This window comes from Haloarcula pellucida (assembly GCF_014647235.1).
Lineage (GTDB): Archaea > Halobacteriota > Halobacteria > Halobacteriales > Haloarculaceae > Haloarcula > Haloarcula pellucida.
In genome coordinates this window covers 1-52,519 of record NZ_BMOU01000001.1, presented here as the reverse complement: position 1 = coordinate 52,519, position 52,519 = coordinate 1, and the positions used below count along the sequence as shown (strand labels likewise).

The following is a 52,519-nucleotide window of genomic DNA, read 5'->3' as shown; positions in this document are numbered from 1 at the left end:
TGCGTCGCCGACGCCTCGTCGACCGCCGGACCGGGTCACGTCGATACTGGGACGAGCGGGTCAAGGCACCCCACATTGTTAAAAGTTAACTAATAACACACTAGTATCGTCAATACACCAATATATTATTTAATGCCGGTGTCGTATCCGAGCGACCGTTTGGATGGTGGTACCCGGCGCGTGCCGACCTATCAGCCCCCACCGCGCGTGCGTGTAGGTGCGCCCGCAAGCGCCCGCACACCCGCGCTGTCGGCCGATTTTCGCCGAAAGTCTTTAGAACGTCTCCGGGCGTAGCGACCGCTAATGACTACCGCAGGTGGTGTCCGATGGAACTGATCATCACGGAGAAGGACAACGCCGCCCGCCGCATCGCCGAAATCCTCTCGGAGGGGAGCGCGACGGCCGAGCGACGGAACGGCGTCAACGTCTATCGGTGGGGCGACACCCGCGTCGTCGGCCTCTCGGGGCACGTCGTCGGCGTCGACTTCCCGCCCGAGTACAACGACTGGCGCGACGTCGAACCCGCCGAACTCATCGACGCCGAGGTGACCAAGGAACCGACCCAAGAGAACATCGTCACGACGCTGAAGACGCTCTCTCGCCGGGCCGACGAGGCCGTGGTCGCGACAGACTACGACCGCGAGGGCGAACTCATCGGGAAGGAAGCGTACGAACTCATCCGCGAGGAGACGGACATCCCCGTCTCGCGCGTGCGCTTCTCCTCGATTACCGAGCGCGAGGTCCGCAACGCCTTCGCCGACGCCGAGGAGATAGACTTCGACCTCGCGGCCGCCGGCGAGGCCCGCCAGATCATCGACCTCGTGTGGGGCGCGGCGCTGACCCGCTTCCTCTCGCTGTCGGCCCGGCAGTTGGGCGACGACTTCATCTCTGTGGGCCGAGTCCAGTCCCCGACGCTGAAACTCATCGTCGACCGCGAACGCGAAATCGAGGCGTTCGACCCCGAGGACTACTGGGAGATATTCGCCGACCTCCAGAAGAACGGGTCGGGCTTCGAGGCCCAGTACTTCTACGACGACGACGGCAGCGAGGCCGAACGCGTCTGGAACGAGGCCGACGCCGACGCCGCCTACGCCGACCTGACGAGCGTCGACGCGGCCACCGTGACGAGCGTCCGCCGGCGTACCCGGACCGACAGTCCGCCGACGCCGTTCAACACCACCGCCTTCATCTCTGCGGCCAGTTCGCTCGGTTACTCCGCCCAGCGCGCGATGTCCATCGCCGAGGAACTGTACACCGCCGGCTACATGACCTATCCCCGGACGGATAACACCGTCTACCCCGACGATCTGGAGGAGGACGTCCTGCTGGACGAGTTCGTCGGCTCGCCGACCTTCGGCGAGGACGCAGAGTCCCTGCTCGAACAGGACGACATCGTCGCCACCGAGGGCGACGAGGAGACGACCGACCACCCGCCGATTCACCCGACCGGAGAGATACCCTCGAAGGCAGACATATCCGAGGACGAGTGGGAGATATACGAGCTCGTCGTCCGGCGCTTCTTCGCGACGGTGGCCGAAGCCGCGACGTGGGAGCGCCTACGCGTCGTCAGCGAGGCCGGCGGCCGCTCGCTGAAGGCCAACGGCAAACGGCTGGTCGAACCGGGCTACCACGCCGTCTACCCCTACTCCAGCGCCAGCGAGAACCACGTCCCCGACGTCGAAGAGGGCGAGGAACTCTCCATCTCGGAGGTCCGACTGGACGCCAAACAGACCCAGCCGCCGCGGCGCTACGGCCAGTCTCGCCTCATCGAGACGATGGAGGACCTCGGACTGGGGACGAAGGCGACCCGGCACAACACCTTAGAGAAACTGTACGACCGCGGCTACATCGAGGGCGACCCGCCGCGGCCGACGGCGCTCGCCAACGCCGTCGTAGAGGCCGCCGAGGAGTTCGCCGACCGCGTCGTCAGCGACGACATGACCGCCCAGTTAGAGCGGGACATGACCCGCATCGCCAACGGCGAGGCGACCCTCGAAGAGGTGGCCGACGAGTCCCGCGAGATGCTCCAGGAAGTGTTCGACGAACTGGCGGCCTCTCGTGAGGAAATCGGCGAGCACTTACAGGAGTCACTGAAAGCTGACAAGACGCTGGGCCCGTGTCCCGAGTGCGGCGAGAGCATGCTCGTCCGGCGCTCCAGACAGGGGTCGTACTTCGTCGGCTGTGACGGCTTCCCGGAGTGTCGGAACACGCTACCGCTCCCGTCGACGGGCGAGCCGCTCGTGCTGGACGAGACGTGTGAAGAACACGACATGCACCACGTGAAGATGCTCGCCGGCCGCGACACCTTCGTCCACGGCTGTCCCCGCTGTGAGGCCGAGAAGGCCGACGAGAGCGACGACGAAGTCATCGGTCCCTGTCCCGAGTGTGGCGTTGCTCCGGCGGAGCAACGAGACGAAGGCGGTGACGCCGCCGAAGGAGGCGACGCGGAGGAAGGCGGCGAACTCGCCATCAAACACCTCCGTTCGGGGTCCCGGCTGGTCGGGTGTACGCGCTACCCTGACTGCGACTACTCGTTGCCGCTCCCCCGCAACGGCGACATCGAGGTCACCGAGGAGTTCTGCGAGGAGCACGACCTCCCGGAACTCGTCGTCGACCCCGACAGCGACGACCCGTGGGAACTGGGCTGTCCCATCTGTAACTTCGAGGAGTATCAGGCCCGCAACGCCGTCGAGGACTTAGAAGACCTGAACGGTATCGGGGCCGCGACGGCGGATAAACTCGCCGCCGCTGGCATCGAATCGCTGGAGGACCTGCGGGCGGCCGACCCCGACGGCATCGCTGCCGAGGTGCAGGGCGTGAGCGCGGGGCAGGTACAAGACTGGCAGTCCGAACTCGAAGCCTGAACGCGTCCGCGTTTCCGACCGCCTGCTTCTCATACTGGTGGCTGTAAGTTCGTAACGATATTCGCCACCCCGGGGTGGCGAAGTACTTCAGTTTGTTACAGCCACCAGTATCAGTCGTCGACGACGAACGTCACGCCGTCACAGACCGGACACTCGACAGCGTCGGCGTTCTCGGCCGTCACGGCGTCGACGGCCCCGTAGACCACGGCGTGTGCCATCGGATCGACGAGTTGCCGGCCACAGAGCGGACACTCCACGCGGCCCGCACGGAGGGCATCGCGGTCGATGACGTTCGCGTCGCTGTCGTCGGTCATCCGCACTGGGTCACAGCTGTAGGTGCGAGGAGGAACTCGGTCCCTCGTCGTCGTCCGTGCCGCCCTCGTGATGGAACTCGTAGTCGTCGTCCACGAGGAAGACGGTGCCGTGACGCTCGGCGACGTCGACGCCCGGCAGGGTCGTCCCCGCGGCCTCGCCGTTGTCACAGTCGCCCTCGCAGGCGTCGAACAGCGACCCGTGACGCGGGCAGCGTAACTGTCCGTCGCGCATCGGGACCCCTCGGCCGGTGTCGAAGCGCTGGTTCTCGTGGGTACAGCGGTTGACCCACGCCTCGACGCCGTCCTCGCAGGGCACGACGACGACTTCCTCGCGGTCGCCGTAGGGCCCCGTCGCGGTGAACAGGTACGACCCGGTGTCGTGGACCGTTTCGACGGTCGTGAGTTGCTGCATAGGGCAGTGCTGGGCCGCGAGCGGCTAAGAACTGCTGGTACACTCACTCCACGAAGGTCGGGTGTCCGTGTGAACGTGTCTATAGGACGGTTCCGCCATCCGAAGCCGTTATGCCCACAGGCAAAAGTCAAAGCGGTATGAGCGACTGGGCGGATTGGGACCACATCGTCAAAATCGACCCGGACAAGACGCTGGTCGACGGCGAGACGTTCGAGGACGTGGCGGCGACCGGTACCGACGCCATCGAGGTCGGTGGCACCACCGGGATGACCGAGGAGAAGATGAAGCGGGTCGTCGACGCCTGTGGGAAGTACGACATCCCCGTCTACATCGAACCGTCGAACCCCGCCTCCGTCGTCCACAGCGACCGCCACGACGGCTACCTCATCCCCGTCGTGATGAACGCCGGCGACGTGACGTGGATCACCGGCGCCCACAAGGAGTGGATTCGCATCGACGACGAGATCGACTGGTCTCGGACCTTCACCGAGGCGTACATCGTGATGAACCCCGACGCCTCCGTCGCAGCCTACACGCAGGCCAACTGCGACCTAGACGCCGACGAGGTGGCCGCCTACGCCGAGGCCGCCGAACACCTGCTCGGGCAGGAAATCGTCTACGTCGAGTACTCCGGGATGCTCGGCGACACCGAGAAAGTCGCCGCCGCGGCCGACATCTTAGACGACGCCACCCTCTTTTATGGCGGCGGCATCCACGACTACGACTCCGCGCGGACGATGGCCCAGCACGCGGACACCATCGTCGTCGGCGACCTCGTCCACGACGAGGGCGTCGACGCCGTGCGAGAGACGGTAAAGGGCGCACAGGACGCGAAGGCCGCGACGGCCGACCGATAGCGGGTATCAGAACGCGAGTCGGTCCAGTACCCGGCGGAGCGGTCTGGCCGACTCCCCACCAGAGTGGACCGTGATAGTCGCGTGGTCGCTGTCGTCGATGACCGCCCGTGTCGCCCGTTCCTGTCGCGAGAGGCCGGCGGTGAGTCCCCCGTTACGGCCGTGTAACACGATGTTGGTCTCGGCGTCCGGCATCGATACCGCCGCCGAGAGCCCCGTGGGCGGTGTGAACGTTGCCTCGGTCGGCACGGAACAGGCCGCGACGAGATCGGCGTGGTACGCCTCGAGGACGTGTCGCTGTTCGGTCGAACTGCGCTCCGGGAGCGGGTAGACGAGTCGGAGAGAGGCACCCGTCGCGTCAGCGATGGCCGCACCTACGCGCACCCTCGTCGGGTCGTAGGGTCCCCGGGTGGCGACGAGCGTGACCGCCGCGACGTCGTCGAGGTCGTGGGTCTGGACCGCCAGCGTGTCACAGTCGGTCCGCTTCCGGATGCGGTCGACGTCGCGTCTCAGGCGGCCGTCGCCGAACGTCGCGTCGCGGTCGACCAGCAACAGGTCGGCGTCGACGTCGGCGGCGGCGTTGGCGACCGCCCGCGCCGGGTGGTGACTGACCAGTTCAGCGTACTCGACGCGGGCGTCGACTCCCGCGGACAGTTCGTCCGTGCGCCGCTCGAACGCGACGTCCGACCCGGTCTGGACACTGGAGGCGTATCGCAGCGGGGTCTGGTCCGGCACCTCGTCGAACTGAACGGCCGCGACCCGTCCGTCCTCGGAGCACAGCGTCGACGCCAGTTCGAGCAACGTCCGCTCGCTCTCCCGGTCGGCGTCCTCCGGGAGGGCGACCAGCACCGTCTCGTCGAGCGAATCGTCGAGCGCCGTCTCGGTTCGCTCGACGGCCTCCTGTCCGACGCTCTGTCGCATGGACTCGCGGATAGCGCCCTCGCGGGACACCCGTCGGCGGACGTACCACAGGTACCAGAGGGTACTCCCCGCGGTGATGACCGCGGCACCGACGATGGCGACGGCGCCCATCTGCGTGAGCAGGGCGAACCCGGTCAGCGCCCCGAACACCTGCGTCCACGGGTACAGCGGCGACTCGAACGACGGGTCGTAGACGGCCGTGTCGCTCTCCCGGAACCCGACGAGTGCGACGTTTATCAGCGCGAACACGAGTATCTTGAACGCGCTCGCGAGCTTCGCTATCTCGAGGATGGGGACGAAGGCGATGAGGATCAGCATCACGCCGCCGGTGAGCGTGATGGCGTTGACCGGCGTCGTGAACCGGTCGCTGACTTCACTGAGGCGGCTTGGCGCGAGTGCGTCGCGGGCCATCGCGAACGGGTATCGGGAGGCCGAAAGGATGCCGGCGTTGGCGGTGCTCACGAGCGCCAGCAGGGCGGCGAGCACGACGGCGCCCACGCCGGCGACTCCCAGCGTCGCGTCGGCTGCGTCGGCGACGGGCGTCGAACTCCCGGCGACGGTCTCCAGCGGGACGACGCCGACGATGACGGCCACGATGAGTACGTACAGGAGCGTCGTGAACGCGAGCGACCCCAGCATGGCCAGCGGGATGACGCGGTCGGGGTCTTCGATCTCCTCGGCGACGCTCGATATCTTCGTCACCCCCGCGTAGGAGACGAACACGAGCCCCGTAGCGGCGAAGATACCCTCGGCGCCGTAGCTCCAGAGGCCGTCGTAGGCGGCCGTCTCGACGGCCGGCCCGCCGCCGACGACGAACCACGCCATCGCCGCCAGCATCACGGCGACGATGCCGACCTGAAGACGGCCGGTCTGTTCGGCGCCGACGACGTTGATCACGACCAGCAGGGCCGCCAGCGCGATCGCCACCGGTCGCACGGGCAGGTCGAACAGCAACAGGAGGTACGGGACGCCGCCGACGAGCGCGAGCGCACCCTTAAACGACAGGGAGAACCACGTCCCGACACCGGCGATGGTTCCGAGCAACGGCCCCATCGACCGCTCGATGTAGACGTACGTCCCGCCGGCCTCGGGCATGGCCGTCGCCATCTCGGCCTTGCTGAGCGCGGCCGGCAGCACCAACACGCCCGCAAAGAGGTACGCGAGGACGACGCCTGCACCGGCCTCCTTGACCGCGAGTGCGGGCAAGATGAAGATGCCGCTGCCGACCATCGCGCCGATGGAGATGGCGACGACCGACGGGAGTCCGAGATCGCGTTCGAGGTCCTTCGGCATCGTCAGTCCCTGACTGTGAGATCGAGGGTCGGTTCGAACTGCCGACGGGTCTCCGCAGCGAGGACCGGTGCCTCGGAGACGGTGGCAGTTGCGATACCGTCGAAGGTAGCACACAAGTCGGGGTCGTCGACGAGGACCGTGACCTGACGCACGCCGAAGCGGGCCCGAAGCAACTGTGCGACCAACATCGTTCGACGGTCACACGTCAGGGCGACGACGGCGCCGTCAGCGTCGGTCGCATCGGCAGCGGCGAGTGTCTCGACCGCCGTCACGTCACCGATGGTCGGCGTCGCGCCATCCGCGCGGTTAGCGACGCTCTCGGCATCGGTGACGACGCCGACCGTCGCTATCGCGGTCAGTTCGCTGGCGATTTCCGCGCCGACGAATCGATCGGTGACGACCAGTACCGACGGCGGACCTCTCTCTCGTGCGAGCGTGTCTCGGAGCGTCTGTCGGGACATCATGGTGGTTCACGACCGGCGGCCCGGCCTATACCAACCCATGATTCCGAGAAGCGATAAATGTCTAGCTTTTATTTCCGGTTCGGAAATGGAGTGGTGGTTTGATCCCGTTACAGAATTATTCGTCGTCGAGTCCGCCGGAGCCGAAGCGGTGGAACGGGCGCGTGTACTCGTTGCGGATGATGTCCTCGTCGACGACTTCGAGTCCGACCTCGTTGAGGTCGCGTCCGATGCGGCTCAGGTCGTTCCCGTCGACGCCCACGACCTCGACGTGGACGTTGTCGGCACCGGTCATCACCTCACGGATGGCGACAACGCCCGGCACTTCGAGCGCGCGTCGCGCGATCTCCTCGCGCTCGTGTATCGGTGCGGTACAGATGATGAGCGTGTGTAGCTGGTACCCCGCCGCCTCGTAGTCGACGTCGACGTCGTAGCCGCGAATGACGCCCCGCTGCTCGAGTTTGTCGATTCGGTTTCGGACGGTCCGGGCCGAGACGTCACAGGACTCGGCTATCTCGCTCGCGGACGTGTGTCGGGCGTCGTTCTGCAGTTCGTGGATGATTCGCCGGTCGAGGTCGTCGATGGGGTACTCGCTGTCGGTCATGGCCACCGTTTGGACGGGTCGTGATACAAACGTTCATGTTCTCTCACGCCACCGTGTCCGGTCGACCGGATCCCTCGACGGTGGCGCGGTCGAATAAACGGAGTTTAAGTCCGTCCCGGCAAAGAGGGGAGATATGGACGACCGCACCTACACGGCGGACGCCGAGCCCGGTGACGAAGTCACCGTCGCTGGCTGGGTTCACGAGATTCGTGACCTCGGTGGCATCGCGTTCCTCATCCTGCGAGACACGACCGGGAAGATTCAGGTCAAGTTCGAGAAAGACGAGATGGACGAGGACCTCGTGGAGACGGGACTGAACGTCCACCGCGAGTCCGTCATCTCCGTGACCGGGGCGGTCGAGGAGGAGCCACGCGCGCCCACCGGCGTCGAGGTCACGCCCCAGAGCGTCGACGTCATCGCCGAGGCCGACCCGGAACTGCCGCTCGACCCCTCCGGCAAGGTCGACGCCGAACTCCCGACCCGACTGGACAACCGAACGCTGGACCTCCGAAAGGACGAAGTCAAGGCCATCTTCGAGATTCGCGCCGAAGTTCTGCGCTCGGTACGCGAGGCCTTCCGTTCACTGAACTGTACCGAGATCAACACGCCGAAGATCGTCGCCACGGGGACCGAAGGCGGCACCGAACTGTTCCCCATCACGTACTTCGGCCGCGAGGCGTTCATGAACCAGAGCCCGCAGCTGTTCAAACAGCTGATGGTCGGCTCCGGCCTCGAACGCGTCTTCGAGATCGGCCCGATCTTCCGCGCCGAGGAACACAACACGCCGCGACACCTCAACGAGGCGACCTCCATCGACTTCGAATCGGCCTTCTACGACCACACCGAGGCGATGGACGCCTGCGAACACGTCGTCAAGGCCGCCTACGAGGGCGTCGCCGAGAACTGCGCCGAGGAACTCGAAGCGCTCGGCCTCGAAGACGAGTTCGCGGCCCCCGAGGGCGACTTCCCGCGACTGACCTATCAGGACGCGCTGGACAAGATCAACGCCACCGGCGAACTCGACGAACCGCTGGTCTGGGGCGACGACCTCTCGACGGAGGCCGAACACGTTCTCGGACAGGAGGTCGGCGAACACTACTTCATCACCGACTGGCCAAGCGAGATCAAGCCGTTCTACATCAAGGACCACGACGACGACGAGGAGGTCTCGACCGGGTTCGACATGATGCACCCGTCGATGGAACTGGTCTCGGGCGGCCAGCGTGAACACCGCTACGAGCAGCTGGTCGCCGGGTTCGAACAGCAGGGGCTGGACCCCGAGGCGTTCGAGTACTACACCAAGATGTTCAAGTACGGCATGCCGCCCCACGCCGGGTGGGGTCTCGGTGGCGAGCGCCTCGTCATGACGATGCTCGGACTGGACAACATCCGCGAAGCCGTGCTCTTCCCGCGTGATCGGCAGCGTCTGAGCCCATAGCGAGCGCCCAGCGACACGCGGGCAGTGAATATCTGAGGGCCAGCGGGGAACAGGCGAGTCTCGGAACGGCAGTGAAAACCCGACGGCCCGTTCCCGGACGGTACTGGGTAGCGATCCGTTCCGGACGCCGTCGACCGTCGCGACCGGATCGTTGGACGTACGCGTCGGTGTTGTAACAGAGCGACGAAACGGTGGGGATTCGGGCGGCTACTCGGGAAACAGTTCCTCTCGCCGCTCGATCGCGTCGATGCGCTCGACGTCGTCGCTGTCGAGTTCGAGGTCCGCCGCCGTGAGATTCGCGGCGAGGTGGGCCCGCGAGGACGCCTTCGGGATGGCGACGACGTTGTCGTGGGACGTCACCCACGCGATGCTGACGGCGGCGGGCGACGTGTCGTGTTTCTCGGCGATAGCCCGTATCGTCGGATCGTCGAACACCCGCCCGCCCGCCAGCGGCGAGTACGCGACCAGCGGATAGTCGTGGCGCTGGGCGTCGGCAAGCAGTGTCTCCTGACGGAAATACGGGTGGAACTCGACCTGATGTGCGGCGATAGTGTCGAGGTGGTCGCGGGCGGTCGCCAGTTGCTCGGGGTCGAAGTTCGACAGACCGACGTGTGTGGTCAGGCCGGCCTCGCGAACGGCGTCGACGGCCGGCAGCGTCGTCTCGGGGTCGTAGTCGCCGCGCGGCCGGTGGACGTACAGCAAGTCCACGCTATCGAGTCCGAGGCGGTCGAGGCTCGCCTCGGTGCCCGGTCGAACGTCGTCGTCGGCGAGGCAATCGATCCACAGTTTCGTCGCGACGGTCAGTGCATCGCGGTCGACGGGCGCCGAAGCGATACCGTCGCCGACGACGGGTTCGTTCTCGTAGACCTGTGCCGTATCGAGGTGCCGGTAGCCGACGTCGATAGCCGCCGCGACGGTGTCGGCATCGTCGATACCCATCGTTCCCAGACCGACCGGTGGGAGGTCCATGGTCGCCACTCGGCCGACAGGGAGAAGGACGTGTCGGTCATACTGCTGGCTGTAACTTGCCGAAGATAGTCACCACGCTGGGTGGCGAAACCGTTCGCGTGAGTACAGCCGGCAGTATCAGAACTCGGTGCGGTCGCTGACGGCCGCGGCGTGTTCGGCCCACTTCTCGACAGTGGGTGACTCCCAGTACCGGACGGCTTCGCTCCGCTCGTCGAAGTCGATGATACCCAGCCGATGGAGTTCGGGCAGGTGCGTCTCGACCAGTTCGGCCTCGACTGACTCGACGTCCGTATCGGCCACCGGCAGACTGGTTTGTTCCCCTCGGTCGGCGACAGCGGTGGCAAGCGTCGTGACGTCGACGCCCGTTCCGTCACTGGTCGTGAGATAGCGACAGACCGCGCGTCGTCGCCAGTCCGACAGCGCCTCGAACACGTCGTCGATCATCGGTGTCGTGAGGCCCCGGTCCTCTGGAGTCATCCCACACCACGTTCGGTCCTGCTGTTCCGGGTCGGATGACTGGTCGCTCATGAACACGTATGTAATGGCAGGACAGTATCGGGCATCAACGCAACACCTAGTTCTCTAGGCACAGTCTGACGCCTACGCGACTGTGGAATACCGTGGTTAGAGGTCGAGCAAGCCGTCGAGCAGATTCCGTTCGGCCCGTCGCAGGTGCTGATGGAGCGTCGGCGAGGAGATGTCGAGCGTGTCTGCCAGTTGTTCGGCCGTCGTATCCCGCGGCCACTCGTAGTACCCCGCGAGGTAGGCCGCTCTGAGGACCTCCAGTTGCCGGTCGGTCAACTGTTCCTGTAGCGGCGGTTGGTCCGTGACGGTCGTCGGTCGGCGCTCGCGCTCCCGTTTCGAAATGAGGGCGAAGCCGCTGAGTTGGGCCGAGAGCGTCTCCTGTATCGTCCGCGGATCGCCGTCCGTCGGCGCCTCGACGACCAAGGTGAGTCGATTCGGGTCCGCGATAGCGTCGACGAGTCGCGCACCGACGTCTAAGAGCAGCGACTGATACGTGTCCGTCGTTTGGAACTCGACGACGCCACTATCCCCGTCAGACCGGATGACCCGGCCGTCGAGTACCGGCTGGAACTCTAACAGACTCTCGAGAACGTCCGCTGGCGGGGCTCCGTCGACGGTGAGGTACTGGAGTGCCTCCTCGCCGATATCGACGCTTCCGGCCGATTCGAGCCGACAGTCGTGTCGACGAGCCACGACGAGCGGGTACGCGTCCGGGTCTTCGGACTTGAACTCCATCTCGACGATCCGGTCGCGTGTCAGTAACCGTCTGTTCTGGACGGCTGTGAAGGCGAATCCGACTGTCTCGCCCAGAACCGTGAGGGCGTCGAGCGCTCTGGAGCTAAACGCTTCGGCCCGGTTCGCGTAGACGATGAGCGCGGCGTGGACGACGTCGTCGTGCCGGAGGGGGATGACCGCGGCCGAGCGGAAGTCCCGCGCCAGCGCCTCGTCGCGCCAGTCGTCCATCCGCTCGTCGGTCGCCACGTCGTGGATGACCTGTACCTCGCCGGTCCGGATAGCGGTCGTTCCGGGGTCGTTCGTCCGAGTGGCGGGTTCCGCGAGTTTCTGGATGGTGTCGAGGTACCCCTCGTCGTTGCCCGCCGTCGTCTTCCGGGAGAGGGGCCCTCCCGTCCCGTCGCGCTCGCCGATCCACGCGAGTTCGTACAGGTCTGACTCGACCAGTCGGTTACAGACGGTCGTCTCGATTTCGTCCCGGGTCGCCGCCGTCCCGAGCGCTCGGATGACGTCCTGAATGAGGACGTGGACCCGCGTGAGCGTCACCAGTTCGTCGCGCTGTGTTTCGAGTTCTCGCTGGCGGCGTTTTTGTTCGGTGATGTCCTGATGGATGCCGACGGCTCGAATCGGGTCGCCGTCCTCGTCACGTTCGAACACCCGGCCGAGGTCCCGTATCCACTTGTAGTCGCCGTCTTTCGTCCGCAGTCGGTGGTCGCACCGGTAGATGTCCGTCTCGCCCTCGAAGTGTGACTCGATGGCGTCCCAGGCGCGTTCGAGGTCGTCGGGATGGACCAGATCCTCCCAGGTCTCTATCCGCTGATCGAGGTCCGACAGGGAGTACCCGAGCATCCCCACCCAGCGCTCGTCGAAGGAGACGTCGCCGGTCTCGACGTTCCAGTCCCAGACGCCCAGTTCGGCCCCCTCCAACGCGAGTTCGAGGCGTTCGGTCGTTCGCACCAGTTCTCGTTCCCGGTCCCGCTGCTCGGTGACGTCCCGGTAGAGCCAGAGGTTCGCCTCGCCGTCCGGCAGGTCGATAGGGAGGTAACTCCGCTGTACCGTCCGCCCGTCGCTCAGTTCGAGGTCTGTTCGGAGGTCGGTCGAGCGGGCCGCCAGCAACTGCGCTGTCTCGTCGAGGAAGCACTCGGGGTCGGCGAACCGCTGGCTCACGCGCTCGACGGCGACCGAACAGTCCGTGCCGACGAGGTCTTCGGCCGATCCGGGGATGTCGAAGATGTCGACGAGTCGCTGGTTGGCCGTCCGTATCTCGCGGTCGTCGTCCTCGACGAGGATACCCACCGGGAGCGCGTCGAGTAACGTCGACAGGAGCGTGTTCGACTGTTCGAGTTCTTGTTCGTACTCCACCCGGTCCGTGATGTTCTGTGCGACGGTCATGCCCGAGACGACCGCCCCGTCGTCGTCGCGTATCGGTATCACCTGCACGTAGTAGTGGTCGCCCCGATACTCGTCGACGAACGCACTGGTCCGCCCCTCGAAGGCCGCTCCGTACGCCTCTTCGAGGAGTGACGCGTTCTCTGAGGGCAGCACCTCTCGTGGCGTCTTCCCGACGAAATCCGACGGTTCGAAACCGTGTGTTTTCAGGTCTTCGCCGCCCGCTTCCGTGTACCGGAACTCCTCGTCGAACAGGAACACCGTACCGTTCGGGAAGCGGTCGACCAACCCTTCGAACAGTTTCGTGCGTTCCCTGAGTGCTCGCTCGCGTTCACGGCGCTCGGTGACATCCCGGGCGACGCCGTTCAGACCGCGGTACGCGCCGCTGTCGTCTCGGAGCAGCGTGTAGTGGATGGATATCTCACGCTCCGTCCCGTCCTTACATCGGCAGGTGAGGTCGACGCTCGCGTCGTCGGCGTCGCTGGTGAGCAACTGTTCGATGGTCTGCTGGCCGTTCGCCAACTCGCCGGGCGCGAGCGTCTCGGCCGCGTGTGTGCCGGTCAGTTCCGACGGGTCGTAGCCCAGCATCGCTGCGAACGACTCGTTACAGTAGTCGATGACGCCGCGTTCGTCGAGCGTATACAGGCCGTCCTGCGCCTGCTCGGTCAGCATTTCGAGCAGCGACAGTCTGGCCTCCCGACGGGCCGCTGGCGTGACGTCGGTGATCTCGAAGAGTCGGAGCGATCCGGCAGCGTCCGGCAGGTCGTACCCCCGGAACTGGAGGTACCGCTCGCCCCGGGCCGTCTCGGCCCGAACCGTTACCGGGTCCGTCGGGTCCGAACGGAGCCTGTCCGCCACGTCCCCGGTCGCGGTGTCGGACGCGAGCGTCGCCACCGCGTCGTAGACGTTCGCCGTCTCGAAGTCGAGGCCCGGGACGTCTTCGGCGGAGCCGCGCGACCAAACTGGGTCGCCCGCGTCGTCGACCAGTAGCGTCAACTCGCCCTCGTCGGCGCGGTTCGCGACGTCGTCGACCGCCGTCTGGAGTGCGTACGTCGACCGATCCGTCACCGACTCGGTGACGCTGACGACTTTCTCGGCGAGGAAGGCCCCGTGTGTGCTGGGGCCCTTCTCGACCACCGTCGTCGACGAACCCAGCAATGCGTCGTCGACGGCCGCCGGGTCCCGTGCCGAATACAGTATCGCGGGACAGTCGAACGTCTCGACGAGGTGGTCGGCCGCTTCGATACCCACAGGGTCGACGACGAGACACGCCGGTGGTCTCGACGCGCCGACGTCGAGTGCCGCATCGGAACTCCCGACGGCAGCGACGTCGACCTCCGGCCGGTGGTCGGTCATCTCGGTCCGTGTTCGCTCGCGTGACGCGGCGTCGGCATCGACGTACAGAACGGTGCTGCGCTCGGTCTGCTGGCTGTCCGCAGCAACGGTCCGAGGCTGAGAGTGCTCTGTCATGCAGTAGTCCGCGGTCTCGTGTTGGGCGTACCCACCACCTCCCCCAACTATATACTGTCGGTCAGTTTATCTGAATCGATAGTCGAATCGCCCGAGGGCGGCGCGTGCTATCGACACTCGCCGGCGGCCTCGGCGACGCTCGTCAGCGTCAGCCACGTGTTACACCCCGCCCGGAGCGCGACGAGGTCGGTGGCCGTGACAGTACACTCCAGTGTCGCGCCGTCGCGGGTCAGCGTCGCCGTCGTCCGGTCGCCGTCGATGGCACCCAGTTCCGGGCGGAGGCTCCGCTCGACGCGGCGTGCGCGCTCTTCGTCCGGGTAGTCGAACGTGAGAATCGTTCGGTGTGTGTCCGTCACTTGACGTCGACTTCTTTGACGTCGGGCGACCGCTCTTTCAGCAGAACGCGGTGACCACAGTACGGACAGCGGACGCCACCGTACTCGTCGAGTGTTACGTCGCGCTTACAGCGTGAACACTTGTAGCTCATACCAGATATGTGGGGCGTCGAGGCCCTTTATTCCTCGTCTTCGGCCAGCGCGGCGCGGATCGAGCGGCGGACAGTCTTGCCACCGGGCGTCTGGGGCTTGTAGCTCCCGCCGGTGTACTTGTAGTCACAGTAGCTGCACTGCCAGATGCCGGTGCCCTGCCGGTCGACGCGGTCCTCGCCGCAGTTCGGGCAGGCGTGGTCCTCGTTCATCTCCGACTCGATTTCTGCGACGCGGCGGCGGGCGACGCGACCGTAGCGAGCGCCGAATCGACCGGCGCTCCCGGTTCGTCCTCTCTTGTTGGCCATAGTACTCTCTGGTCGGCCCAGCGTCCACATAAGCCCTTCGAGACGGACGTAAACTGAACTGCGTCAGGCACTCACACCCGCGGCGGCCCACCGAGCGGTGGAACCGTAGCCACAGCGACTAACCGTCGCCATGACAAACGGTGCTGGTGCTATGGACGAAGCACTCGAAGTCGTCGAAGTCGTCGCAGACTCCGAACTCGAGGGTGTCGTCACATGGCTACTGCGCCTCGTCGGGCTCGCCGCGCTGCTCGCGGGGCTCGGGCTGTGGCTGTTCACCGAGATGGGGCTGCTCGTGCTCCCGGCGTTGCTCATGTTCGTGGGCGTCGTCCTGCTGGTGGCACCGAGCGTCCTCCTGCTGGCCGCAGAGCTAGCGTAGGGACAGCCACATCCATTACCGTCGACGCCGAACGACCAGCGATGGCAGTGACAGACCGGCTCCGGACCCGCCTCACAGCGGTCGCCCCGGCGACCAGCGGCCGCCTCACGGAAGCCGAGTTTCTGCTGGCCGGGGCGACCGTCGGCGCCCTCGGCTGGGGCGGGACACAGACGCTCGCGTGGCTCGACCCGCCGAACGCCGCCCTCGGCGCCACTGCGCTGTGGGTCGTCCTCGTGGGCGCGTTTTCGGGCACGACGGTCCTGCACGGTCCGGACGCCGTGCGCTTCTCCGACGCGATGTTCGTCTGGGGGGCGGTCAACGGCACGGCGATGGGCCTGACGCTGACCGGTCTCGCGGGACTCGTCCCCGAACCGCTGGCGTTCTGGCACGCGTGGGTCGGCGCCGCCGCGGTGGGGTACTGCTGGACGGCCGGCTTGTTGGAAGGTCCCGGGCACGCCGACCGGGGCCGGGCCTACCTCGTCTCGGGCGTCGTCGCACTGGCCGTCCTCCTCATCGGCAGCGTGCGGTTCTCGCTGGTCGAACCGGTCGCCTTTCTCCTGTTGGGGGTCCTCCACGTCGTCCCACTCGTCTTCGACGCCCGACGGCGGTCGTAGCACTATCGAACCGCGCGCGAAGCGACGGCGTCAGTCCTGTAACTCGGCGTCCCGCAGCGCTTCGTTCAGGTCGTCCCGGACGTGTTCGCCGAGTTCCCGGTCGCCAGCCGTCGTGACGACGCGGTTCTCCTGCACACTGGAGCCGTCCCGAATCAGGACGCGGACGTTGCCGTTGGTGTCGGCCCGCGTCGCCTTCGCCCGGACGCCCGTGGGCGAACTCGACCCGCCGGCGTCGATAGGGCCGGGGATGACCTTCTTGACGTGCGGGTGGCCGGCGACAGTGTGGATGACCCGCTGGCCGGAGCGGCCGCCGATGAGCGTCGAGTGACTCCCGCCCAGCTTCTCGGCCGGCGCGGCGTCGACGACGTCCAGCGCGGGTTCGCCCTGTCGGTCCAGTACCCGCTGGACGGGGTCCTCGCCTTCGACGCGGAAGAACTCGTGGTGCAACTGACCCCGGACCGCGGCGATGACGTCGCGGTCGCCGGTGACGTACACCTCCTCCGGGCGCTTGCGCCGCACTTCGTCGGCGACGAGACCGGCGAAGTTGCGCAACTCGACGACGCTCTTCTCGTCGCTGCCGTCGCCCTCCGGCGTCGTCGTCACCGTCCGTTGGCCGACGACGGACTCGTCGGCGATACAGGAGACGGTCGCCCGGTCGCGGCCGAGTTCGAGGACGACCGCCTCAGTGTTGGCAGTGTGACAGACCAGACAGTAGTCGCCCGGTCGGTCCAGCGGCGTCGCACACTGCCGGCAGTCCATGCGTGGGTGTAGGGGCGCTCGGCCGGATAAGCCAGACGGTTCGCGTTCCCTACGCGTCCGGGTCCGTCTTGCGGAACTCCCGTAAGAGGACCGTCGCGTAACTGCCCTTCGGGAGCGCAAAAGAGAACGTCAGGTCGTCGCCGTCGCGGTCGACGCCGAGGTCCGTCCGGACCATAATCGCTCGACGGGTGCCCTCGCTGTCGAACTCGCCCGGCAGATCGAAATCGCCCGGTTCGAGGCCCACGTCGGCCAGCACGTCGCGCTCTATCTCGCCGGGTTCGCCGTCGGCTAGTTCCGTCTCGGTGCCGACCAGCGGTGCCGTGACGAACGCCCGGCCGCGCTCGCAGTGTCGCTCGACGGTCCGCAGGCGTTGCTCGGTCACGCGCTGGGTGCGGTCGGGGTCCGGGAGTCGCAGTCCCTCGGGAGCGTCACTATCGGCGAAACACACCACGTCGCCCTCGACGGGGCGGTCGAACGGCAGTCCCCGTTCGAGTCGCGCAGAGAGGATGCGGTTGAAGACGTAGGACTGGGCGGCGTTGACGAACAGCGTCTGGAGGTTCGTCGGCAGCGTTTCGACGGCTTCACGGAAGTCTGCGGGCGAGTCGGCACCGTTCTCGACGAGCGTGTGACACATCGACCGCTCGTAGCCCAGCGCCCGCGGCAGGCGGTCCAGCGCACCTTCCCAGTCACGGGTCTCGTCGACGTAGGACCGGGCGGCCTGCGTGGCCTCGGGTTCGCGCTCGTGCGGGTTGCCCACGTAGGCGAGCACCGCCCCCTCCCAGTCCTCGCGGACGATTGCGAGGCCGACCTCGTGGGTGACTGGACGGCGCGACCCGAACCGCTGCTGGCCGAAGTAGTTCGGGACGCCGACGGTCGACTCGCCGTCGGGGAGCGAGTCGGCGTCACTGTCCTCGGGGCCGCCGTCCCGCGGTTCGGTCCCTTCACTGTCCGCGAACGCCCGCAGGTCCGCCAGTACGCTCGCGGCGTTCGCCGCGTTTTCGGTGTCACGCACCACGATGTCGAAGGCGTTGCCCGCGAGGTCACCGAAGAGGACCGGCCGGCCGGCGCGGCCGACGACCTCGATATCCGTCCCGTCCACGTCGGGCACGTCGTCGGCGTCGATGCCCTTCACCGAGAACAACTGCCGGGTGACCGCCCGCTTGTCCTTCGTCCCGGCCCACGAGACGCGCTCGCGGGAGATTCCGAGTCGGTCGGAGAGCGCGCTCGCGAAGTCGTTCGTGTCCCAGTTGTGTAACTCGACGCGGAGGACGAGGTGGGGGTACGCGCCGGTGTCGGCGTCGACGGGCGACGTATCGAACGCCTCCAGTTCGGTGACCCGGAAGTCCTCGGGGCTCGCTCGCAGGTGGCCGCCCACGCCGTCGGCGTCGCTGACGTAGTACTCCATGCCGACCACTCGCTCGATGGGGTGGGCCTCGCGCATTGGTGCCCTGTTCGTCGGGCCGGGTTTAGCGTTGGCGTTCGTCGTCGGTCACGCGTAGGCCTCGAACTCCTCGCCGAAGACGAGGAAGTACGCGACGCCGACGACGCCGACCGCCGTCGCGACGCCGAAGGCCAGTTCCGGGCCCGCTCGGAGTGCGAACTCGGGGAGCGCGAGTGGGCCAACGGCCTCGGGGAGCGAGAGGACCCACTCGCTCCCGTAGAGCCATCCGCCCAGCGCGGCGCTGGGGATGACGAGCGTGTTCCGGACGAGGTAGTACGTCCCGGTGACGCGGCCGCCGGCGTCGCGTTCGGCCGGGCCGACGATGAGCGCCTTGTGTGCGGGCAGGCCCGCAAAGCGGAGGCCCGAGTACGCAAAGAGCAAGAGCAGTATCCACTGGTCCGCCGGCGCGTAGATGAGCACCAGCGGGAAGATAGCATACACCGAAAAGCCAAGCGCGACGGCGGGTTTCAGCCCGGCGTACTCGGCGAGTTTCGAGACGGGGGCCATCGAGAGGATAGCGACGACCATCTCCACGCCGAGGAGGACGCCGAAGAAGGCGTCGGGCCGAAGCGAGAGGCCGAATCCGGAGAACCCGACCGAGAGGAAGTCCGTGACGACGATGACGAAGAAGACGTACACCATGCCGTTGGCAAAACGGACGAGCGTATCGGCGACGAGCAGGGGGCGGAGCGTCTCCGGCATCCCCCGAAGGTCGTCGAGGACCTGCGCTACCCCCTCGAAGGATTTGCCTAACGTGTCCTCGCTAGCGTCGTAGAGGACGTGCTGGGCCACCGTCGCCACCGCACCACAGGCGATCGCGACGAGCAAGACGAGTTGGAAGCCGCCGACGAACGTCGCCGAGACGGCGAGTAAGCCCGCCGCCAGCAACGGACCGATGAGAAAACCCAGTCGTCGGAACACCTCGGTGCTGGCAAAGCCCATCGCCAGTCGGGCCGGCGGGACGCTCTGCTTGACGATCGCGAACGTCGCGCCGAGGCCGAACGACTTCCACGCTTGGGCCAGAAACAGGCCGACGAAGACGAACGCCCACGCGGGGACGGTCACCGGACCGACAGCGACGGTGCCGACGACAGCGGCGAGGTACCAGACGCCGAACCCGAGCGTCGCCAACACGGCGAAGGCCGTGAGCGCGAACCGGGAGCCGAGGCGGTCCGAGACGGCCCCGCCGGGGTAGGGGTAGACGGCGCTGATGAGGTTGCCGACGCTGCCGTAGAGACCGATGACGCCCGCGCTCGCGCCGAGGAGCCGCATGTACTCGGGGACGTAGCGACTGGTCATCTGAAAGGCGAGCGAGAACGCAAGCATCGACAGCGAGAGGACGAGGACGTCCCGTTCCAGCGCGAAGAACTGCCGGAACGCGTCGAGCAGGTCGACGTCCTCGTCGGCGTGGTCCGTAGCCATCGACTGGGGGCAGACGCGGGTCGCACTTATAGCCACGAATCCCGGCGTGGTAGTGACTATATATCTCCCTGTAGAGATGCAGAGCAGAGCGGTGCAGTGGGTTAGCAACGGCATAACGAGGGTCGTCGGTCGCTCACCATCGGACGAGGGGTACCGTGACAGAACCCGAATCAGAACACAGACGCGACGACATGGGGGAGCGCGTCGAGCGGTGGCGCGAAAGCGACGTAGTGATTACCGAGTTCAGCGGCCGTACCGTGGCCTACTGTCCCGACGCCGAAGAGGCGTGGATATGCGGGTGGGTCGAGGTGCCGCGATAGGCGCCGCTCGCCACCGGAGCCGAAAACGCAGAGAGAACGCCTGAGGCGGTCAGACCGCCGACTCGTAGTCGTCGAAGCGGTCGATCTCGACGCCGTCCTCGGTGATCTCCGCGAGGACGATACCGTTCCCAGAGCCAGTGTCACGCTCTGCAGCCGCCTGCACGGCGCGGATAGCCAGTGCGCGAGCGTCTTCGAGACTCATCTCGGGGTCGTACTCGCCCTCGATGGTCCCCGTCGCGACCATGGTGCCCGAGCCGGTGACGGTGTAGTCGTCCTGCAGGACGCCGCCGGCCGGGTCGACGCTGTAGACGTGGCTGCCCTCCTCGTCGACCCCGCCGATGATGGGGTTGATGGCGAAGAACGGGCCGCCGCGGGCGAAGTTACCCGCGAGCGTCGCCAGCGCGTGGATGGAGAGCGGTTCGTCGCGGCGGACCTCGAAGAGGTTCGCCTCCGAGCGCAGCGAGCGGATGAACGACTGCGCACCGCCGACGCTGCCGACCAGCGTCATGGCGGCCGTCGGGTGGATCTGCTCTACCTTCTGAACCGACTTGTTCGAGACGAACCGGCCGCCCAGCGAGGCGCGGCGGTCCGTCGCGATGAGGACGCCTTCCTCGGTGCTGATACCGACGGTGGTCGTCCCCGTTTTGGTGACCGTCTCCTCGTCGCGGCCGCCGTCGTCGTTCGGCAGCGTGCCGACCTCGGGTTCGTAGGCGTCGGTGAGGCGCTCCTCAGGGTCGTACATCATTCGTCACCTCCGAGTTCGAACTCCTCGATACGACCGGCGATGTCGTCCTCGGCGAGTTTGGTGAACTGCTCGCTCTCGACGTCGACGGTGGCGATGTCGACACCGGTGGCGTCGAGGCCGTCGTCGTTGACCGACGCGAGGGCCTGTAGCGCCAGTTCGACGCCGCTTTCGAGGTCCATCTCGTCGGCGTACTCGTCTTCGAGGAACGTCTGGAGTTCCTCGCGAGATCCGCCGATAGCGACGGCCTGCCACTCGTAGGGCGTCCCCGAGGGGTCCGTCTCGAACAGGCGCGGTTCGCCGTCCTCGATGCCGCCGACCAGCAGGGCGACACCGAACGGGCGTGCGCCGCCGGTCTGGGTGTACTGCTGGATGTAGTCGGTGACCTCCTTGGTCAACGACTCGACGCTCGCCGGTTCGTCGTAGCGGAGGCGGTTGACCTGTGCCTGCCGCCGGGCGACGTCGATGAGCTGGCGGGCGTCGGCGACGTGGCCGGCGCTCGCGACGCCGACGTGGTCGTCGATCTCGTGAATCTTCTCGATGCTGTCGCGCTCGATGAGCGGGGAGCGGGCGTGGCGGTCGGCCGCCAGCACGACGCCGTCGGCTGTGCGGACGCCGACACTCGCGGTCCCTCGCTTGACTGCCTCACGAGCGTACTCGACCTGATAGAGGCGCCCGTCCGGCGAGAAGATGGTTATCCCGCGGTCGTACGCCTGTTGTTCGTTTCCTTGCATTGTGTGTGCTCTGTTGTTCACCTGAGGTTAGGGCTTCTAGTATATAACGACATCGTCGGTGTCGTCTCCGCTGCCCTCAGTACAGCGAGAGGTCGCCAGTGACCCGGTCCACCGACTCGTCCTCGGCCGGCCCCACCGCGAGGGCGGTGACCGTGCCGGGGTCCAGTTGCGTGTGGCCGGCGTCCCTGACGATGGCATGCGGCAGGCCCTCGCGCTCGGCGACGTCGGCGAGTTCGAACAGTTCGGACTCGCTCGTCGCCTTCAGGACCACCTTCTTCTGTCCCTCGCCTTTCCAGGCGTTGCGGGCCGTCCGACCGGCGTCCTCGTAGGCCGACAGCGAGGCGTGGGCGACCTGCGCGGCGAGTTTGCCCTCGCCCATACCGATATCGGCCCGGGCGACGATGGCCTGCTTCATGTCCCACACGTAGCGACCCTGACTTAAACCCCCGTCGGAGCACCCGTGCGGTTGCACATACCACAGGGCACTTACCGTATGGGTGTGCACTCCCCGGGGATGCCCTCCACCGTCACGACGTTCGTCGCACGACCGGGCGCGTTCTTCGAGCGGCGAGCGGACCGACTCAGCGGCTTTCGTGGGGTCGGCCTCGCGGCCGCGCTCGCGCTCCTGTTGACCACCGTTCTCGGCGTCGCGCTTCGCCTGTTCAGCCAGCAGTTCACCGGGACGACCACCGTCGACAACCCGGCCTATCCCGGCGACGTGTTCTGTGAGGACGGCGTCGGAGGGATGACCCCGAGTGGCTGTGACGAACCAGCCACGATTACCGTCGAGATCAGCTCGCTGCTCTGGCAGGAGATAGCCGACAGGCTCCCGTGGCTGTTCGTCGGCCTCCTGTTCGTCTGGTTCGGCCTCGCCGTTGCGCTCCACGTCGGCGCGTGGCTGGGCAGCGGCACCGGCCGGTTCGGCGAGAGCATGGAAGTCGCCGCGTGGGGTCTCGTACCGACGGTAGTCGTCACGGGCGTGGCCGGTGCCGCGCTGGTCTACTTCGCCGCGCAGGCCGACCTCGCCGGTTCGACCCCGGAGACGCTCCTCTCGGAAGTCAGAACGCTCCAGTCGGGCGTCTCCGGGTTGACGTTCCTCCTGATTCAGATCGCGGGGGCGGCCTGGCAGGCGTACGTCTGGGCCGCCGGCCTGCGCGTCGCCCACGAACTCAGCCGTCGGGCGGCAGTGGTCGTCGCCGTGGTAGTGGCGACCGTTCCAGTGGTGCTCTCGTAGGGCGACGGCGATTACTCGACTCGCGCGTCGGCCTCGGTGAGCGTCTCGTCGCCGTGGCGGACGCTGACCTCGAACCGGGTGCCTGCAGGGATCGATTCGAAGTCCATCGTCACGGCGAACGTCCCGTCGTCCCCTACCGTCGCCGTCCGCTGGTGCAGGAAGGGCGTACTCGACCCGGAGCTCCGCGCGCGGACCGTGACGTTCGTGCCGGGTTCGAGGTCGGTCGTCCCGCGAATCGTCTGGTCCGTGGCGCTCCGGACGGTGAGGGTCTCACCGTCGTAGTCGAGTCGCGTGCCGGCGACCGACGCGTCGTCACCGTCGGCCGCCGTCGCCCCCGGCACGTACACGACCTGTGCCGTCCGGTTCGTCAGTTCCTCGCCGTCGTGGCGGACGCTGACGGTCGCCGTCGCGTTCTCGGGGACGCCCGAGAGGTCGGCCGGCACGGCGAACGTGCCGTTGTCCCGAACCGTCGTCTGTTGCTGATAGATGAACGGGCTGTCGCCGCTATCGCTCTTGATGCGAACGGTCACCGTGGCCCCGGCGGCGACGTCCGTCGCGCCTTCGATCGACTCGTTCGACCGCGTTTCGAGGACGAGCGAGTCGTTCACCGGATAGACGACGGTGCCGTTCACGTCCGTGGGTGCCGTCTCGTCGGTGGCCGGCGCGTCGGCGGGTCCGTTCGTCTGTCCGGAGAGCGCCGGCAGTACGAACAGGCCGCCGACGAGGACGGCACTGACGGCGACGGCGCTGACGATAGCGGTTCGCCGGGTGGTCATACGCACGCCTCCCGGGGGGTCGGTCTGTCGATGGATCTGTGCGACGCCTCGCGAGTGGAGGGTGGGCGGCTAGCTGGCATGCACGCGACGCTACGTCCGGGGTTGAAAAACCCTCGACGGATGCTAAAAGCAGCGTTGAACAGCCCCGGCGACCGACCGCGCTGGTGGCTTCGAGACGGGACGCTTTAGGTATCCCGCGCCGGTACGTCGGGTAATGATACTCTCCGACGCGGACATCGAGCGCCGACTCCGCGAGGGCGACCTCGTCGTCGAACCGCTCGACGACCCCGACATCCAGATTCAGCCAGCCAGCGTCGACCTCCGACTCGGTCAGGAGTTTCTGGAGTTCCAGCACGCCAACATCCCGTGTATCCACCCCAACGCCGAGGCCGAGGTGGCCGACTACGTCGACGAGACCGAGATCGCGGAGGACGGCGAATACATCCTCCATCCCGGCGACTTCGTCCTCGGGACGACCCACGAACGCGTCGAGATTCCCGACGACCTCATCGCCCACGTCGAGGGCCGGTCCTCGCTGGGCCGGCTGGCTATCGTCGTCCACGCGACGGCGGGCCTCTGTGATCCCGGCTACAAGGGCCAGATAACCCTCGAACTGTCGAATCTCGGCACCGCCCCGGTCGCGCTCACCCCGGGCATGCGAATCTCTCAGCTCACCTTCACGGAACTCAAGACGCCCGCCGAGCGCCCGTACGGGTCCGACCGCGGCTCGAAGTATCAAGACCAGACCGGGCCACAGGCGAGCAAGATACAGGGGGACAGGGAGTTCGGAGGCGACCAATGAGGACCGACCCCTACGGCGTCGTGTCCGCGTCTCGGCTGCGAGCGAGTGAGTTCGGAGGCGACCAATGAGGACCGACCCCTACGGCGTCGTGTCCGCACCTCGGCTGCGAGCGAGTGAGTTCGGAGGCGACCAGTAGGATGCGCTTCGTCGAGGAGATCGTCGTCGAGGAGTTTCTCCCGACGTTCCGGTCGATGCTGGCCGAGTCCCTCCGGGACCGGGACCTCACGCAGTCCGAGGTGGCGGACCTGCTGGGCATCAGCCAGAGCGCCGTCTCGAAGTACGTCCACGGCGACGTCGAGCGCAACGACGCGCTGCTCTCTCACCGAGGGTTGAACGAACTCGTCGAGCGACTGGCCGAGGGGCTTGCCGACGGCGACATGAGTCCCGTGCAGGCGCTCGTCGAGGCGGAAGTGTTCATTCGCGAACTCGAACAGGGCGGCCTGCTCGCGTCGCTTCACGAAGACGCGGTGCCCGAACTGGCCGAGTACGGCGGCGAGTTCAGCGTCCACGACCCGGACTCGAAACTCCGGGCCGCAGAGCGGACGCTGTCGACGGTCCGGCAGGGCCTCCGAGTGCTAGAGAACACCAGCGGCTTCGCGACGCTCATCCCCGCCGTCGGGTCGAACCTCGTACAAGCGCTGCCCGACGGCGACGCCATCGAGGACGTGGCCGCCGTCCCCGGCCGGGTTCTGGACGTGAAGGGGCGGGCGACCATCCCCGCCGAACCGGAGTTCGGTGTGAGCGAACACGTCGCCACGGTACTGCTAGCGGCGCGTGCCGCCGGGAGCGACGCTCGCGCGGCGCTGAACGTCCGCTACGACGACGCTGTCGTGGCGGCGCTGGAGGAGGCCGGCCACACCACCGTCGAGTTCGACGCCGAGGAGGCCCTCGAACCGGCAATCGCCGGGGCACTGGCAGAGAGCCCCGACGCGGACGTCATCTATCAGACCGGCGGGATGGGTATCGAACCGGTCGTCTATCTGCTCGGCGACGACGCCGTGACCGTCGCCGAGCGGGCGAGAGACCTGCTGTGAGCGACCCCCGGGCCGTCTACGCGCGCTGGGCAGCGCTGTACGATCGACTGGCTTCCCTCCCGGTCGTCCGGTCGTGGCGGGCCCGCGCGGTCGACGCGCTCGACCTCTCGGCGGGCGAGACGGTCGTCGAGATGGGGTGTGGCACCGGCGCGAACGTGCCGGCACTCCGCCGCCGCGTGGGCCCAGCGGGCCGCGTCGTGGGCGTGGACCTGACACCAGAGATGCTCCGACGGGCACGCGGTCACGCCGACCGGACGGGCAACGGCGTCTCCTACCTGCTCGGCGATGCCGCGCGCCCGCCCGTCGACGACGTCGACGCGGTACTCGCGACGTTCGTCGCCGGCATCTTCTCGGATCCCGCCGCGGCCGTCGACGCGTGGTGTGACTGCGCCGCTCCCGGCGGCCGGGTCGCGCTGTTGAACTTCCAGCGAAGCGCCAACCCGCTCGCAACGCCGGTAAACGTCGCCTTCGAAGGGTTCGTCCGCCTCTCGGCACCCGGGGCGCGCCTCTCGCGGCGCTCGCACGCCGACGCCTTCGAACGGCGGGTCGCGACGGCCCGGGACCGACTGACCGAACGGACCGTCGACCGGCGCTACGAGACGTTCGCGGGCGGGTATCTGGGACTCGTCTCCGGGCGGGTCGAGTGAACGGCTGACGCGCGGCATCTCGCCGGGCTCTCGCCGTGACTCACTGTCCGGCTTTCGCGTCGAGGAGCGCACTCGCCTCCGCCCGACCAGCCTCGAACAGGTCTTCGATGAACGTCGGCGACCGGTCGAACCGGGAGGAGTACGAGAGTTCCTCGTCGAGACGGAGTTGCTCGACGACGACGCGTTTGTAGCGGTCGTCGTCCAACGCGCCCTCGTCCAGCCACTCGTTGACGCGCTCGACGAACGCGAGTTCCTGTCGAAGCGAGCGGTTCCCCGAGAGCTCCGACCGGCGGTCCGCGATAGCGGCGAGTGACGTCGGAACGTCCTCGCGTCCCGCGGCGGTTACCCGGAGGACCCAGATTTCGTCGGGTTTCTCTTCGGCGGCCTCGACGTCAGAGAGGAAGTTCTTGACCGGCGGGTTCTGGGCGAACATGCCGTCCCAGTGGGGCCGCCCGTCGACCTCGACGGCCTCGAACAGGCTCGGGACCGCGGCCGACGCGAGCAGGGCGTCGGCGGTCACGTCGCCGCCACTGAAGACGCTGAACTCGCCCGTCGTGACGTCGACGGCGCTTACGAGCAAGCGAGGGCTCTCGCCGTCAGCGAGTGACGGCACCCGTTCGAAGTCGACGACCCGCTCTATCGACCGACGGAGGTCACGCTGGGCGAGGTCCGTCGCGGGGGTGGCGTACGGACTCGTCTCCGGCATCGGGACGCCGCTCTCGTCGAGCGCGACCGCCCATCGGGCCGCGCTGTTTATCGCCCAGTCGACGGGTGTCGACGCCGCGATGTCGGCCCACAGCGTATCGAGCAGTTCGGCGGCCCGGTCCGGACCCTCGTCGACGTAGCCGAACCACGCGGTCGTCGCAGACAGTGCACCGCCCGACGTGCCACTGAATCCGAGTATCTCGTAGCCGTCGGGGAGATCGGTAAGCAGTCGTTGGAGGGCCCCGGCACAGAACGCACTGTGTGCCCCACCCCCTTGACAGGCCAGTGCGACCGTCGTCACGTCGTCTGTCTCTTCGGTCATCTCAGTCGGTCAGTGACGCGCTCGGTACGTAAAACGGTAGGATGAATGACAGGGTCGGGCGGCGGGAAGTTCCCTACCGGTAGCGCTCGGCGTGGCGCGGACAGAAGTCGGGCGCGCGTAGTTGGGCCTCGACGACGCCGGGTTGCCGGTGTGGGTTGTGCAGGCGACAGGACGCCTCGTCACAGAACGCCTCGCCCGTCTCGAGGTAGTGATACGCCTGCAGGACGTACCCCTTCAGGGCATCGGTCGTCCGGGGGTCGTCCTCGACCAGAAAGTCGCCCTCGACTTCGTTTTCCAGTACCTCGCGTGGCGGCGAGTCGCCGGTGAGCAACGCGTGTTTCTGCTGTTCCTTGTAGTACTGTTCGGGTTTCGCGGGAGCCTCGTACAGCCCCGGTACCGAGACGATAGCCGGGTGGCCGAGAACGTTCACCCGCTTGTGCCAGCGTCCGTCGTGGTCGCCCCACGTCCCGACCACCCGGTCCAGCAGGACGACGTGGAGGTGGTCGAGAGACCGGGCGGCATCGGGGAGCCGTCGATGTAACAGCCGCTGGAGTTCGAGTCCGTCGTAGATGACGCCGCCGGCCCGTTCCGGGTTCTCGATGGCACGTTCCTCGTAGCGGACGATACCGAGCATCGTGTTGCCCGTCTCCCGGTCGTACGGGTCCAGTACGCGTCCGTCCGCCAGCTCTTCGGGGAGGTCGTCGTCGGCGTACTGTGAGAGGAACCGGTCGCGAACGTCCACCTCGGCGTCGACGCGGCCGGCGACCCAGTCGGCGATAGCGTCGGCGTCGGCCGCAGCCGTCGGAGCGCGATAGAGTGTGACCTGTTCGACCATATTACCTCGTGGTACTGTCGAGTAATACAGGTTGTGGACCGGGCGGAAACACGTTCGGGTCCGGGGGGCCGAGACGTCGGCGGCAGTCGAGGGTGCCCGAGCCACCGTCTCACGTCGACTCGGGGTCGGTCATCGGCAACGCCACCGCTTTACCGGCACCGGACACCGTTCCCTCGGCTTCGAGGGCGTCGAGGAACTCCGGGACAGTCCAATTGTGCTCGCCATCAGTACAGGGATAGACGCCGACGACGTCGTCGCCGTCGTACAGGCTGGCGAGCAGCATCGGCGTCGTCAGGACCTCTTTGCTCCTGCCGACCAGCAGCGACGCCGTCCGCGTTTCGAACGGCGGCCGGAGGCTCACACCGTTGTCGGCCGCCCACGCTTCGAACTCCTCGATGGTCCCCAGCAACTCGCTGTGTCGGTTCCGGTCCGAGATCACGATCTCGTCTGGCCACGTCGCCACCGAGAAGTCGGCCAGCGTTCCCGCGGCCCGAAGACTACTCAACCGGTCGATGACAGTTACCCGCGGTCCGCACACGGGCCGTCGCGTCCAGAGGTCGACCGTGAGGCGGTTCGTCCCACCCGTGTCGGGTGCCGTTTCGTTCAGCTGTTTCAATTCGGTTGGCATTGAGAGGTAATTACTAACACACTTGGTGCAAATACTACATAATGGTTCTTGTTGGCGAAATACTACCGTATATGATCAATAGCGAGCCATGATATTCACATACAGCCATCGAAGCGGCATTATTCTGCCTGTATAGCCAATCCCTTTTAATGGATAGTTTTATACATCGATGTTCAGAAGTGTACATCACCATGGGCAGACAGTTCGACGTCGGCGAGCAGTTCCGGTTCATCGGACGGACGTTCGAGGAGTACACACGGATGTTCGGACTGGCGCCGACGGCGCTCGCCGGAACGACGATTCTCGACTGCCCCGGCGGACCGGGGTCGTTCACGGCTATCGCGGCACAGCGTGCCGACCGGACCCTCGCCGTCGATCCGATGTACGGACGGCCGGTCGGGGAGTTAGCGACGGTGTGTGCCGACGCCGTCGAACGGACGGTGGCCCAGTTACACGAGAAGCGCGACCTGTTCGTCTGGGACGAGTACGGCGACGTGGCGACCCGTGGACGGTACCTGCGCGCCGCCGCCCAGCGGTTCCTCGCCGACTACGCGCGCCACCCCGGTCGCTACGTCAGGGCGGCCCTGCCCCGCCTCCCGTTCGCGACGGACAGCGTGGACCGCGTACTCTCGGGGAGTCTCCTGTTCCTCTACGACGACCGACTGAGCGAGCGGTTTCACGTCGAAGCGCTACTGGAACTGGCCCGCATCGCCCGCGAGGACGTTCGGGTGTTCCCGTTGCATTCGCTGGACGGGGAGCGTTCCGAGTCCCTGTCTCCAGTCGTCGACACGCTCCGAGACGCCGGCCTCTCGGTCCGTCTCGAACCCGTCGACTACGAGTTCCAACCGGGCGCGACGGAGATGTTGGTCGTCGGAGACACCGACGGCTACGGCGGGAGTGAACGAAAACGGGAGAACGCCCGGACGGGCGTTCCGAGAGAAGCCCGTTAGTCGTCGGCGGTGGCGGCGTCGCGGCTAGTGACGTCGACGGGTTCGGCGTCGACGTCGAGTTCGTCGAGTGCGACCTGTGCGGCACGCTTGCCGGAGACGAGCATGGCACCGAACGTCGGACCCATGCGCGGGAGGCCGTAGGTGGTCGCGGTGGCCATGCCGGTGACGACGAGGCCGTCGTGGGCCAGACCGGTGTGTTCGACGACGGCGTCCTCGCTCTCGCCGACCCACATCGAGTCGTGACCCGGCGAGTCGTGGCCGGGGGCGCCGTAGGTGTCGTCGCTGGTCTGGTCCATCCCCGAGTTCGACTTCGCGTCCTCGATGCCCGGCGCGTTCAGCACGCCACGCTCGTCGAGTTTCTTGATCGCCATCGCGTCGTGGCCCGTCGCGTCGATGACGAGGTCCGCCTCGACGGCGATGGGGTCGACACACGTGATCTCGCGCGGCAGGGCGTGGACCGGCGTCCAGTTCATCACGATGCCGCCGACGCGGTGGTCCTCCCGGATGACGATGTCCGTAAACTCGGTCATGTTCTGCATCTTCGCGCCCGCGTCGCAGGCGGCCTTGATGAGGCCGGAACAGGCTTCCGGCCCGTTGGCGATGTACAGCCCCTCGCTGTCCTGTGAGCGCTTGTAGTCCACGTCGAGTTCGTCGAGGACGTTCTGAGCGGGGTCACGCACCGTGACCTTGTTCATCAGGAAGCCGCCGAGCCAGAACCCGCCGCCCAGATAGTTGTTCTTCTCGACGACCATCGTCTGGACCCCGCGCTCTGAGAGTTCCTTCGCGGCCATCAGCCCGGAGGGACCGCCACCGACGATGATGACGTCCGAGTCCGAGAAGTCCATGAACTCCTCGGTCCACTCCTGCCCGATGGCCCGTGTCACTTCCGCCTCGCCGACGTCGCTGAACTTGTCGAAATCGCTCATACCACCTAGTGATATCTTGCTGTGGTAAATAGGTGTTGTGGTGTGGGCAGTGCCGTGGCTCGGGAGACACAGACGGACAGAAATTGGGCGACTAGGCGCCGCTCGGGCCGGCGTTCAGACCCACGCGTGCAGACCGGCCGCGGTGAGCACGTCCTCCCCGCCGTCGGGTTGGCAGACGGCCCAGCGCGACCGGTCGGCGTCGGCGGGGAACAGGTGTTCGGGGACGATGGGCATCGGCACCGGGGCGTACCCGCCGCGACGCATCGCCGTCGGCCCGGGGAACCGCTCGACGACTTCGCCACCGGCAGTCACCTCGAACCGGCCGTCGTCGGCCCGGCGGTAGGCGTACTGGAAGGCGTGCCGTCCCGCGTCACCGAGGGCGTCGACGTGTTCGAAGACGGCGACGACCTCGGTGCCGACGCTCAGTTCCAGTCGCGGCCGTCCCTCGTCGACTCGGACTTCACGCCACTGGAGGTCCGCCGCCGGTGCGCGGGCACAGGCGTAGCTCCCGTCCGACAGCGGCACGCGGTCGGGGCCCTTGTAGAAGTGTCTGCCGTCGGGCTCGTCGACGGCCACGCACGCCGGGTCGCCAAGCACCGTCGCGACGACCTGCGTGAGCGTCGTTCCGGTCGCCGCCGTCGAGGGGACGACGAACAGGCAGTCACGGCCCTCCCGAAGCGCGTCGGCGAAACGCGGGACGAGTCCGGACGGCCCCACGTCGGCCTCGGTGAGCGGTTCGATGGCGACGGGGCGCGGGATCTCCGCGTCGACGAGGCCGACCGCGGCGTCCTCGGGTTCGGCCAGCGCTGGCGGTCCCCGCAGGTCCTCACGCACCGTCACGTCGTAACCGGCCCGTTCGCACAGCGAGACGCCGTGGTCACGGACCGAGGGATACACGGGCATCGTTCGGAGAGAGGGGCCGAACCGGCAAGAAGTCACCCCCCAAGGCTACAGGTTCAGCGCTGCCGTGTCCTCGTCGTCGGCGTACCGGTCGCGGCCGTCCCAGTCGGCGATGCTCGACCGAGTCTCCCAGACGGCGGTTTCGAGGTGAGTCTGTGCGATGTGGGAGTCGTCTCGGAACGCGTGCCGAGCGGCGTCTTCGGCCAGCAGTTCGAGGTCGCTGGCCGCGTAGCCCTCGGTGGGTTCGACGACGGCGTCCCAGTCGACGTCCTCGGCCACCGGTCGGGTCCGGAGGTGGACGTCGATAATCTCGCGGCGGGCCTCGGCGTCCGGCGGCGGCACCTCCACTCGCTCGTCGAACCGACCGGAGCGGCGCAACGCCCCGTCGACGTCCTCGACGAAGTTCGTCGCGCCGACGACCACCACGTCGTCGGCCGCAGCGCCCTCCAGTTCGGTCAGCAGTTGATTGACGAGTTGCTGCTCGCTCGTGTTCATCGACCCCCGCCGGGAACTGGCGATGCCGTCTATCTCGTCGATGAACAGGACGCAGGGCGCGTTCGCCCGCGCGATGTCGAACAGTTGGGCGACGTTGCGGGCCGGTTCGCCCATCCACTTGCTCGTCACGTCGGCCGGCGACACCTCGACGAACGAGTGACCGAGTTCGCCCGCGAGCGCCCCGGCGAGGTGGGTCTTGCCACACCCCGGCGGGCCATAGAGCAACAGCCCAGAGAGCACGTCGATGTCGTACTCGGCGTAGGCGTCGCTGTTCTCGATGGGGTCTAGCACCGTCTCTTCGAGACGCGCCTTCAGATCGGCCATCCCACCGACCGCCGAGAAGTCCCGGTCCGGGTCCGGGTCGACCAGATTCGTCGCCTGCAGGTCGACGCCGTCGGGTTGGACGACGCCGCCCTCGGCCACGTCCGCCGGGTCGACCCAGTCGGGGATGCTCGTCTCGGCCTCGGCGGCGGCCGACGCCAGATGGGGCGTCCCGATGGGTTCGTCGGCGCGGAGCGCCGCCCGAGCGGCGTTCTCCGCGAGCAGTTCGAGGTCGCTGGCCGCGTAGCCGGCCGTCTCCTCGACCACCGAGTCGAGGGCGAGATCCTCGGCGATAGGGCGGCCGGCGAGGTGGAGACGGAGTATCTCGCGGCGGGCCTCGGCGTCCGGCGGCGGCACCTCCACTCGCTCGTCGAACCGACCCGAGCGCCGGATAGCGCCGTCGACGTCCTCGACGAGGTTCGTCGCGCCGACGACCACCACGTCGTCGGCCGCGATGCCCTCCAGTTCGGTCAGCAGTTGGTTGACGAGTTGCTGCTCGCTGGCGTTCATGTCGCTGTCGCCGCCGCGAGAGCCGGCGATACCGTCTATTTCGTCGATGAAGAGGATGCAGGGGGCGTTCGCTCTGGCGACGGTGAACAGTTCCTCGACGTTCTTTGCGGGTTCGCCCATGTACTTGCTCGTTACGTCGGCCGGCGATACCTCCACGAACGAGTGGCCGACTTCGCCGGCCAGCGCACCGGCGACGTGCGTCTTCCCGCATCCCGGCGGTCCGTGTAAGAGGACGCCGTTGACGACGCCGATGCCGTACTCCTCGAACGTCTCCGGGTCTTCGAGCGGACGGACGACCTTGTGGTTGAGCGTCGAGAGCAGGTCGCTCATCCCCCCTACGTCCGCGAAACTCCGGTCGGGATTCGGGTCGACCAGTCTCTCGGCGGACATATCCACGCCGTCGGGTTGGACGACGCCGTCGTCGTCTGAGCCCTCGCGGGTCACCGTCGGCGCACCGCCGGCCCCCGACGGCCGGGGCGGTGTGTCGGTCCCATCGGTCTCGTCCGGGTCGTCCTCCTCGCTCGTCCCGATTCGCTCGCGGATGTTCCGTTCGAGGCGGTCCGGGTCGACTTCGTAGCCGTAGGTCGCGAGGCGGCGAGGTCGTTCGCTGACGAACGCCGCGAGCCACCCGTGCGTTCGCATCTCCCGCTCTGGCGCATCTGGGTCGCGGAACGTCACCATCGCGGCGTCCTCGGAGTGAGGGGAGTGAAACTCCGCCAGCCAGAACGGGAGATACACGCGCTCGACGTCAGTCACGCCCTCGAACCCGGCGGGGTCGAAGTCGCCGGGCAACCCGTAGGACTCCCGGAGCTTCCGCAAGAAGACGTTCGCGGTGCCACCACACTGTTGGCGGTACTCCTCGACGCGGCGGGGAAGCAGCGACTCGGCGTCGCCGGTCGGCACCTGAAACCGGAAGAGGACGGATCGACCGAGGCCCGGGTCGTCGAGGCCGAAATCGTAGTCGTTGGTCGCCCGACGCACCGGACTGTCCGTCCCGTCGGCGTACCGGGCCAGCGCGTCGTCGTTGTCCGCCCAGAGCCCGTCGAGCAGTGCCGTCGCCGCCTGTCGCTCGGTCCCGAACAGTTTGCCCTCCCCGGTCTCGTAGGCATAGGAGACGCGGAAGACTGGGTAGAACACGCGGTGGAGGCGGGCCAACTGCTCGTCGTCGCCGAACTTCGTCAGCGTTCGCTCTGCGAGCGTCTCCCGAACCGTCTCGGCGTCCGGGAGGCGCCGGTCCGCATAGATGTACGGTCGCAGTCCCATCGTCACTCACCGTCGCGTATCGCCCGCTCGGCCGCCGAGAGCGCCTCGTCGGCGTCGAACGCCTCGATAGCGTCTCGCTGTGCCTCGGGGTCGTCGGCCAGTTCGCGCGCGTGGGCTGTCACGTTCGGAATCGCCCGGACGATGTTGTCGATGATGGGGACCGTCGCGACCTGCGCCGACCGGCTGAGCGGGTTGAGGTCGACGACGAGTTCCGTCTTGCCCATCTCGCCCAGCGCCTCCGCCCGGTCGCCGTCTTCGAGGGGGACCAGCACCACGTCGGCGTCGCCGATGCCGTCGGCGTCGACCTTCGCACGTTCGTGGTCGAGGCCCGGGATGCGGCCGTCGGCTTCGAGTCCCAGCACCGCCTCGGCGCCGTGTTCGCGGAGGTACTCCGCGATGGCGTGAATCCGCTCTTCCGTGCGGTTGAACAGGTTCACTTCGAGGTCAGCGCCGGTCGCCTCGGCCAGTTCGACGAGTTCGCCGGGGACGAGGGCGGCGGCGTTGCCGTTCACCGAGACGACGGCGTGGTCGGCCTGCAGGATGTAGGCGGCCGCCGCTCGCTCGGCCCGATCAGCGCTCTCGATGGTCCGTTCGCCCAGCAGATAGTCGTAGGCCTCGCCGCGGCCCTGCGCGATGAGTCCCTGTCTGGAGGTGATTCCGCGGTCCACGCCCGCCTCGATGCGGTGGCGCGTCAGCAACGACTCGTAGCGGGGATGGCTCTCGGGTACCTCGACCTCGTCGCTCATATATTCCACTCCGACGCCGACCGTCGAAAAGTCGTCGGTCGCGGGCCGCTACGACGGCCCGTTCTCGACGGTCGCGCCCGGTGGGTACACCTCACAGACGCTCGCGTCGTAGCCCGCGTCGGTCAGCCCCGTGCCGAACGAGAAGACCGTCTCGCCCAGCATCGCCATCGCCGCGTCGCCGCCGGCCTCGGTCACGTCCCGGATGACTGCCTGTACCGCCTCGGTCAGCAACTCGGCTTCACGGGAGAACTGCCGTGACGCGCGAGTGACGGTGTCGAGCGTCGGGTCTTCGACGACCATCGAGAGCGCTCGTTCGCCGGCCCGGGTCAGCGTCTCGGTGTCGCCGCCGACCACGTCGGCCGTCGACAGTTCGCCCAACGTGTGGTACTCTACGCGGGCGCGTGCGGGAATCGCGTCGACGTCGTTGTGCTGTGGCCCGCCGGGTTCGAGTCGAAGCGGCACCCCGCCACGGGCCTGCCCGACGACGTCGCCCAGTCCGGTCCCGGCCTGCACTTCGGCGCCGTGGGCGATCGTCACCAGTTCGTTGTACGAGAGGTGGCGGTCGAAGGCGGCGTTGGCCGCCAGCGCCGTCCCCAGCGCCATCGCGCCGGAGACCCCGAACCCGGCACCGAGCGGAAGAGGCGTCTCGGCGGTGACGCGTGCCGAGGCGCGGAGCGCCGCCAGTACTCGCTCGACAGCGTCCATCTCGACGCGCTCGCCGTCGAGTTCGACGGTCGTCTCGGCGGCCGGTTCGACTGTCACCGAGACGCCGTCGGAGAGTGCGATCCCGCCACCCCGAGACCCCGTCTTCGTCGGATCGTCCGCCCGGTCGACCGTGAAAAATCCGGTCACGTGGCCCGGGACGAACGCCCGTGCGTCGTCGCTCATTGCCCACTCATCGGGGACCAGCCCGCTTAACGGTTGGCGGTTCGACTCGTCGTCGGCCAGAATAGTCATCCAGCCAACACTCGGTTCCCCGACCCCTACCTTGATGTGCGTTTACCTGAGACCACCGTGTAAACAATGCCAACGATTAGCGCTCGGCTTCCCAGCGAGGAGAAGGCCGAACTCGACGACGTGGCAGAGTTGCTCTCCGAGGACCGCTCGACGACGATCCGCAAGGCGCTTCGCGAGGGACTGGAGACGCTGCGCATCCGCGTGGCCGTCGAGCAGTACCAATCGGGCGACATCTCGGCGGCGGAGGCCGCCCAGATCGCGGACCTCTCCATCGCCGAGTGGCTAGACGTGGCCCGCGAGCGCAATCTGACCACGCAACTGCAACTGTCGGACCTCGAACTCGACGCCGACACCGCCGCGGAGCTATGACCCGTATCTACCTCGGCCCGACCGCCGTCTACAGCCTCGGACAGGTGGGCGAACTGTCGCTGTTGGAGGCGTTCGACGGCGACGTGGTCATCCCCGACCCAGTCGTCGAGGCGGTGCCGGTCGAACCGACCGCCACCAACCTCTCGGAGTTTCTGGCGGGGGGCGACGTGGAGACGACCGTCGACGAGGGCCAGATAGAGCGGGCCCGTTCGGTGCTTGGCGAGAAGGACATCGGTGCTGCCGTCACCGTTCTGGCCGGCGTCCTCGCACACCGCGACCAGTCCGACCGCTCGGCCGTCGCAGTCGTCTCCGAGGACCGCACCGTCCGCCGGACCGCACAGGGACTCGGCGCCGAGGTGACGAGCAGTTTCGGCGTCGTCGTCCGCGCGGCCATCGAGGACAAGTATCTCAGTCCGACACAGGCAAAACGCATCGTCCGGCGCATCGACCAGCACGGGATGCACCTCACGGGCGAGTTGCGAGAGCGGGCGGTCGGCGAGGTGGCAGAGTAGTGCCGCGACCGGCGGAACCGCCCACCCCCGCGCAGTCGGGCGACCACGCGGGTTCGCCGATAGTCGCGAAAGCGTGGGTTTTACACACAGTCCTTTGATTAAAGCCGAGTCTCTTGTCCGTACTATGCCGACCGACGACTTCAGTGGGTTCCGTCGTCGCTACCGGAACGCCCTCGATAGGCTCGAAGACAGCGACGACCTGCACAGCGAGGACCGCGACGCCATCCACCAGTGGCTGCGAGACCGTGACGGTGACCTTGCTGTCTCGTCGCTGGCCCAGTATGCGGGCCGTCTCCGAGTGCTGGGAGAGCGCAGCGACATCCCGCTGGTCGACCTCTCCCTCGACGACGTCCGCGAGTTGTTCTTCGAACTCCGGAACGACCCCGATGCCGGCCGTGGTGGCCCGCCCTCGGAGTCGACGGTCTACAACTACCAGGCTGCGCTCGCGGCCTTCGCGAACCATCGCGAGGACAAATGGGTCGAAGACTTCGACCCCGACAAGCCCGCCCAGCAGCAAAAGACCGTCAACGAGGACGACATGCTCACCCAGGATGAAGTCGCCGCCCTCGTCGACGCGTGCAAGCGGCCGCGAAACCAGGCTATCGTCGAGTTCCTCGCAGATACCGGCGTCCGGCTCACGCTCGCCGGCTCGCTCCGTGTGAAGGATGTCGACCTCGACGGTGAGCGAGCGACGTACACGCCGAACCGAAACGCTATCGGCCTGAAAGGGGCCGAGATCAAGCCCTATCCCATCATCGACAGCAAGGCCTCGCTGCGCGTCTATCTGCGTCACTCCCATCCACGCCCCGACGAGCCCGAGGCCGCCCTCTTCCACAGCTTCGAAGGGTTCGGTGACGTCACCGAAGACGACGGGGCGCTCTCTCCCGAACGCTTCCGGTCGGTCCTCCGAAGCGTCGCCGACGACGCCGGTATCGACAAGCCAGTCAACCCTCACAACTTCCGCCACACGGCTGTTACGCGTATGTGGCGCGAGGGGTGGGGCAAACAGGAGATCCAACACCGCGTCCAGTGGTCGCTGGACACCAACATGTGGCAGCGATACGTCCACGTCACAGCCGAGCAGATGAACGAGGAGATCTTCGCCGAGGCCGGCGTCGTCGAGGACGACGACTCGCTCTCGAAGGAACGCACGACCTGTGGTAACTGCCGAGAGACGATTCCAGCCCATGCTGATTACTGCTCCTGGTGTGGCGAACCGAACTCGCGCGAAGCACGTGAGACGAAAGACTCCGCCGTCGGCTCCCTCGCTGATGGCCTCGCCGAACTCGACGATGCTGGCCGCCGACAGTTCGTCGCCGAACTGCTCCAAGAGATCGAGGCCGACCCGAGCCAGCTGGGGACTCATGAATCGCCCTCCTCGTCGAGAGACTGAAGCACGCGCTCGGCGACCCAGGCGTGGGGCGCGTCGCTCTCGGCTTCGCGTTCCAATTCCTCGCGATGGGCTTCGGCCCAGCTCTCGGACTCGCCCTCGTCCGTGGTGGATGGTGATGTACTTCTGCTCATCAGAAATCGACCTCCCGCAGCGACTGCTCACAACTCCGGGTCACGGTATCGCCCCCATCGCGACGGCGAGGAGTAGTGTACACAGCACTCCCCAGAGGAGCATCAGGAGGCCGTGGTGAACCGGCCTCATGCTTGCTCCCTCCCTGCCATCGAGTACTCTTTCCAGGTATCGTCACCTTCGGGGTGGTCCCCGTCGTCTTCGTCGAGGTTGAGCGACTCGACCAACGCCTGGGGCGACCCAGCGTCGAGAGTCGGGACCTCATCACGCAGGCCGTGTTCTTCGATGAGCGCCTTGACCTGCTCGCGGCTCAATTCGCGAATTTCCTGATTGACTTCGAGGAGCGTCTCGGCGTCGGCGACGATCTCCTCGAACTCCTCAACAGAAAGCCGGTCGGGGAGGGTTGCCCCGCAGCGACCGGTGAGGTGGTTGGAGAGGTCGGTGTGTCTCGCGAACTGCATCCCGCACTCGTCGCACTCCAGGTCCGGTTCGACGTCGAGGATGTAGGTGTCCTTGTCCTCGTGGACGGTCGTACAGTGCGTTTTGGCCCCCTGCTCAGTCGGGAACCCATCAGCACAGTAGCCACACCAGAACGCTACTTCTTCCTCCCCATCCTCAGCGCTGGCGTCGGACCCTGTCTGCTCGTCGTCACTGTGTGTTCGCCCCTGGTGGATGGCGAGCCCGCGCTCCGACTTGGAGGTGAACGCACAGCCGTCGACGTCACAGCTGAACTCGTCAGTGGACTCGTCGTCGGTGGTCTGCTCGTCTGGGGCATCGCCGGTGTCGTCCGCCTGATCATCATCCTCGTCAACGACGTCCAGCCCGAGCCGGTCGGCATTGAACGCCACGCGCTCGAACTCCAGCGCACGCTCGTCCCACTGCTCAACGAGGGCGTCGATGGCCGCCTCGATCTGCTCGTCGGCGTAGCAGCCGTCGGCAGTGCCGCCGTCGTGGACCTGCCCGGCGTCCGGAAGGTGATCGACGACGAACCGGAAGGCGAGTTCCCAGTCGTCGACGTCGACGACCTCAACCGGATGGCTGTCGAGTCCAGCCTGCTCGGCGACCCACAGGCGCTTGTGTCCCTCGACGATCTGGTAGCCGTCCTCGGTCTCGCGGACGACGGGGAACGACCCCGCCCAACCGTTCTGGCGGACGTTGGCGATGTACTGCAGGTTCTCGTCTCGACGGAACTCACGGATCGCGTACGGCGCCGGGTCGACGTCGTCGAGACGGATCCGCTCGACGCAACTCGTCTCGTCGAGGACCTCGATGCTGTCGCAGTGACTCACGAAGGTGGCACCGACGTCGGCATCCCGGTCGACGTTGGTGGCGTCCCGGAGCATGACGTGGCGGTCGTGGTGGTGCAGGCGCTCGCACCACCCCTCGTAGGTCGTGCCATCGTTACCGACCACGCGCACGCGCTCGCCGCGGAAGTGGTCGTCCAGCGAGCCGTGGAACGGGTTCGTCACAGGCTGAACACCTCCCGGACCTTCTGAGCGATATCGTGCGGTCGACGGCCGTGCATGATGGGGTGGAGCGCCCGGTCGTAGCCCTCGATGACGGCGCGCGGGTGGACATCGCCACCTTCCGCGTGGAGGTGGACCGAGACAGCGCGGAACCGGCGGCCCCAGTCCCAGAACATCCCGCCAAGGATGCTATCGGGCCGGTCCTCAACACGTTGGCGTGCGCTACTCGGCATCGTACACCTCCGCCTCGAAGTCTTCGTACCCGAGTTCATCGAGGACGGCCTCGATGCTCGCGATGATCTGGTCCTCCACGGAGCGGTCGAACTCGTCGGTGACGTGGAACTGTCCGCCACCCGGAGACACGATGGCCGCTGGCGCGATGAGGTCAGTGTCCCACCAGAAGTGGGCATGGAACGGCTCGATCTCCGTCGTCCGGTCATCGGTGACGCGGTACTCGTGGGCCACCTCGTCGGCGTTGCTCGCGACGAACCACTGCTCGTCCGCGTCGACGTCGGGGAACTCGTCGGTCCAGACGCCGTCGATGCCGCTCCCATCCTCAGGGACATCACCGCGTGCCGCCGCGAGGTCGGTGGCGCGGACAAAAAGGAGTGAGAGGAAGTCGTCACTCACCGTCCTCACCTCCCTCGGCGAAGCAGTCGAGACACCTGTCCGTCCAGTGTCCCTCGGGACCGGGACAGCCGACGGTGTCGTGCTTACACGTCGGGTCTTGGTCGCCGACACCGGCGAGTTGACGGGCGCTGTGTGCCCAGCGAACGATGCCGCCGTCTGTTGCGACGCCACGATGAACGTCGACGTCGTGGAGTTCCTTGCGCTGGTGGCGCTCAGCTTCGTCGCTGACTTCGACGAGATCCTCGCCCTCGTAAGACCACGGACAGTCTTCACAGTCGGCATGGGGCGTCACGCGCCATCACCTCCGCCCCGGTCAGTAGCCGTATCCACCGACCGCCACTCAGTGTGCGGAATCATGCAGTGACGGCACTCCGTGCAACCCCACAGCTCGTTCTCAACGCCGAACTTCTCGCGTCGGATTGTTTGCAGGATCTCCGTGACGGAGTACGCCTTACACTTCGGACACCAGTAAGCGTCGTCGGGCGTCTTATCATCCGCCTGTTCCCGTATCCCGTCAACGAGTTTCTGCATCGGGTTCTGCTCAGTCCCGGACATCTATCGCTCACCTCCGTCTAGGAGCGTCGCTTCGTCGATGGTCACCGCTCGCGGGGACCCGTGCAGCAGATCCTTCGCCGCCGACCGCGTCGCCGTCTCGGCGAAGTGCGGGTCCTTGCCTTGCAGGCGGTCCAGTGCGGAGTAGCCGGCGACGACGTACCGCTCCTCGTCGGCGTCGTAGCCGATCTCGTTGAAGCCGGCGCTGGACCACGTTACCGCGACCAGCTGGCCGTCGGTGTGTTGCATGGCCCGGATCCAGTCGGTTGGCGACGGCGCGTCGGTGGGGATTTCCCCGACCAGCGCGTCCCGGACCCGGCGCACGGTCGCTCGCGTCTCGGGCTGGGCGTCCTCGAGGACGTCCACAGCGGCGTCGGTTGCGGACTGGTCGGCCGGCAGCGGGAGTCGGCTCAAGTCCCACGGGAGGTCGTCGTTCGGTGGGTGTCCGCGCGTGCGACCCTGGTTCTGAGCTGCCATCTACACCGCCTCCCAGTCGATATCGTCAGCGCTGGTAACCTCAGGGTCCTCCAGTTGGAGACGCAGTGCCTGCGAGCCTTCCAGACTGTAGGTGTCGAGGACGCACTGCTTGCACGGGACGTACCCCTGCCGTTGGGCCTCCGAACGAGTCTGTCTGTCCGAATCGTCGACGCTGCCGATGGTACGGACGACGTGTCCGCAGTCTGTCGACTCGTGGTAGCAGTTCTTCTGTCCGGGCTCACCGACAGGGATGACGAGGTCTTCGGGGTCGCCGTCGTCGGCGTCGAGGCGGCGCTGGGCCTCGGCGCGGTTGAACGTCGGCATCGTTACCGCACCTCCACAGTGTCGACGAGTGCGTCGCCGTCGCAGACGAGATACGCATCTCGACTGGTATCTTCGTCACGGTCGGTGAGCAGCGCCATCTCTCGGGCGCCCTGCATACCGAAGACGACCGCACGGCGTCGGTACAGCGGGTCCGGTTGCGGCGGTCGGTCTGGAGTCGGGGATGCCGCGGCGAGGCTGCGAGCGATGGTCGTCGGGAGCTTCATCGGTCGCCCTCCAACTCACAGCTCGCGACGACGGTGGCCCGGCCGTCGTGGATGTCCACGTCGACGTCGTCGTCGGGCTGGTGGCCGCTCTCGAGGCCGTCGGCGATGACGCGCAGACGCGAGGCGAGTTGCATCTGGGCGTCGTAGCCGCCGTCGGTCACGGGCTCGCCGACGTCCTCGGGGCCGAGATCCTCCAGTCGGCCGGCGAGGTAGCCGCTGCGGCCGGGCGTGTTCTTCGTGGGGCGCTCGACGGGCTCGTCGAACGTGGCACCGCAGTGCCGACAGCGGTAGTCGTGGTCGTGGTCGGCGTCGACGCCGTAGCCGTTCTGGACCATCGACCGGATGCCGGTCGAGTCACAGTCCGGGCACGCGAGGACAGTGCCGTCAGCGTTATCGGCGTCGGCGTCGTCGGTGTCACTCGTACGGGCCGTCTGGCCTGCACAACCAATCCTCTCTGGGGTCGCGTCATCGCGCGACTCCGCTTGCTGCTCGCTCGTCGAGTCGGCAGTATCACGACCGTCTGCACGGTCGGCTATTCCGCTCTCAGTGGGCGTATTCTTATTACGCCCCTCGTGTGATTTGCTCATGGCTTCGGAATACCGTCGCAGGGTTCGGAAGCCGCGTCCGACGTGTGCCACCACGTCGGGCACTTTCTGAGCGCCCGTACGAGGACACGGCTTCCAACATGACAGAGTTGGGCAAGTTACTTAGTCCTTACTCACGAACTATGAGTAGAAGCACATGCTAAATGTGTTGTTAAGCACAATACATGAGTAATTGTCAGACCGATGATTCTAAAACTTCGCAGAAGCACAGAGATGATGTGCCACGGAAGGACGCTGATTGGATGGATCCTATTGACGATAGGATACTGGAGCTGTTTCGAGAGCAGGGAAACCTGAATCCCGCAGCTATCGACGAGTTCGGCGTCACTTCCGCTAACCACGCCAGTCGACGATGCTCCGTACTTGCGAAGTACGGACTCCTCCATCGCATTGCTTCTGGTCTCTATACAATCACTGACGAAGGCATCGCCTACCTGGACGAGGAGCTCGACGCCAGCACGCTCGACCCGGTCGACGACGCCTGACATTCTTACGCCCTCGCGAGTCGCACGGTGACGTCGCCGAGCCACTCGGGTTCGTCCAGATCAGCCAGCTGACCGTACTCCCACGTGGTGACGATCTCGGTCTTCCCGCTCTTCGAGACGTCGACGCGCCAGCGGCGATCTTCGGTGCTGAAGTCGAAGCGGGCGCCGCCGTTCGAGAGCTCCTTGATGTGTTCGACCTCTACTTCGTCGCCGGTGTGGACCTCGATGGTGTCAATGGTGTCTGGCATACACGAAGACCGACGGCCGAGTGGAGTATAAAAAGGGGCTACAATTCCGAATCTTTCGTGGCCGCGACGCGCACGTCGATATCGTACCCCGACCGAACGCTCTCGTCCAACACCCAGTAGATGCGGTCTTTCGTCCCACCCTCCTGTCCAATGAGATCGTACCCGTGCAGCTTCGCGAGCTTGTCCCGGCGAGTTCGCTTGATTAGGGGCGTCCGCTGTCGGCCAGCGTAGATGTCGTCGGCAATGGCGTCGTACCGCTGGTGCAGTGTCCGGCTGTCGATCGTCTCGGCTTCGCGGATGATTTCGTACAGCACGTGATGGTGGAAGGCCAGCGAGTCCAGCGCCGCCTGTCGCATCCACTCCTGGGCGAGTGGGTAGGCATCGGCGACGTCGACGTCGAGGACCTCGTCGTGCCCTCGGTCCTTCGCGAGCGTCGCGGCCGCCAGTAGCGAGTAGATACCGAAGCGAGCGACGCCGGCGACCTCGTCGGCGATGGTCTCCAGCTGGTCGCGAGCAACGGCGCCGTGTTCGAGGCCTTCGCGAGCGCGTGGTTCGAGGATGTCCGCGAGTTCATCGACGCCGTAGCGGTCCAGTCGGAGCTGCCGGCCGTGGAATCGCCTCGCGATGCGGTTGGGTGCCTGCGAGAGCCAGTCGTCGGGGTCGTAGCAGATGACCACCATCGAGATGTACTCGACGTCGGCGAGTCTATCCAGCGCTTTCGTCTCGTGGACTTCACTGGCCTCGTCGAGGACAACCACGACAGGGTCGGTCACACGCTCGCGGAGCTGAAGACAGAGGTCTTCGCGAGCGGTGTTCTGCGGCGGTCGGTCACCGATAGCGCCGAGGACGTCACGGATGATGCTCGCCGTCGTCTGGCCCATGCACTCGATACGGGCGTACTGGACGTCAGCTCTGGTAGCGAGGCGGTCGATGGTGTGGCGCGTGAGGACGGATTTGCCGACGCCGGGCGGGCCCGAGATGAGGAGATCGTCGGCGGGGTCGCCCTGTTTGGCGGGCTCCAGCGCTCGGGCGAGTTGGTTGACCTCGGCGTCGCGGTGTTGGAGGCGCTGCGGGAGGTGTGAGTCGTCGAAGACCGACCGGTCGACAATCATGACGACTCAGAGTGATGATGGAGTGGTATATAAATGGATGCGTCAATTCCGGAAGCCGAACATCTCCGCAGATGTTTAGCAACCCCACTCAGTTTTCGGACTGTCTTTGCAATACGATGAAGTCAGATATGAAGTACTGGATATAGATATTCCGGTAGTCGCTTCGGACTCCTCTAAACGTAATGTATGCTCCTCCGAGAGCCACCAATGCCGTAGAAAAGATGATTGTTGGGTGGATTCCGAGTGTTTGGAGATACGAACCGTATGAAATGACACCACCGGATAGGGCATTGAACAATTTCAGCGTCGAATAGATGGCGTATATTATAACTAAGAAAAATGAAACTATCCAGATACTACCGTAGAAATCAAGCACCGCCTGAAACGTCCGCGAACGGCCACGTGCATCGATGTGGATATGGGACCGAATGAGTGAGTATAGCATATTTAAATCATCGCCATGTTTCTGCCGGTCAAGCTGAGACCGATTTTCTGGGAGGGAGAGCTCTTGAAACTGCTCCTGGCAACAGTTGTAGAACTGGTCAGCGAGGTCGTCCGTGATGTAGTCGGGAGTGATTAACTCAGAAATGAACCGGTCACGATGACTGGTCACCCCAGCATCTTCTTCAGCCCACAGTCGAGTCGCATGAATTGCCCGTCCCAGTACGACACCGCCGATTATCAGGACTGCAATGAGCACTGCGGCGGGTGGGTTCGAATCTGTGGGAAGGAACGGAGTAAGCCCCAATAACAGCGTTGCTCCGGGTATGAAAATGCTAAAGAAGTCATAGAGATCAAGCTGTCTGGTCCCCTCTCCTATCATCTATCCCATAGGGTGTCATCAGGATTGATAAAACCGGCGGTAGTTATTTAACAAATCCGTCGTATCTCCTACGTGTAGTTCGAAGCGACTAACAACGGGAAAATCCAATCACAGGTAGGGAAAAGTCCATGTCCACCGAATCGTCCCATCGCCGGTCTGCCAGTAGCACAGAAAAGCTGGCGAAGGGAGTTGATCAAATACTGGTAAAACTCGTATACATAAGCCCCTTCGCGCTACTGGCATTTCTGGCATTTGAACCGGCACGCAATCACGGTGCATACCTCATCGTCGGCTTGGTCGCGCTCGCGGCTGCATGGGCACTGTTTGACCGGTCGTAACGTACCGCGTTTATTTTCGGAACGGACAGGCGGCCAGTAGTGGCAACAGCGACTCAGTCCTGCAGCTGCTCAGCGTACCACCGCGAGTGAACGAACCGCTGCGGGCAGTCCTGCTCGTGCGGGAAATCGTCGATATTGAGCGCCGTCGCCCCACACTCCGTACACCGAATCTCGCCGGTCGGTCGCGGCGCCGTCAGCCCACCGTCGCCCACCCGCACCTCCTCGAACACGAGTTCGAACGTCGTCGACGGATCGGCGAAGGACTTCACTCGATGTCCACCCCCAGCCCGCGCTCGCGGTGGTACGACACGACGATCTCGACGTCGACCACCGGCACCGGGACGCCGACTTCGACGCGCCTCATTCGATGATCTCCCCGCCGGCGACCTCAACGTCGACGTCCTCGAGGATCTCACTGCCGACGAACACCCACCGACAGCCACTCCAACGCTCTTCGACGTGCCACCAGCGACCGTCCCCGCGGAGGTCGTACCGATCACGCCGGCGCGGGCCCCGCAGCGGGTTCCGCGTGACGACGACGTCCGACCCCTCAACACCGTACACCCGCGAGGCGATGCCCTGCAGCTGCCGGCGGTGATCGACCTCCGACGGTACGTCGTCGGTCATCGGTCCCCTCCGTCATCGATGTGTTCGCGCAGCGTCTCGTCCAGTGCGTCAGGGTCGACGCCGGCGGGGATCTCCCGCTCGCCGCGCAGGAACTGGATACGGCGGCAGTGCTTGCACCCGCCGTCGGGCCGGCGGTGCAGCATGTCCGGACACGTGCAGGTCTCGGCGACGAGGTCGATGACGTACCGAGTTCCGTGGTTGTAGACCGCGACCTGCTCGTCACGGGTGGCCGGGTCGTCGGCGTAGATGTCCATCGGCTCGGTCAACGCCTTGACGTCCCGGTCGTCCAGCTGGGCCAGCGCCGCCAGGTCGACGTCGCCGGCGTCGGCAGTGGCCGCCATCAGTCCTCGCCCTCCTCGCCGCCGTCGCAATCGTGGATGGGCTCGACGAGCGCCAGCCGCGAGCGCGGGTAGGCGTAACGCTCTAAACGGTCAACGTCGGCGGTGGTCCGCTCGGGAAAGACGACTTCGATGACGTCGTCGTCGCTGGGGTAGTCCTGGTTGTAGTCGGCGACGGTGCCCCAGCCGTCGACGTCGTACGCGCCGGCGGCGCCGAGCTGCTTACCGACCACGACCATCGTGGCTCCGTTGTCGCCGCGGTCTTCGACGCGATCGCCGACGTGCAGCGGCGGGAGAGTCTCAGTCATCGGCGCCCTCCACGAAGTCGCCGACCTCGTCTTTCACTCGGTCGACCAGCTTTGGGTTCATGCCGGCGTTGACCAGCTCCGGCCGCGTCGCCCGCTGCAGGTCGGTGACCGTCGTGAACCCAGCCTGATACGGGTCGATGGCGACGCCCCACGACAGCGCCTCGACCTCGTCGGCAAACGCGACGACGTCCTTCGCCACTGCGACCTGGACGTCGATGCGCCGGTCGATGGCGTCGGCGAGCTTGCCGGCGGCGTCGGTCGCGAGGCGCTCGGTCTCTTCGTCGAGGCCGTGATCGTCGGCGTCGACGAGGATCGCGTTCTGCTGGGCGGTGACCAGCGCGCCGAACGCCTCGTCACCCGCGAGCAGGTCCCGCAGACACTCCGACTCGGCGTCGGTCAGGTCGCGAGTCCTGCGGGCACCGGCGGCGATGGTGCTGACCTCGTTCCGGACCGTCTTCTGTTCGACCATCAGTTGCCCTCCTTCCGACGCTGGTCGGCCTCGAGGATGGCGCCGGCGAGCTGTCCCGGGCTACTCCAGCCACGCTCCTGGTCGACGTAGCGCCGCCACTCGTCGAGTCGGCGGCCGTCCAGGTACTCGACGTAGTCGACGTCGTCGCCGTCGATGACGACCACAGCGTCGGCGCTGCGGATGTAGTGGTGTTCGTAGCCCTCGTCGTCGGTGCCGAGGGTGGCGGATGCGATACTGTCGCCCAGCGTGCGGGCGGTCGTTTCGACAGTCGTGCCGGAATCCTGAAGTCCGGTGCGAGTCTTGATCTGCATGCTTCCTTGCTGGAAGCGGTCGGGCGTGCTGTAACACGCCCCGGCCAACTTCTGACCGGTGTCCCGCTTCACACTTACAGGTACAACACCCATGCCCTTTAATCTTTGCTTTGTCAACACAGTCTGTATTTGTCGGAGCAAACATTTATCTCGACAAGGCGCATAGTAAAGGTCGGAGGATAGAATGTGCAGCCATCAATGGCTCATGAGCTGAACGACGCCGACGAACAGATCCTCAAACTACTGCTGGAGGGGCGAAACCTCCCGCAGAACCTCGCTGACGAACTGGGATACTCGCGCCAGTACATCCAGAACCGCCTTCAGATGCTGAAAGCCGCCGACTACGCCAGCAATCTGGGCGGTGGTCTCTACGAGATTACCGACGACGGCCGAGAAGAGATCGGTGCGGAGTCGGGGGCGGACGTCGACGAATTGCGCGACGCGCTCGCGGACGCACGAGCTGCGCACGAGCAGGTCAACGGCGACGCACTCGGAGAGGCGCTGGAACGGATGGCTGACCTCCTAGGGGTGAACGATGCCGAGTGACGCCACACCACTCTCGGACCTGGAGTGCCGCGAACAGGCACTGAGCAACGTCCGTGACGCCGTCGCCGCCCTGCAGCAGGTGCCGGCACCAGCGCTCGACGCCGAGAAACACGACCTGCTGCAGGAGGCTGACGACAACCTCCGCAGTCTCGAGCGGGCGCTGACCAACGAAGTCGACCAGCTACGGGAATCCAACGATGCCTGACCTGGACTGGCCGGACGGCTTCGACCGCACGGACCCGGGCGACCGCGAGCCGTACCCCCACGGCTTCCGGGTGACGCGCTCGCAAGCGTTCGACAACATCCTCGAGGAGCTGCGGAAGATGGACGGCGCCCGGAACGTCCAGCTGGACACGGGCGCCGAACACCAGCAGCGCAACCCGAACAAGCCGTACGCGAACGCCAGCTACGATGACCCCGGCGTCGTCGCCCGCTTCGAGCGCGACGGGCAGCAGTTCGCTGTCCCGTGTGACCGCTGGGACAACCCGCGAGACAACGCCCAGGCCATCGCGAAGTATCTCGACGCGAAGCGGGCGCTGGAACGGTACGGCGTCGAGACCGTCGACGACGAGTTTGCCACGCAGGCGCTCCCTGGTGGTGACGACGAGGACGTCATCGTCGCCGGCGACGGGTCGGGGACTGCGTCGACGCAGGCACCCCACGAGGTACTGGGCGTCGCCGAGGACGCACCCGACGACGTCGTCGAGGCCGTGGCCCGGCGGCTGTCCGCGAACGCGCACCCCGACAACGATGGGGACCGGGAGGAGTACAAGCGGATCCAGCAGGCGAAGGCAGCTATGCTGGATGGATGACGTTGACGGCGGTGATCGCGACGCTGGCCGTACACGGTTTTGCGCACGAGGGGACTGCGGAACCTGGACCAACTGATGGCCGGTGGCAGCTAGGAAACCGGGAATAATGCCATCAATTAGTTTTGGGTTTTACTTCCACTACGATGGTAGAAGGTTTTTAAGCCATCCTACCGACTGGCGTAGCATGCCGAAAGATGGCAACAAAACAAAGATAAAACGTCGGCACCTGCTCACTGCATTAGGTGCAACTGGGATATCTGCACTTGCTGGATGTGGCAGCACATCCGATGCAGATATTGGGTCCCCCTCGGACAAGGATGTCCCTGCGCCATCGGTTGATGCAAGTGACCGGTGGGAACTCACTACGCCCGACTCAAAGCCGCGGTTGCTGAAGAAAGGGTCAGTCGGACCGCTCAATTACACTGCGCACGGCCATGTTACCCGGTACGAAGATGTGCAGCTCCGCAAAAGAGTGAGCGACAGCACATTTGGAGAGATAGACCGCCCGTTTGCAGTTGCCTTCGCCGCGAGAGTAGATGTCTTCCCGTCCACTTTTTCAGCCGCAACCGGACTACAGAGTGGCGAGATTGACTCTGCGATACTCAACAACTTGAAAAACGCCATGAGCGATTTTGGGGTGCAAAACGTTCAGCAGTCTGCCCCAATGGATGCGCCGGATACGCCCCCAGCTCAGTTTCAGGTGGTCCGCGGCGAATACCCTATTTCCGAGGTAACAATAGAAGACGTCGATATTCCGCACAGCAACCGTAGCCAGCTGAGTTTCGGCGGTGGAATGCTTCCGATTAAAGGCATCGCAGGCCGGTGGAAATCTGACGGTTCGATACTGGCTGGAGGAGGGGTTTACCCCGACGCGGATTTTGATGCTACTGAGAAGGTGTCAATGTCCGACGCGATCTCGATGTCGGTTGACGTAGATTTGAACTTACAGCCAGCCCGCCGAGAATCGCAAATCCTCAATTTCGTTCGAAATATCTCACTGTAGAGCGACGCAACTGATTACGAGAGGACAGCGCCGGGCTGAAAACACCCGACGCGGTGGGGGAGAACGGTAAGGGTGAGCGGTGTGGGTGGGGTGACGGACACGCCGAGAGAGATGGCTTCAGCGGTGTCCGCACCCGCGGCTATCCACTCACTGCCTATGGACTTTCTGGTGCGGGCCGCGTCCACTAACCAACACCGACCCCGAAGAACCCCACGTGTTGGTTAGAGAAACAGCGGAACTATTGTGGTCCGTTTGTCGTCACGTCGCCGTCGGCGTACTCGATTCCGGCGACCGACTCGCACAGCTACCGGGTCATCGAACCCCTACCGGGCTAAAAAAACACCCGGCAGAGGGATGGAATCGGCTGAGCAGTGGAGTTCGGACCCCAAGTGAGCGGACGGCCGATGCCATCGAACCGGTGTGTGCCCGAACTCCAGACACGCGACAGACTGTTGCCGCGTAGGGGGTGGGGTACGAGTTGTGGGCAACTGCGCCCACAGTCAGCCACTCGCGACAACGGGGTTTTGTTATCCTGTTGAAACGGCGACGAAACAGGGTCCTAACTTAGCCCGACTGTGGCCGGATGCCGTCGATGTCAGCCGACGGGTCGATATCGAGCACGCGTGGATGATCACAGGTAACGGTCTATTGGAAGCCACGAGAACCGGGCACCTGTGGCCCTGTTGACTCTTCAGTTCCGGATCCAGGCGGCTCTATTTGTATGTCGTATATGCTCTGCAAGAAGTTCTGTGGGACCATCGACAGGCTGACAAGCGTTTGGCAAGCCGCATCAAAATCTGAGGCTCGGACTCCCGACTCATACACGAATAGCTTCTTTTGTAACTTGAACCCATGCGGACCATTGAGTCGCTGATTGAGTTTAAACGCGCAGTCTGGATGAGTGAGCATTTCAACAAGCTTCGACCGGGCCTTTTCCAGGGTTTCTGGGTTTCGGTCCCCATTGATCGCCGCAACTTTTTGTTGAGCCCGTTGTAAATCATTCTCATCCAGATCAACGTTCACTTCGATTTCACCATCAACTGTTTCAGGAGCTTTGTTGAGCTTTTGTTGAGCCTTATCAGCAAACGCGACTTGTTCAGTTACGTCATATTCGTACTGAACGGTGAAAAAGTGGCTTCCCGCAGTCGAATACGCGAATAGCTGATCATCGCCGTGTGTGAACGCATATCCTTTGACCGGAGTGCCTTCATCATTGGTTGTGTTTATCTCGTCAATGACTGTTCTTTCTGATCTGTCGATGAAATCGGCGATGGCAGCGAGACCAGCTTCAATATCTGGATCGTCACCCATTTGCTATTCCGAGATTTCAGCAGCCAGTTCCTCAGCAACCTGCATCGGGCTCTGTGAGTAGGTCTCCAAAGCCTCCTCAGTATTGTCACGGACCGTAAAATCGGTTTCTGAGTCGAGAGTGACGCTGATTTCGCCACGGACGGCCATCTGGGATGGGTACTCCATACTAGGTACAACTAAACTACTGATGAAAAAGTTACCGTTTGTTATCATATAGGGTCAACATGAAGCCGATCTGTTTTTGATTATTTGTGGATCCCGTCAACACCCACCGACGAGTCGATATCGAGCAGCGCCCACGCCTTCTCTACCCCAGCGCGAGGCTGCCAGTCGACGCCAGCGTAGTGATCACGCGGCCGCCGCCACGGGTTGAGCTCGTAGTGGGCCGACACGCCGACGCCCTCCTCGTGGTTCCACAGCCGGACGTGATACTGATACTCGCCGAAGAACCCGTCGGGCCGCAGCGCATACGACCCACACTCGTAGGCCCGGCCCTCGGGCGTCTCGTGGTACTTCAGCGTCGCCGTGTTCACCGGAAACACGGTGTCCATCGCGAGCAACTCGTAGCGGACGTCGTCGACGTCAGCGTCGCGAACGGCGCCGGCGAAACACCGGGCCTGCAGTGGCTTCGAGAACATGACGTCCCGGCCGAACAGGCGGCGCTCGTTGCGCTCCAGCGGCGGGAGAACGATGCGTCTGAACGTGATGAGGTCTGGCCAGATCATGGTTACAACTCGAAAACGGGGGGTGCGACGCCACACGACCCGCGTGCCGTCGCCGATCAGACGATCTTGCTGACGGCCTGCAGCTGCGAGCGGATGTCCTGCAGCGCGTCGCCGATGGTCGACCGACTCCCCAGCAACACGGTCGGCGAGCTCTCGGACTGGTTGATGTCCCGCAATTCGACGGCCTCGCCAGCCGTCGGCAGGTCGGGGATGGTCAGCGTCTCGACGATGCTCACCGTCGGCGGGAGCTCATCGAGCGTCGCCTCGGCCTCGATGAGCGGCTCGTCGACGACGCGATAGAGATACAGCGCCGCCTGCTCACACCCCCGACTCGACGGCAGTGAGGGCACGTCCCGGACCAGCGTCTTCGGCGACGCCGGCGCGTCCGGCGCAGTGTACGACCCGCTGACCTTCCACTGATAGTCAACGACCAGCGACTCACCATCGCTGATCGACCCGCCGGAGAGCGCAACCAACTCGCCGGGTAAGCGGTTGAACTCGTAGTCATCGCCTTCGACGTAGACCGTGCCATCGGTCGCGGCGACACGCCCCGACCCCTCGACGACGTTGGCGTGATCAAGCGACACCGCGGTACCGACGTCGGCGGTCACGCTCTCCTCTTGGGCGGACTTGGACTGGCCCTTGATGACGACCTTGTCGTAGCTGCCGCTGTTGATCTTGCCGACCTCGTAGTCGACGAGGTCCGCATCCGTATCTTGCACGCGCTGACCGGGCTGGGTCCACTGGACGCGCAGGTCGTCGATGGACTCGTCCCACGTCAGCGCGAAGATCGAGTCGGAGAAGTTCGCGATGTTCTGCAGCGCCTCGAGAGCCTGCTCGTCGACCGTCTTGTCGATGAGTAGCGGCGTGTCGTCGAGGTCGGC

The 52,519-nt window shown here is 65.7% G+C and carries 67 protein-coding genes and 1 pseudogene; 19 read left to right on the top strand and 49 right to left on the bottom strand.

The genetic code is table 11. The annotated features are described in order from the left end of the window. Positions 1-326: 326 nt before the first annotated feature. The gene (locus tag IEY28_RS00340; RefSeq protein WP_188993486.1) at positions 327-2,864 is read left to right on the top strand and encodes a DNA topoisomerase I; all 2,538 of its coding nucleotides are present in this window, start codon (positions 327-329) and stop codon (positions 2,862-2,864) included. Positions 2,865-2,974: 110 nt separating this feature from the next. Here IEY28_RS00340 and IEY28_RS00335 read toward each other — a convergent pair whose 3' ends face one another. Beyond that, a complete protein-coding gene (locus IEY28_RS00335; RefSeq protein ID WP_188993485.1) occupies positions 2,975-3,178 on the bottom strand; it encodes a hypothetical protein in 204 nt (67 codons plus the stop codon). Positions 3,179-3,188: 10 nt separating this feature from the next. Next, the gene (locus tag IEY28_RS00330; protein WP_188993483.1) at positions 3,189-3,590 is read right to left on the bottom strand and encodes a Rieske (2Fe-2S) protein; all 402 of its coding nucleotides are present in this window, start codon (positions 3,588-3,590) and stop codon (positions 3,189-3,191) included. A gap of 137 nt (positions 3,591-3,727) precedes the next feature. Between IEY28_RS00330 and IEY28_RS00325 the strand changes: the two genes are divergently transcribed. After that, the gene (locus IEY28_RS00325; protein ID WP_188993480.1) at positions 3,728-4,447 is read left to right on the top strand and encodes a phosphoglycerol geranylgeranyltransferase; all 720 of its coding nucleotides are present in this window, start codon (positions 3,728-3,730) and stop codon (positions 4,445-4,447) included. A 6-nt stretch (positions 4,448-4,453) separates the two neighbouring features. Here the strand turns inward: IEY28_RS00325 and IEY28_RS00320 are convergent, their stop codons facing one another. The 3 genes from IEY28_RS00320 to IEY28_RS00310 form a co-directional block, all read right to left on the bottom strand. Next, a complete protein-coding gene (locus tag IEY28_RS00320; RefSeq protein ID WP_188993478.1) occupies positions 4,454-6,658 on the bottom strand; it encodes an APC family permease in 2,205 nt (734 codons plus the stop codon). 2 nt (positions 6,659-6,660) lie between these two features. Further along, a complete protein-coding gene (locus IEY28_RS00315; RefSeq protein WP_188993476.1) occupies positions 6,661-7,119 on the bottom strand; it encodes an NAD-binding protein in 459 nt (152 codons plus the stop codon). Positions 7,120-7,237: 118 nt separating this feature from the next. Continuing rightward, positions 7,238-7,723 (bottom strand): Lrp/AsnC family transcriptional regulator, encoded by a 486-nt coding sequence (locus IEY28_RS00310; protein ID WP_188993474.1) that lies wholly within the window; start codon positions 7,721-7,723, stop codon positions 7,238-7,240. 133 nt (positions 7,724-7,856) lie between these two features. Between IEY28_RS00310 and aspS the strand changes: the two genes are divergently transcribed. Continuing rightward, positions 7,857-9,161: an aspartate--tRNA(Asn) ligase gene (gene aspS / locus IEY28_RS00305; RefSeq protein WP_188993472.1), complete on the top strand. Its 1,305-nt coding sequence runs from the start codon at positions 7,857-7,859 to the stop codon at positions 9,159-9,161. A 207-nt stretch (positions 9,162-9,368) separates the two neighbouring features. On the opposite strand, the gene IEY28_RS00300 is transcribed toward aspS, so the two are convergent. The 6 genes from IEY28_RS00300 to IEY28_RS00275 all read right to left on the bottom strand — a co-directional run bounded on the left by IEY28_RS00300 (position 9,369) and on the right by IEY28_RS00275 (position 15,039). After that, a complete protein-coding gene (locus IEY28_RS00300) occupies positions 9,369-10,130 on the bottom strand; it encodes an aldo/keto reductase (RefSeq protein WP_188993470.1) in 762 nt (253 codons plus the stop codon). A 117-nt stretch (positions 10,131-10,247) separates the two neighbouring features. Then, positions 10,248-10,607 (bottom strand): DUF7344 domain-containing protein, encoded by a 360-nt coding sequence (locus tag IEY28_RS00295; RefSeq protein WP_188995647.1) that lies wholly within the window; start codon positions 10,605-10,607, stop codon positions 10,248-10,250. Positions 10,608-10,754: 147 nt separating this feature from the next. Then, positions 10,755-14,246, bottom strand: coding sequence for a PAS domain S-box protein (locus IEY28_RS00290; RefSeq protein ID WP_188993468.1), 3,492 nt, complete (start codon positions 14,244-14,246; stop codon positions 10,755-10,757). A gap of 107 nt (positions 14,247-14,353) precedes the next feature. Next, positions 14,354-14,602, bottom strand: a complete 249-nt coding sequence (locus tag IEY28_RS00285) for a KEOPS complex subunit Pcc1 (protein WP_188993466.1) — start codon at positions 14,600-14,602, stop codon at positions 14,354-14,356. Continuing rightward, positions 14,599-14,733 carry a DNA-directed RNA polymerase subunit P gene (locus IEY28_RS00280; protein WP_188993464.1) on the bottom strand — a complete coding sequence of 45 codons (135 nt, stop codon included), beginning with the start codon at positions 14,731-14,733 and terminating at the stop codon, positions 14,599-14,601. Before IEY28_RS00280 ends, IEY28_RS00285 begins: the two co-directional genes overlap by 4 nt. A 27-nt stretch (positions 14,734-14,760) precedes the next feature. Next, positions 14,761-15,039, bottom strand: coding sequence for a 50S ribosomal protein L37ae (locus tag IEY28_RS00275; RefSeq protein WP_166968496.1), 279 nt, complete (start codon positions 15,037-15,039; stop codon positions 14,761-14,763). Between the two features lie 151 nt (positions 15,040-15,190). Here IEY28_RS00275 and IEY28_RS00270 point away from each other — a divergent pair, with 151 nt between their 5' ends. Both IEY28_RS00270 and IEY28_RS00265 read left to right on the top strand, forming a co-directional pair. Continuing rightward, on the top strand, positions 15,191-15,415 hold the full coding sequence (locus tag IEY28_RS00270) for a hypothetical protein (RefSeq protein WP_188993460.1): 225 nt from the start codon (positions 15,191-15,193) through the stop codon (positions 15,413-15,415). 41 nt (positions 15,416-15,456) lie between these two features. Continuing rightward, a complete protein-coding gene (locus tag IEY28_RS00265) occupies positions 15,457-16,029 on the top strand; it encodes a hypothetical protein (RefSeq protein ID WP_188993458.1) in 573 nt (190 codons plus the stop codon). A gap of 30 nt (positions 16,030-16,059) precedes the next feature. On the opposite strand, the gene IEY28_RS00260 is transcribed toward IEY28_RS00265, so the two are convergent. From IEY28_RS00260 to IEY28_RS00250, 3 genes are read right to left on the bottom strand one after another with little or no spacing between them, the layout of a single operon-like run. Beyond that, positions 16,060-16,788 (bottom strand): DUF2103 domain-containing protein, encoded by a 729-nt coding sequence (locus IEY28_RS00260; protein ID WP_188993456.1) that lies wholly within the window; start codon positions 16,786-16,788, stop codon positions 16,060-16,062. 49 nt (positions 16,789-16,837) lie between these two features. After that, complete coding sequence (gene truD, locus IEY28_RS00255) at positions 16,838-18,229, bottom strand: tRNA pseudouridine(13) synthase TruD (RefSeq protein ID WP_188993454.1); 1,392 nt, start codon at positions 18,227-18,229, stop codon at positions 16,838-16,840. Positions 18,230-18,277: 48 nt separating this feature from the next. Further along, positions 18,278-19,651, bottom strand: coding sequence for an MFS transporter (locus IEY28_RS00250; protein ID WP_188993452.1), 1,374 nt, complete (start codon positions 19,649-19,651; stop codon positions 18,278-18,280). 155 nt (positions 19,652-19,806) lie between these two features. Between IEY28_RS00250 and IEY28_RS00245 the strand changes: the two genes are divergently transcribed. After that, positions 19,807-19,971, top strand: a complete 165-nt coding sequence (locus tag IEY28_RS00245) for a hypothetical protein (protein ID WP_188993450.1) — start codon at positions 19,807-19,809, stop codon at positions 19,969-19,971. 49 nt (positions 19,972-20,020) lie between these two features. Here IEY28_RS00245 and psmB read toward each other — a convergent pair whose 3' ends face one another. The 3 genes from psmB to pth2 all read right to left on the bottom strand — a co-directional run bounded on the left by psmB (position 20,021) and on the right by pth2 (position 21,862). After that, positions 20,021-20,713, bottom strand: coding sequence for an archaeal proteasome endopeptidase complex subunit beta (gene psmB, locus IEY28_RS00240; RefSeq protein ID WP_188995645.1), 693 nt, complete (start codon positions 20,711-20,713; stop codon positions 20,021-20,023). Next, positions 20,713-21,447 carry an archaeal proteasome endopeptidase complex subunit alpha gene (gene psmA, locus IEY28_RS00235; protein WP_166968490.1) on the bottom strand — a complete coding sequence of 245 codons (735 nt, stop codon included), beginning with the start codon at positions 21,445-21,447 and terminating at the stop codon, positions 20,713-20,715. Before psmA ends, psmB begins: the two co-directional genes overlap by 1 nt. A gap of 76 nt (positions 21,448-21,523) precedes the next feature. Continuing rightward, positions 21,524-21,862 carry a peptidyl-tRNA hydrolase Pth2 gene (gene pth2 / locus IEY28_RS00230; protein ID WP_166968489.1) on the bottom strand — a complete coding sequence of 113 codons (339 nt, stop codon included), beginning with the start codon at positions 21,860-21,862 and terminating at the stop codon, positions 21,524-21,526. Between the two features lie 78 nt (positions 21,863-21,940). On the opposite strand from pth2, the gene IEY28_RS00225 reads away from it, so the two are divergent. Continuing rightward, positions 21,941-22,681, top strand: a complete 741-nt coding sequence (locus IEY28_RS00225; RefSeq protein ID WP_188993449.1) for a Yip1 family protein — start codon at positions 21,941-21,943, stop codon at positions 22,679-22,681. 11 nt (positions 22,682-22,692) lie between these two features. Here the strand turns inward: IEY28_RS00225 and IEY28_RS00220 are convergent, their stop codons facing one another. Then, entirely contained in the window at positions 22,693-23,457 is a 765-nt protein-coding gene (locus IEY28_RS00220) for a BGTF surface domain-containing protein (protein ID WP_188993447.1), read from the bottom strand. 214 nt (positions 23,458-23,671) lie between these two features. On the opposite strand from IEY28_RS00220, the gene dcd reads away from it, so the two are divergent. From dcd to IEY28_RS00205, 3 genes are all read left to right on the top strand, one after another. Then, positions 23,672-24,259: a dCTP deaminase gene (dcd, locus tag IEY28_RS00215; RefSeq protein ID WP_166968486.1), complete on the top strand. Its 588-nt coding sequence runs from the start codon at positions 23,672-23,674 to the stop codon at positions 24,257-24,259. 137 nt (positions 24,260-24,396) lie between these two features. Beyond that, positions 24,397-25,293: a thiamine-phosphate synthase family protein gene (locus IEY28_RS00210; protein ID WP_188993445.1), complete on the top strand. Its 897-nt coding sequence runs from the start codon at positions 24,397-24,399 to the stop codon at positions 25,291-25,293. After that, the gene (locus IEY28_RS00205) at positions 25,290-25,940 is read left to right on the top strand and encodes a class I SAM-dependent methyltransferase (RefSeq protein WP_188993443.1); all 651 of its coding nucleotides are present in this window, start codon (positions 25,290-25,292) and stop codon (positions 25,938-25,940) included. Before IEY28_RS00210 ends, IEY28_RS00205 begins: the two co-directional genes overlap by 4 nt. Before the next feature lie 40 nt (positions 25,941-25,980). On the opposite strand, the gene IEY28_RS00200 is transcribed toward IEY28_RS00205, so the two are convergent. The 3 genes from IEY28_RS00200 to IEY28_RS00190 form a co-directional block, all read right to left on the bottom strand. Further along, a complete protein-coding gene (locus tag IEY28_RS00200; RefSeq protein ID WP_188993441.1) occupies positions 25,981-26,967 on the bottom strand; it encodes a patatin-like phospholipase family protein in 987 nt (328 codons plus the stop codon). A 73-nt stretch (positions 26,968-27,040) separates the two neighbouring features. Next, complete coding sequence (locus IEY28_RS00195; RefSeq protein WP_188993439.1) at positions 27,041-27,802, bottom strand: DUF7001 family protein; 762 nt, start codon at positions 27,800-27,802, stop codon at positions 27,041-27,043. Between the two features lie 109 nt (positions 27,803-27,911). Beyond that, positions 27,912-28,430 (bottom strand): HTH domain-containing protein, encoded by a 519-nt coding sequence (locus IEY28_RS00190; protein ID WP_188993437.1) that lies wholly within the window; start codon positions 28,428-28,430, stop codon positions 27,912-27,914. A 191-nt stretch (positions 28,431-28,621) separates the two neighbouring features. On the opposite strand from IEY28_RS00190, the gene IEY28_RS00185 reads away from it, so the two are divergent. After that, on the top strand, positions 28,622-29,380 hold the full coding sequence (locus IEY28_RS00185; protein WP_188993435.1) for a class I SAM-dependent methyltransferase: 759 nt from the start codon (positions 28,622-28,624) through the stop codon (positions 29,378-29,380). Here the strand turns inward: IEY28_RS00185 and IEY28_RS00180 are convergent. From IEY28_RS00180 to IEY28_RS00160, 5 genes are all read right to left on the bottom strand, one after another. After that, positions 29,377-30,306: a sulfide-dependent adenosine diphosphate thiazole synthase gene (locus tag IEY28_RS00180; RefSeq protein ID WP_166968481.1), complete on the bottom strand. Its 930-nt coding sequence runs from the start codon at positions 30,304-30,306 to the stop codon at positions 29,377-29,379. The two genes, IEY28_RS00185 and IEY28_RS00180, sit on opposite strands and share 4 nt — an antisense overlap. Before the next feature lie 114 nt (positions 30,307-30,420). Further along, positions 30,421-31,209 (bottom strand): hypothetical protein, encoded by a 789-nt coding sequence (locus tag IEY28_RS00175; protein WP_188993432.1) that lies wholly within the window; start codon positions 31,207-31,209, stop codon positions 30,421-30,423. Between the two features lie 45 nt (positions 31,210-31,254). Further along, positions 31,255-33,795, bottom strand: a complete 2,541-nt coding sequence (locus IEY28_RS00170; protein WP_188993430.1) for an AAA family ATPase — start codon at positions 33,793-33,795, stop codon at positions 31,255-31,257. Between the two features lie 2 nt (positions 33,796-33,797). Continuing rightward, complete coding sequence (locus IEY28_RS00165; protein WP_188993428.1) at positions 33,798-34,541, bottom strand: 4-phosphopantoate--beta-alanine ligase; 744 nt, start codon at positions 34,539-34,541, stop codon at positions 33,798-33,800. A 48-nt stretch (positions 34,542-34,589) separates the two neighbouring features. Then, positions 34,590-35,429, bottom strand: a complete 840-nt coding sequence (locus IEY28_RS00160; protein ID WP_188993426.1) for a pantoate kinase — start codon at positions 35,427-35,429, stop codon at positions 34,590-34,592. 135 nt (positions 35,430-35,564) lie between these two features. Between IEY28_RS00160 and IEY28_RS00155 the strand changes: the two genes are divergently transcribed. From IEY28_RS00155 to IEY28_RS00145, 3 genes are all read left to right on the top strand, one after another. Next, positions 35,565-35,867: a UPF0175 family protein gene (locus IEY28_RS00155; RefSeq protein WP_166968469.1), complete on the top strand. Its 303-nt coding sequence runs from the start codon at positions 35,565-35,567 to the stop codon at positions 35,865-35,867. After that, positions 35,864-36,379, top strand: coding sequence for a PIN domain-containing protein (locus IEY28_RS00150; RefSeq protein ID WP_188993424.1), 516 nt, complete (start codon positions 35,864-35,866; stop codon positions 36,377-36,379). The genes IEY28_RS00155 and IEY28_RS00150 overlap by 4 nt, the downstream gene beginning before the upstream one ends. 124 nt (positions 36,380-36,503) lie before the next feature. After that, positions 36,504-37,772, top strand: coding sequence for a site-specific integrase (locus IEY28_RS00145; protein WP_188993421.1), 1,269 nt, complete (start codon positions 36,504-36,506; stop codon positions 37,770-37,772). Here IEY28_RS00145 and IEY28_RS00140 read toward each other — a convergent pair. The 10 genes from IEY28_RS00140 to IEY28_RS00095 form a co-directional block, all read right to left on the bottom strand. Further along, positions 37,742-37,903 (bottom strand): hypothetical protein, encoded by a 162-nt coding sequence (locus tag IEY28_RS00140; RefSeq protein WP_188993419.1) that lies wholly within the window; start codon positions 37,901-37,903, stop codon positions 37,742-37,744. The genes IEY28_RS00145 and IEY28_RS00140 overlap by 31 nt on opposite strands. Positions 37,904-38,029: 126 nt before the next feature. Continuing rightward, on the bottom strand, positions 38,030-39,370 hold the full coding sequence (locus tag IEY28_RS00135; protein WP_188993417.1) for a ParB/RepB/Spo0J family partition protein: 1,341 nt from the start codon (positions 39,368-39,370) through the stop codon (positions 38,030-38,032). Then, the gene (locus IEY28_RS00130) at positions 39,367-39,600 is read right to left on the bottom strand and encodes a hypothetical protein (RefSeq protein WP_188993415.1); all 234 of its coding nucleotides are present in this window, start codon (positions 39,598-39,600) and stop codon (positions 39,367-39,369) included. The genes IEY28_RS00135 and IEY28_RS00130 overlap by 4 nt, the downstream gene beginning before the upstream one ends. Beyond that, complete coding sequence (locus tag IEY28_RS00125) at positions 39,590-39,997, bottom strand: hypothetical protein (RefSeq protein WP_188993413.1); 408 nt, start codon at positions 39,995-39,997, stop codon at positions 39,590-39,592. Before IEY28_RS00125 ends, IEY28_RS00130 begins: the two co-directional genes overlap by 11 nt. Next, positions 39,990-40,289, bottom strand: a complete 300-nt coding sequence (locus tag IEY28_RS00120) for a hypothetical protein (RefSeq protein WP_188993410.1) — start codon at positions 40,287-40,289, stop codon at positions 39,990-39,992. Before IEY28_RS00120 ends, IEY28_RS00125 begins: the two co-directional genes overlap by 8 nt. After that, a complete protein-coding gene (locus IEY28_RS00115; RefSeq protein WP_188993408.1) occupies positions 40,286-40,552 on the bottom strand; it encodes a hypothetical protein in 267 nt (88 codons plus the stop codon). Before IEY28_RS00115 ends, IEY28_RS00120 begins: the two co-directional genes overlap by 4 nt. After that, positions 40,553-41,026 (bottom strand): hypothetical protein, encoded by a 474-nt coding sequence (locus tag IEY28_RS00110; RefSeq protein ID WP_188993406.1) that lies wholly within the window; start codon positions 41,024-41,026, stop codon positions 40,553-40,555. Continuing rightward, positions 41,027-41,350: a hypothetical protein gene (locus tag IEY28_RS00105; RefSeq protein ID WP_188993404.1), complete on the bottom strand. Its 324-nt coding sequence runs from the start codon at positions 41,348-41,350 to the stop codon at positions 41,027-41,029. It abuts the gene before it with no gap. A 2-nt stretch (positions 41,351-41,352) separates the two neighbouring features. After that, positions 41,353-41,574: a hypothetical protein gene (locus IEY28_RS00100; protein ID WP_188993402.1), complete on the bottom strand. Its 222-nt coding sequence runs from the start codon at positions 41,572-41,574 to the stop codon at positions 41,353-41,355. Further along, the gene (locus tag IEY28_RS00095) at positions 41,571-42,161 is read right to left on the bottom strand and encodes a hypothetical protein (protein ID WP_188993400.1); all 591 of its coding nucleotides are present in this window, start codon (positions 42,159-42,161) and stop codon (positions 41,571-41,573) included. The genes IEY28_RS00100 and IEY28_RS00095 overlap by 4 nt, the downstream gene beginning before the upstream one ends. A gap of 260 nt (positions 42,162-42,421) precedes the next feature. On the opposite strand from IEY28_RS00095, the gene IEY28_RS00090 reads away from it, so the two are divergent. Continuing rightward, positions 42,422-42,664, top strand: coding sequence for an ArsR family transcriptional regulator (locus tag IEY28_RS00090; protein ID WP_188993398.1), 243 nt, complete (start codon positions 42,422-42,424; stop codon positions 42,662-42,664). A gap of 5 nt (positions 42,665-42,669) precedes the next feature. Here IEY28_RS00090 and IEY28_RS00085 read toward each other — a convergent pair whose 3' ends face one another. The 9 genes from IEY28_RS00085 to IEY28_RS20560 all read right to left on the bottom strand — a co-directional run bounded on the left by IEY28_RS00085 (position 42,670) and on the right by IEY28_RS20560 (position 47,310). Continuing rightward, positions 42,670-42,912, bottom strand: coding sequence for a hypothetical protein (locus tag IEY28_RS00085; RefSeq protein WP_188993396.1), 243 nt, complete (start codon positions 42,910-42,912; stop codon positions 42,670-42,672). Positions 42,913-42,950: 38 nt separating this feature from the next. Beyond that, on the bottom strand, positions 42,951-44,024 hold the full coding sequence (locus IEY28_RS00080; protein WP_188993394.1) for a Cdc6/Cdc18 family protein: 1,074 nt from the start codon (positions 44,022-44,024) through the stop codon (positions 42,951-42,953). 88 nt (positions 44,025-44,112) lie between these two features. Next, positions 44,113-44,847, bottom strand: a complete 735-nt coding sequence (locus IEY28_RS00075) for a hypothetical protein (RefSeq protein WP_188993392.1) — start codon at positions 44,845-44,847, stop codon at positions 44,113-44,115. Between the two features lie 391 nt (positions 44,848-45,238). Then, positions 45,239-45,454 carry a hypothetical protein gene (locus IEY28_RS00070; protein ID WP_188993390.1) on the bottom strand — a complete coding sequence of 72 codons (216 nt, stop codon included), beginning with the start codon at positions 45,452-45,454 and terminating at the stop codon, positions 45,239-45,241. 91 nt (positions 45,455-45,545) lie between these two features. Continuing rightward, positions 45,546-45,812 (bottom strand): hypothetical protein, encoded by a 267-nt coding sequence (locus IEY28_RS00065; protein WP_229783052.1) that lies wholly within the window; start codon positions 45,810-45,812, stop codon positions 45,546-45,548. Beyond that, positions 45,809-46,153 (bottom strand): hypothetical protein, encoded by a 345-nt coding sequence (locus tag IEY28_RS00060; protein ID WP_188993388.1) that lies wholly within the window; start codon positions 46,151-46,153, stop codon positions 45,809-45,811. Before IEY28_RS00060 ends, IEY28_RS00065 begins: the two co-directional genes overlap by 4 nt. After that, positions 46,153-46,458 carry a hypothetical protein gene (locus IEY28_RS00055; protein WP_188993386.1) on the bottom strand — a complete coding sequence of 102 codons (306 nt, stop codon included), beginning with the start codon at positions 46,456-46,458 and terminating at the stop codon, positions 46,153-46,155. Before IEY28_RS00055 ends, IEY28_RS00060 begins: the two co-directional genes overlap by 1 nt. Beyond that, positions 46,451-46,927 (bottom strand): hypothetical protein, encoded by a 477-nt coding sequence (locus IEY28_RS00050; RefSeq protein ID WP_188993384.1) that lies wholly within the window; start codon positions 46,925-46,927, stop codon positions 46,451-46,453. Before IEY28_RS00050 ends, IEY28_RS00055 begins: the two co-directional genes overlap by 8 nt. Beyond that, positions 46,927-47,310 (bottom strand): hypothetical protein, encoded by a 384-nt coding sequence (locus IEY28_RS20560; protein WP_220639365.1) that lies wholly within the window; start codon positions 47,308-47,310, stop codon positions 46,927-46,929. Before IEY28_RS20560 ends, IEY28_RS00050 begins: the two co-directional genes overlap by 1 nt. Before the next feature lie 114 nt (positions 47,311-47,424). Here IEY28_RS20560 and IEY28_RS00040 point away from each other — a divergent pair, with 114 nt between their 5' ends. From IEY28_RS00040 to IEY28_RS00025, 4 genes are all read left to right on the top strand, one after another. Beyond that, positions 47,425-47,784 (top strand): hypothetical protein, encoded by a 360-nt coding sequence (locus tag IEY28_RS00040; protein ID WP_188993382.1) that lies wholly within the window; start codon positions 47,425-47,427, stop codon positions 47,782-47,784. Then, on the top strand, positions 47,774-47,989 hold the full coding sequence (locus IEY28_RS00035; protein WP_188993380.1) for a hypothetical protein: 216 nt from the start codon (positions 47,774-47,776) through the stop codon (positions 47,987-47,989). The genes IEY28_RS00040 and IEY28_RS00035 overlap by 11 nt, the downstream gene beginning before the upstream one ends. Continuing rightward, on the top strand, positions 47,982-48,596 hold the full coding sequence (locus IEY28_RS00030; protein ID WP_188993378.1) for a J domain-containing protein: 615 nt from the start codon (positions 47,982-47,984) through the stop codon (positions 48,594-48,596). The genes IEY28_RS00035 and IEY28_RS00030 overlap by 8 nt, the downstream gene beginning before the upstream one ends. Before the next feature lie 184 nt (positions 48,597-48,780). Next, on the top strand, positions 48,781-49,599 hold the full coding sequence (locus IEY28_RS00025; RefSeq protein WP_188993376.1) for a DUF6517 family protein: 819 nt from the start codon (positions 48,781-48,783) through the stop codon (positions 49,597-49,599). A 645-nt stretch (positions 49,600-50,244) separates the two neighbouring features. On the opposite strand, the gene IEY28_RS00020 is transcribed toward IEY28_RS00025, so the two are convergent. The 4 genes and pseudogenes from IEY28_RS00020 to IEY28_RS00005 all read right to left on the bottom strand — a co-directional run. Beyond that, a complete protein-coding gene (locus tag IEY28_RS00020) occupies positions 50,245-50,910 on the bottom strand; it encodes a hypothetical protein (RefSeq protein WP_188993373.1) in 666 nt (221 codons plus the stop codon). A gap of 3 nt (positions 50,911-50,913) precedes the next feature. Beyond that, entirely contained in the window at positions 50,914-51,075 is a 162-nt protein-coding gene (locus IEY28_RS00015; protein ID WP_188993371.1) for a hypothetical protein, read from the bottom strand. 80 nt (positions 51,076-51,155) lie between these two features. After that, entirely contained in the window at positions 51,156-51,635 is a 480-nt protein-coding gene (locus tag IEY28_RS00010; RefSeq protein WP_188993369.1) for a hypothetical protein, read from the bottom strand. Between the two features lie 56 nt (positions 51,636-51,691). Beyond that, a pseudogene (locus IEY28_RS00005) lies at positions 51,692-52,519 on the bottom strand (hypothetical protein); the annotation flags it as partial.

What these genes read in the sequence shown, in the direction of transcription:
- IEY28_RS00340 (WP_188993486.1), top strand. Translation starts at nt 327, where the DNA reads ATGGAACTGATCATCACGGAGAAGGACAACGCCGCCCGCCGCATCGCC.
- IEY28_RS00335 (WP_188993485.1), bottom strand. Translation starts at nt 3,178, where the DNA reads ATGACCGACGACAGCGACGCGAACGTCATCGACCGCGATGCCCTCCGT.
- IEY28_RS00330 (WP_188993483.1), bottom strand. Translation starts at nt 3,590, where the DNA reads ATGCAGCAACTCACGACCGTCGAAACGGTCCACGACACCGGGTCGTAC.
- IEY28_RS00325 (WP_188993480.1), top strand. Translation starts at nt 3,728, where the DNA reads ATGAGCGACTGGGCGGATTGGGACCACATCGTCAAAATCGACCCGGAC.
- IEY28_RS00320 (WP_188993478.1), bottom strand. Translation starts at nt 6,658, where the DNA reads ATGCCGAAGGACCTCGAACGCGATCTCGGACTCCCGTCGGTCGTCGCC.
- IEY28_RS00315 (WP_188993476.1), bottom strand. Translation starts at nt 7,119, where the DNA reads ATGTCCCGACAGACGCTCCGAGACACGCTCGCACGAGAGAGAGGTCCG.
- IEY28_RS00310 (WP_188993474.1), bottom strand. Translation starts at nt 7,723, where the DNA reads ATGACCGACAGCGAGTACCCCATCGACGACCTCGACCGGCGAATCATC.
- aspS (WP_188993472.1), top strand. Translation starts at nt 7,857, where the DNA reads ATGGACGACCGCACCTACACGGCGGACGCCGAGCCCGGTGACGAAGTC.
- IEY28_RS00300 (WP_188993470.1), bottom strand. Translation starts at nt 10,130, where the DNA reads ATGGACCTCCCACCGGTCGGTCTGGGAACGATGGGTATCGACGATGCC.
- IEY28_RS00295 (WP_188995647.1), bottom strand. Translation starts at nt 10,607, where the DNA reads ATGACTCCAGAGGACCGGGGCCTCACGACACCGATGATCGACGACGTG.
- IEY28_RS00290 (WP_188993468.1), bottom strand. Translation starts at nt 14,246, where the DNA reads ATGACAGAGCACTCTCAGCCTCGGACCGTTGCTGCGGACAGCCAGCAG.
- IEY28_RS00280 (WP_188993464.1), bottom strand. Translation starts at nt 14,733, where the DNA reads ATGAGCTACAAGTGTTCACGCTGTAAGCGCGACGTAACACTCGACGAG.
- IEY28_RS00275 (WP_166968496.1), bottom strand. Translation starts at nt 15,039, where the DNA reads ATGGCCAACAAGAGAGGACGAACCGGGAGCGCCGGTCGATTCGGCGCT.
- IEY28_RS00270 (WP_188993460.1), top strand. Translation starts at nt 15,191, where the DNA reads ATGGACGAAGCACTCGAAGTCGTCGAAGTCGTCGCAGACTCCGAACTC.
- IEY28_RS00265 (WP_188993458.1), top strand. Translation starts at nt 15,457, where the DNA reads ATGGCAGTGACAGACCGGCTCCGGACCCGCCTCACAGCGGTCGCCCCG.
- IEY28_RS00260 (WP_188993456.1), bottom strand. Translation starts at nt 16,788, where the DNA reads ATGGACTGCCGGCAGTGTGCGACGCCGCTGGACCGACCGGGCGACTAC.
- truD (WP_188993454.1), bottom strand. Translation starts at nt 18,229, where the DNA reads ATGCGCGAGGCCCACCCCATCGAGCGAGTGGTCGGCATGGAGTACTAC.
- IEY28_RS00250 (WP_188993452.1), bottom strand. Translation starts at nt 19,651, where the DNA reads ATGGCTACGGACCACGCCGACGAGGACGTCGACCTGCTCGACGCGTTC.
- psmB (WP_188995645.1), bottom strand. Translation starts at nt 20,713, where the DNA reads ATGTACGACCCTGAGGAGCGCCTCACCGACGCCTACGAACCCGAGGTC.
- psmA (WP_166968490.1), bottom strand. Translation starts at nt 21,447, where the DNA reads ATGCAAGGAAACGAACAACAGGCGTACGACCGCGGGATAACCATCTTC.
- pth2 (WP_166968489.1), bottom strand. Translation starts at nt 21,862, where the DNA reads ATGAAGCAGGCCATCGTCGCCCGGGCCGATATCGGTATGGGCGAGGGC.
- IEY28_RS00225 (WP_188993449.1), top strand. Translation starts at nt 21,941, where the DNA reads ATGGGTGTGCACTCCCCGGGGATGCCCTCCACCGTCACGACGTTCGTC.
- IEY28_RS00220 (WP_188993447.1), bottom strand. Translation starts at nt 23,457, where the DNA reads ATGACCACCCGGCGAACCGCTATCGTCAGCGCCGTCGCCGTCAGTGCC.
- dcd (WP_166968486.1), top strand. Translation starts at nt 23,672, where the DNA reads ATGATACTCTCCGACGCGGACATCGAGCGCCGACTCCGCGAGGGCGAC.
- IEY28_RS00210 (WP_188993445.1), top strand. Translation starts at nt 24,397, where the DNA reads ATGCGCTTCGTCGAGGAGATCGTCGTCGAGGAGTTTCTCCCGACGTTC.
- IEY28_RS00200 (WP_188993441.1), bottom strand. Translation starts at nt 26,967, where the DNA reads ATGACCGAAGAGACAGACGACGTGACGACGGTCGCACTGGCCTGTCAA.
- IEY28_RS00195 (WP_188993439.1), bottom strand. Translation starts at nt 27,802, where the DNA reads ATGGTCGAACAGGTCACACTCTATCGCGCTCCGACGGCTGCGGCCGAC.
- IEY28_RS00190 (WP_188993437.1), bottom strand. Translation starts at nt 28,430, where the DNA reads ATGCCAACCGAATTGAAACAGCTGAACGAAACGGCACCCGACACGGGT.
- IEY28_RS00185 (WP_188993435.1), top strand. Translation starts at nt 28,622, where the DNA reads ATGGGCAGACAGTTCGACGTCGGCGAGCAGTTCCGGTTCATCGGACGG.
- IEY28_RS00180 (WP_166968481.1), bottom strand. Translation starts at nt 30,306, where the DNA reads ATGAGCGATTTCGACAAGTTCAGCGACGTCGGCGAGGCGGAAGTGACA.
- IEY28_RS00175 (WP_188993432.1), bottom strand. Translation starts at nt 31,209, where the DNA reads ATGCCCGTGTATCCCTCGGTCCGTGACCACGGCGTCTCGCTGTGCGAA.
- IEY28_RS00170 (WP_188993430.1), bottom strand. Translation starts at nt 33,795, where the DNA reads ATGGGACTGCGACCGTACATCTATGCGGACCGGCGCCTCCCGGACGCC.
- IEY28_RS00165 (WP_188993428.1), bottom strand. Translation starts at nt 34,541, where the DNA reads ATGAGCGACGAGGTCGAGGTACCCGAGAGCCATCCCCGCTACGAGTCG.
- IEY28_RS00160 (WP_188993426.1), bottom strand. Translation starts at nt 35,429, where the DNA reads ATGAGCGACGACGCACGGGCGTTCGTCCCGGGCCACGTGACCGGATTT.
- IEY28_RS00155 (WP_166968469.1), top strand. Translation starts at nt 35,565, where the DNA reads ATGCCAACGATTAGCGCTCGGCTTCCCAGCGAGGAGAAGGCCGAACTC.
- IEY28_RS00150 (WP_188993424.1), top strand. Translation starts at nt 35,864, where the DNA reads ATGACCCGTATCTACCTCGGCCCGACCGCCGTCTACAGCCTCGGACAG.
- IEY28_RS00145 (WP_188993421.1), top strand. Translation starts at nt 36,504, where the DNA reads ATGCCGACCGACGACTTCAGTGGGTTCCGTCGTCGCTACCGGAACGCC.
- IEY28_RS00140 (WP_188993419.1), bottom strand. Translation starts at nt 37,903, where the DNA reads ATGAGCAGAAGTACATCACCATCCACCACGGACGAGGGCGAGTCCGAG.
- IEY28_RS00130 (WP_188993415.1), bottom strand. Translation starts at nt 39,600, where the DNA reads ATGCCGAGTAGCGCACGCCAACGTGTTGAGGACCGGCCCGATAGCATC.
- IEY28_RS00115 (WP_188993408.1), bottom strand. Translation starts at nt 40,552, where the DNA reads ATGTCCGGGACTGAGCAGAACCCGATGCAGAAACTCGTTGACGGGATA.
- IEY28_RS00110 (WP_188993406.1), bottom strand. Translation starts at nt 41,026, where the DNA reads ATGGCAGCTCAGAACCAGGGTCGCACGCGCGGACACCCACCGAACGAC.
- IEY28_RS00105 (WP_188993404.1), bottom strand. Translation starts at nt 41,350, where the DNA reads ATGCCGACGTTCAACCGCGCCGAGGCCCAGCGCCGCCTCGACGCCGAC.
- IEY28_RS00100 (WP_188993402.1), bottom strand. Translation starts at nt 41,574, where the DNA reads ATGAAGCTCCCGACGACCATCGCTCGCAGCCTCGCCGCGGCATCCCCG.
- IEY28_RS00095 (WP_188993400.1), bottom strand. Translation starts at nt 42,161, where the DNA reads ATGAGCAAATCACACGAGGGGCGTAATAAGAATACGCCCACTGAGAGC.
- IEY28_RS00090 (WP_188993398.1), top strand. Translation starts at nt 42,422, where the DNA reads ATGGATCCTATTGACGATAGGATACTGGAGCTGTTTCGAGAGCAGGGA.
- IEY28_RS00085 (WP_188993396.1), bottom strand. Translation starts at nt 42,912, where the DNA reads ATGCCAGACACCATTGACACCATCGAGGTCCACACCGGCGACGAAGTA.
- IEY28_RS00080 (WP_188993394.1), bottom strand. Translation starts at nt 44,024, where the DNA reads ATGATTGTCGACCGGTCGGTCTTCGACGACTCACACCTCCCGCAGCGC.
- IEY28_RS00075 (WP_188993392.1), bottom strand. Translation starts at nt 44,847, where the DNA reads ATGATAGGAGAGGGGACCAGACAGCTTGATCTCTATGACTTCTTTAGC.
- IEY28_RS00065 (WP_229783052.1), bottom strand. Translation starts at nt 45,812, where the DNA reads ATGACCGACGACGTACCGTCGGAGGTCGATCACCGCCGGCAGCTGCAG.
- IEY28_RS00060 (WP_188993388.1), bottom strand. Translation starts at nt 46,153, where the DNA reads ATGGCGGCCACTGCCGACGCCGGCGACGTCGACCTGGCGGCGCTGGCC.
- IEY28_RS00055 (WP_188993386.1), bottom strand. Translation starts at nt 46,458, where the DNA reads ATGACTGAGACTCTCCCGCCGCTGCACGTCGGCGATCGCGTCGAAGAC.
- IEY28_RS00050 (WP_188993384.1), bottom strand. Translation starts at nt 46,927, where the DNA reads ATGGTCGAACAGAAGACGGTCCGGAACGAGGTCAGCACCATCGCCGCC.
- IEY28_RS00035 (WP_188993380.1), top strand. Translation starts at nt 47,774, where the DNA reads ATGCCGAGTGACGCCACACCACTCTCGGACCTGGAGTGCCGCGAACAG.
- IEY28_RS00030 (WP_188993378.1), top strand. Translation starts at nt 47,982, where the DNA reads ATGCCTGACCTGGACTGGCCGGACGGCTTCGACCGCACGGACCCGGGC.
- IEY28_RS00025 (WP_188993376.1), top strand. Translation starts at nt 48,781, where the DNA reads ATGCCGAAAGATGGCAACAAAACAAAGATAAAACGTCGGCACCTGCTC.
- IEY28_RS00020 (WP_188993373.1), bottom strand. Translation starts at nt 50,910, where the DNA reads ATGGGTGACGATCCAGATATTGAAGCTGGTCTCGCTGCCATCGCCGAT.
- IEY28_RS00015 (WP_188993371.1), bottom strand. Translation starts at nt 51,075, where the DNA reads ATGGAGTACCCATCCCAGATGGCCGTCCGTGGCGAAATCAGCGTCACT.
- IEY28_RS00010 (WP_188993369.1), bottom strand. Translation starts at nt 51,635, where the DNA reads ATGATCTGGCCAGACCTCATCACGTTCAGACGCATCGTTCTCCCGCCG.